53 protein-coding genes and 1 pseudogene (1 of these 54 running past the window's edge) are annotated in these 55,847 nt (G+C 72.9%); 24 read left to right on the forward strand and 30 right to left on the reverse strand.

What is annotated here, in order from left to right; translation table 11 throughout:
• Nucleotides 1-274, forward strand: a pseudogene (locus PUR71_RS20245) (ricin-type beta-trefoil lectin domain protein); the annotation flags it as partial.
• A gap of 97 nt (nt 275-371) precedes the next feature.
• On the opposite strand, the gene glnII reads toward PUR71_RS20245, so the two are convergent.
• From glnII to PUR71_RS20265, 4 genes are all read right to left on the reverse strand, one after another.
• Complete coding sequence (glnII, locus tag PUR71_RS20250) at nt 372-1,394, reverse strand: glutamine synthetase (protein WP_329928461.1); 1,023 nt, start codon at nt 1,392-1,394, stop codon at nt 372-374.
• Between the two features lie 178 nt (nt 1,395-1,572).
• Nucleotides 1,573-2,556 carry an SCO1860 family LAETG-anchored protein gene (locus PUR71_RS20255; RefSeq protein WP_329928462.1) on the reverse strand — a complete coding sequence of 328 codons (984 nt, stop codon included), beginning with the start codon at nt 2,554-2,556 and terminating at the stop codon, nt 1,573-1,575.
• Between the two features lie 125 nt (nt 2,557-2,681).
• A complete protein-coding gene (locus tag PUR71_RS20260; RefSeq protein ID WP_329928463.1) occupies nt 2,682-3,359 on the reverse strand; it encodes a uracil-DNA glycosylase in 678 nt (225 codons plus the stop codon).
• 58 nt (nt 3,360-3,417) lie between these two features.
• The gene (locus PUR71_RS20265) at nt 3,418-4,509 is read right to left on the reverse strand and encodes an amidohydrolase family protein (protein ID WP_329928464.1); all 1,092 of its coding nucleotides are present in this window, start codon (nt 4,507-4,509) and stop codon (nt 3,418-3,420) included.
• A 96-nt stretch (nt 4,510-4,605) separates the two neighbouring features.
• On the opposite strand from PUR71_RS20265, the gene PUR71_RS20270 reads away from it, so the two are divergent.
• Nucleotides 4,606-5,691, forward strand: a complete 1,086-nt coding sequence (locus PUR71_RS20270) for a pyridoxal-phosphate-dependent aminotransferase family protein (RefSeq protein WP_329928465.1) — start codon at nt 4,606-4,608, stop codon at nt 5,689-5,691.
• Between the two features lie 62 nt (nt 5,692-5,753).
• On the opposite strand, the gene PUR71_RS20275 is transcribed toward PUR71_RS20270, so the two are convergent.
• Nucleotides 5,754-7,394 carry an APC family permease gene (locus tag PUR71_RS20275; protein ID WP_329928466.1) on the reverse strand — a complete coding sequence of 547 codons (1,641 nt, stop codon included), beginning with the start codon at nt 7,392-7,394 and terminating at the stop codon, nt 5,754-5,756.
• Nucleotides 7,395-7,656: 262 nt separating this feature from the next.
• Here PUR71_RS20275 and tmpA point away from each other — a divergent pair, with 262 nt between their 5' ends.
• A complete protein-coding gene (gene tmpA, locus PUR71_RS20280) occupies nt 7,657-9,231 on the forward strand; it encodes a 2-trimethylaminoethylphosphonate dioxygenase (RefSeq protein WP_329928467.1) in 1,575 nt (524 codons plus the stop codon).
• A gap of 56 nt (nt 9,232-9,287) precedes the next feature.
• Here tmpA and PUR71_RS20285 read toward each other — a convergent pair whose 3' ends face one another.
• A complete protein-coding gene (locus PUR71_RS20285; protein ID WP_329928468.1) occupies nt 9,288-10,076 on the reverse strand; it encodes a GntR family transcriptional regulator in 789 nt (262 codons plus the stop codon).
• 328 nt (nt 10,077-10,404) lie between these two features.
• On the opposite strand from PUR71_RS20285, the gene PUR71_RS20290 reads away from it, so the two are divergent.
• Genes PUR71_RS20290 through PUR71_RS20315 form a run of 6 tightly spaced genes read left to right on the forward strand, consistent with a single transcriptional unit; the run spans nt 10,405 to nt 15,563 of the window.
• Nucleotides 10,405-11,574 (forward strand): ABC transporter substrate-binding protein, encoded by a 1,170-nt coding sequence (locus PUR71_RS20290; RefSeq protein ID WP_329928469.1) that lies wholly within the window; start codon nt 10,405-10,407, stop codon nt 11,572-11,574.
• Nucleotides 11,575-11,581: 7 nt separating this feature from the next.
• Nucleotides 11,582-12,565: an ABC transporter permease gene (locus PUR71_RS20295; protein ID WP_329928470.1), complete on the forward strand. Its 984-nt coding sequence runs from the start codon at nt 11,582-11,584 to the stop codon at nt 12,563-12,565.
• Entirely contained in the window at nt 12,565-13,374 is an 810-nt protein-coding gene (locus tag PUR71_RS20300) for an ABC transporter permease (protein ID WP_443077507.1), read from the forward strand. Before PUR71_RS20295 ends, PUR71_RS20300 begins: the two co-directional genes overlap by 1 nt.
• A 34-nt stretch (nt 13,375-13,408) precedes the next feature.
• Nucleotides 13,409-14,494, forward strand: coding sequence for an ABC transporter ATP-binding protein (locus PUR71_RS20305; RefSeq protein ID WP_329928471.1), 1,086 nt, complete (start codon nt 13,409-13,411; stop codon nt 14,492-14,494).
• A 51-nt stretch (nt 14,495-14,545) separates the two neighbouring features.
• Entirely contained in the window at nt 14,546-15,235 is a 690-nt protein-coding gene (locus PUR71_RS20310) for an HAD family hydrolase (protein WP_329928472.1), read from the forward strand.
• A 7-nt stretch (nt 15,236-15,242) separates the two neighbouring features.
• Nucleotides 15,243-15,563: a DMT family transporter gene (locus tag PUR71_RS20315; protein WP_329928473.1), complete on the forward strand. Its 321-nt coding sequence runs from the start codon at nt 15,243-15,245 to the stop codon at nt 15,561-15,563.
• Between the two features lie 53 nt (nt 15,564-15,616).
• Here the strand turns inward: PUR71_RS20315 and PUR71_RS20320 are convergent, their stop codons facing one another.
• The 3 genes from PUR71_RS20320 to PUR71_RS20330 all read right to left on the reverse strand — a co-directional run bounded on the left by PUR71_RS20320 (nt 15,617) and on the right by PUR71_RS20330 (nt 17,548).
• Nucleotides 15,617-16,132, reverse strand: coding sequence for a pyridoxamine 5'-phosphate oxidase family protein (locus tag PUR71_RS20320; protein ID WP_329928474.1), 516 nt, complete (start codon nt 16,130-16,132; stop codon nt 15,617-15,619).
• A 115-nt stretch (nt 16,133-16,247) separates the two neighbouring features.
• Nucleotides 16,248-16,880 (reverse strand): phosphatase PAP2 family protein, encoded by a 633-nt coding sequence (locus PUR71_RS20325; RefSeq protein ID WP_329928475.1) that lies wholly within the window; start codon nt 16,878-16,880, stop codon nt 16,248-16,250.
• A complete protein-coding gene (locus tag PUR71_RS20330) occupies nt 16,880-17,548 on the reverse strand; it encodes a DedA family protein (RefSeq protein WP_329928476.1) in 669 nt (222 codons plus the stop codon). The genes PUR71_RS20325 and PUR71_RS20330 overlap by 1 nt, the downstream gene beginning before the upstream one ends.
• Before the next feature lie 105 nt (nt 17,549-17,653).
• Here PUR71_RS20330 and PUR71_RS20335 point away from each other — a divergent pair, with 105 nt between their 5' ends.
• The 3 genes from PUR71_RS20335 (at nt 17,654) to PUR71_RS20345 (ending at nt 20,723) form a co-directional block, all read left to right on the forward strand.
• Nucleotides 17,654-18,031, forward strand: a complete 378-nt coding sequence (locus PUR71_RS20335; protein ID WP_329928477.1) for a BlaI/MecI/CopY family transcriptional regulator — start codon at nt 17,654-17,656, stop codon at nt 18,029-18,031.
• The gene (locus tag PUR71_RS20340) at nt 18,025-18,987 is read left to right on the forward strand and encodes a M56 family metallopeptidase (protein WP_329928478.1); all 963 of its coding nucleotides are present in this window, start codon (nt 18,025-18,027) and stop codon (nt 18,985-18,987) included. Before PUR71_RS20335 ends, PUR71_RS20340 begins: the two co-directional genes overlap by 7 nt.
• Nucleotides 18,988-19,193: 206 nt before the next feature.
• Entirely contained in the window at nt 19,194-20,723 is a 1,530-nt protein-coding gene (locus PUR71_RS20345) for a GAF domain-containing protein (RefSeq protein ID WP_329928479.1), read from the forward strand.
• Here PUR71_RS20345 and PUR71_RS20350 read toward each other — a convergent pair.
• Entirely contained in the window at nt 20,645-21,142 is a 498-nt protein-coding gene (locus PUR71_RS20350) for an SsgA family sporulation/cell division regulator (RefSeq protein ID WP_329928480.1), read from the reverse strand. The genes PUR71_RS20345 and PUR71_RS20350 overlap by 79 nt on opposite strands.
• Nucleotides 21,143-21,437: 295 nt before the next feature.
• Between PUR71_RS20350 and PUR71_RS20355 the strand changes: the two genes are divergently transcribed.
• The 3 genes from PUR71_RS20355 to PUR71_RS20365 all read left to right on the forward strand — a co-directional run bounded on the left by PUR71_RS20355 (nt 21,438) and on the right by PUR71_RS20365 (nt 24,656).
• Nucleotides 21,438-22,676 carry a hypothetical protein gene (locus PUR71_RS20355; RefSeq protein WP_329928481.1) on the forward strand — a complete coding sequence of 413 codons (1,239 nt, stop codon included), beginning with the start codon at nt 21,438-21,440 and terminating at the stop codon, nt 22,674-22,676.
• Between the two features lie 138 nt (nt 22,677-22,814).
• Nucleotides 22,815-24,074 carry a TerD family protein gene (locus PUR71_RS20360; protein ID WP_329928482.1) on the forward strand — a complete coding sequence of 420 codons (1,260 nt, stop codon included), beginning with the start codon at nt 22,815-22,817 and terminating at the stop codon, nt 24,072-24,074.
• A gap of 93 nt (nt 24,075-24,167) precedes the next feature.
• Nucleotides 24,168-24,656: a GNAT family N-acetyltransferase gene (locus PUR71_RS20365; protein ID WP_329928483.1), complete on the forward strand. Its 489-nt coding sequence runs from the start codon at nt 24,168-24,170 to the stop codon at nt 24,654-24,656.
• Nucleotides 24,657-24,662: 6 nt separating this feature from the next.
• Here PUR71_RS20365 and PUR71_RS20370 read toward each other — a convergent pair whose 3' ends face one another.
• From PUR71_RS20370 to PUR71_RS20390, 5 genes are all read right to left on the reverse strand, one after another.
• Entirely contained in the window at nt 24,663-25,355 is a 693-nt protein-coding gene (locus PUR71_RS20370; protein WP_329928484.1) for an RraA family protein, read from the reverse strand.
• A 179-nt stretch (nt 25,356-25,534) separates the two neighbouring features.
• Nucleotides 25,535-26,464 carry a proline dehydrogenase family protein gene (locus tag PUR71_RS20375; RefSeq protein WP_329928485.1) on the reverse strand — a complete coding sequence of 310 codons (930 nt, stop codon included), beginning with the start codon at nt 26,462-26,464 and terminating at the stop codon, nt 25,535-25,537.
• Between the two features lie 154 nt (nt 26,465-26,618).
• Nucleotides 26,619-28,247 carry an L-glutamate gamma-semialdehyde dehydrogenase gene (pruA, locus tag PUR71_RS20380; RefSeq protein WP_329928486.1) on the reverse strand — a complete coding sequence of 543 codons (1,629 nt, stop codon included), beginning with the start codon at nt 28,245-28,247 and terminating at the stop codon, nt 26,619-26,621.
• 211 nt (nt 28,248-28,458) lie between these two features.
• Complete coding sequence (locus PUR71_RS20385; RefSeq protein ID WP_329928487.1) at nt 28,459-29,706, reverse strand: FAD-dependent oxidoreductase; 1,248 nt, start codon at nt 29,704-29,706, stop codon at nt 28,459-28,461.
• Nucleotides 29,703-30,299 (reverse strand): PadR family transcriptional regulator, encoded by a 597-nt coding sequence (locus PUR71_RS20390; protein ID WP_329928488.1) that lies wholly within the window; start codon nt 30,297-30,299, stop codon nt 29,703-29,705. The genes PUR71_RS20385 and PUR71_RS20390 overlap by 4 nt, the downstream gene beginning before the upstream one ends.
• A 154-nt stretch (nt 30,300-30,453) precedes the next feature.
• Here PUR71_RS20390 and PUR71_RS20395 point away from each other — a divergent pair, with 154 nt between their 5' ends.
• Nucleotides 30,454-32,055, forward strand: a complete 1,602-nt coding sequence (locus tag PUR71_RS20395) for a PucR family transcriptional regulator (RefSeq protein WP_329928489.1) — start codon at nt 30,454-30,456, stop codon at nt 32,053-32,055.
• Between the two features lie 59 nt (nt 32,056-32,114).
• Here the strand turns inward: PUR71_RS20395 and PUR71_RS20400 are convergent, their stop codons facing one another.
• Nucleotides 32,115-33,287, reverse strand: coding sequence for a hypothetical protein (locus PUR71_RS20400; protein WP_329928490.1), 1,173 nt, complete (start codon nt 33,285-33,287; stop codon nt 32,115-32,117).
• A gap of 160 nt (nt 33,288-33,447) precedes the next feature.
• On the opposite strand from PUR71_RS20400, the gene PUR71_RS20405 reads away from it, so the two are divergent.
• Nucleotides 33,448-33,891: a VOC family protein gene (locus PUR71_RS20405; RefSeq protein ID WP_329928491.1), complete on the forward strand. Its 444-nt coding sequence runs from the start codon at nt 33,448-33,450 to the stop codon at nt 33,889-33,891.
• 22 nt (nt 33,892-33,913) lie between these two features.
• Here PUR71_RS20405 and PUR71_RS20410 read toward each other — a convergent pair whose 3' ends face one another.
• On the reverse strand, nt 33,914-35,497 hold the full coding sequence (locus tag PUR71_RS20410; protein ID WP_329928492.1) for a hypothetical protein: 1,584 nt from the start codon (nt 35,495-35,497) through the stop codon (nt 33,914-33,916).
• 409 nt (nt 35,498-35,906) lie between these two features.
• On the opposite strand from PUR71_RS20410, the gene PUR71_RS20415 reads away from it, so the two are divergent.
• Nucleotides 35,907-37,238, forward strand: coding sequence for an MFS transporter (locus PUR71_RS20415; protein ID WP_329928493.1), 1,332 nt, complete (start codon nt 35,907-35,909; stop codon nt 37,236-37,238).
• 235 nt (nt 37,239-37,473) lie between these two features.
• On the opposite strand, the gene PUR71_RS20420 is transcribed toward PUR71_RS20415, so the two are convergent.
• The 10 genes from PUR71_RS20420 to PUR71_RS20465 all read right to left on the reverse strand — a co-directional run bounded on the left by PUR71_RS20420 (nt 37,474) and on the right by PUR71_RS20465 (nt 46,014).
• The gene (locus tag PUR71_RS20420; protein ID WP_329928494.1) at nt 37,474-38,214 is read right to left on the reverse strand and encodes an AfsR/SARP family transcriptional regulator; all 741 of its coding nucleotides are present in this window, start codon (nt 38,212-38,214) and stop codon (nt 37,474-37,476) included.
• 81 nt (nt 38,215-38,295) lie between these two features.
• Complete coding sequence (locus PUR71_RS20425) at nt 38,296-38,949, reverse strand: hypothetical protein (RefSeq protein ID WP_329928495.1); 654 nt, start codon at nt 38,947-38,949, stop codon at nt 38,296-38,298.
• 292 nt (nt 38,950-39,241) lie between these two features.
• Nucleotides 39,242-39,616: a metal-sulfur cluster assembly factor gene (locus PUR71_RS20430; RefSeq protein WP_329928496.1), complete on the reverse strand. Its 375-nt coding sequence runs from the start codon at nt 39,614-39,616 to the stop codon at nt 39,242-39,244.
• Between the two features lie 22 nt (nt 39,617-39,638).
• Nucleotides 39,639-40,091: a Fe-S cluster assembly sulfur transfer protein SufU gene (sufU, locus tag PUR71_RS20435; protein WP_329928497.1), complete on the reverse strand. Its 453-nt coding sequence runs from the start codon at nt 40,089-40,091 to the stop codon at nt 39,639-39,641.
• A gap of 17 nt (nt 40,092-40,108) precedes the next feature.
• A complete protein-coding gene (locus PUR71_RS20440; RefSeq protein ID WP_329928498.1) occupies nt 40,109-41,368 on the reverse strand; it encodes a cysteine desulfurase in 1,260 nt (419 codons plus the stop codon).
• Entirely contained in the window at nt 41,365-42,129 is a 765-nt protein-coding gene (gene sufC, locus PUR71_RS20445; RefSeq protein WP_329928499.1) for a Fe-S cluster assembly ATPase SufC, read from the reverse strand. The genes PUR71_RS20440 and sufC overlap by 4 nt, the downstream gene beginning before the upstream one ends.
• Nucleotides 42,130-42,135: 6 nt before the next feature.
• Nucleotides 42,136-42,453 carry a bifunctional 3-phenylpropionate/cinnamic acid dioxygenase ferredoxin subunit gene (locus PUR71_RS20450; RefSeq protein ID WP_329928500.1) on the reverse strand — a complete coding sequence of 106 codons (318 nt, stop codon included), beginning with the start codon at nt 42,451-42,453 and terminating at the stop codon, nt 42,136-42,138.
• A gap of 4 nt (nt 42,454-42,457) precedes the next feature.
• On the reverse strand, nt 42,458-43,687 hold the full coding sequence (gene sufD, locus PUR71_RS20455) for a Fe-S cluster assembly protein SufD (RefSeq protein WP_329928501.1): 1,230 nt from the start codon (nt 43,685-43,687) through the stop codon (nt 42,458-42,460).
• A gap of 59 nt (nt 43,688-43,746) precedes the next feature.
• Entirely contained in the window at nt 43,747-45,162 is a 1,416-nt protein-coding gene (gene sufB / locus PUR71_RS20460; RefSeq protein WP_329928502.1) for a Fe-S cluster assembly protein SufB, read from the reverse strand.
• Between the two features lie 9 nt (nt 45,163-45,171).
• Nucleotides 45,172-46,014 (reverse strand): helix-turn-helix transcriptional regulator, encoded by an 843-nt coding sequence (locus PUR71_RS20465; RefSeq protein ID WP_329928503.1) that lies wholly within the window; start codon nt 46,012-46,014, stop codon nt 45,172-45,174.
• A 175-nt stretch (nt 46,015-46,189) separates the two neighbouring features.
• On the opposite strand from PUR71_RS20465, the gene PUR71_RS20470 reads away from it, so the two are divergent.
• On the forward strand, nt 46,190-47,119 hold the full coding sequence (locus tag PUR71_RS20470; protein ID WP_329928504.1) for an ABC transporter ATP-binding protein: 930 nt from the start codon (nt 46,190-46,192) through the stop codon (nt 47,117-47,119).
• Between the two features lie 47 nt (nt 47,120-47,166).
• Nucleotides 47,167-47,886, forward strand: coding sequence for an ABC transporter permease (locus tag PUR71_RS20475; protein ID WP_329928625.1), 720 nt, complete (start codon nt 47,167-47,169; stop codon nt 47,884-47,886).
• A 73-nt stretch (nt 47,887-47,959) separates the two neighbouring features.
• Here the strand turns inward: PUR71_RS20475 and PUR71_RS20480 are convergent, their stop codons facing one another.
• On the reverse strand, nt 47,960-48,676 hold the full coding sequence (locus tag PUR71_RS20480; protein WP_329928505.1) for an LPXTG cell wall anchor domain-containing protein: 717 nt from the start codon (nt 48,674-48,676) through the stop codon (nt 47,960-47,962).
• Nucleotides 48,677-49,071: 395 nt separating this feature from the next.
• Between PUR71_RS20480 and PUR71_RS20485 the strand changes: the two genes are divergently transcribed.
• Nucleotides 49,072-50,052, forward strand: a complete 981-nt coding sequence (locus tag PUR71_RS20485) for a COX15/CtaA family protein (RefSeq protein WP_443077508.1) — start codon at nt 49,072-49,074, stop codon at nt 50,050-50,052.
• A gap of 82 nt (nt 50,053-50,134) precedes the next feature.
• On the opposite strand, the gene PUR71_RS20490 is transcribed toward PUR71_RS20485, so the two are convergent.
• Entirely contained in the window at nt 50,135-50,476 is a 342-nt protein-coding gene (locus PUR71_RS20490) for a hypothetical protein (RefSeq protein WP_329928507.1), read from the reverse strand.
• A gap of 64 nt (nt 50,477-50,540) precedes the next feature.
• Between PUR71_RS20490 and PUR71_RS20495 the strand changes: the two genes are divergently transcribed.
• Complete coding sequence (locus PUR71_RS20495) at nt 50,541-51,182, forward strand: DUF2461 domain-containing protein (RefSeq protein ID WP_329928508.1); 642 nt, start codon at nt 50,541-50,543, stop codon at nt 51,180-51,182.
• A 57-nt stretch (nt 51,183-51,239) separates the two neighbouring features.
• On the opposite strand, the gene PUR71_RS20500 is transcribed toward PUR71_RS20495, so the two are convergent.
• Nucleotides 51,240-52,187, reverse strand: coding sequence for a heme o synthase (locus tag PUR71_RS20500; RefSeq protein WP_329928509.1), 948 nt, complete (start codon nt 52,185-52,187; stop codon nt 51,240-51,242).
• 448 nt (nt 52,188-52,635) lie between these two features.
• Between PUR71_RS20500 and tkt the strand changes: the two genes are divergently transcribed.
• Both tkt and tal read left to right on the forward strand, forming a co-directional pair.
• Complete coding sequence (gene tkt / locus PUR71_RS20505) at nt 52,636-54,735, forward strand: transketolase (RefSeq protein WP_329928510.1); 2,100 nt, start codon at nt 52,636-52,638, stop codon at nt 54,733-54,735.
• Nucleotides 54,736-54,820: 85 nt separating this feature from the next.
• Nucleotides 54,821-55,847: the 5' portion of a transaldolase gene (gene tal, locus PUR71_RS20510; RefSeq protein WP_329928511.1), read on the forward strand. The gene runs 116 nt beyond the window's last position; the window shows 1,027 of its 1,143 coding nt (coding positions 1-1,027); it begins with the start codon at nt 54,821-54,823; its stop codon lies beyond the right edge, outside the window.

Consider the following 55,847-nt stretch of genomic DNA (forward strand, 5'->3'; position numbering starts at 1 on the left):
CAACCAGCAGTGGACCTACACCCCGGCCGGCCAGCTGACCGTCTACGGCGGCACCAAGTGCCTGGACGCCTACAACAACCAGACCGCCCCGGGCACCAAGATCGACATCTACGACTGCAACGGCGGCGCCAACCAGCTGTGGCGGCTCAACGCGGACGGCACGGTCGTCGGCGTCCAGTCCGGCCTGTGCATCGACGTGACGCAGGCCGCGACGGCCAACGGCTCCGCGCTCTCGCTGTGGACGTGCTCCGGCGCGGCCAACCAGAAGTGGACCCTGGTCTGACCGCCGACCGGTAGGTGCACCGAAACGGCCGCAGGCCCTTCCCCGTGGTGGGGAAGGGCCTGCGGCCGTACGCGCGCCGTGTGGCGGATCAGACCTGGCCGGCCTTCTCCAGGGCCTCGCAGCAGGTGTTGATCAGCAGGCGGGTGACGACGTAGGGGTCGACGTTCGCGTTCGGGCGGCGGTCCTCGATGTAGCCCTTCTGCTCCACCTCGACCTGCCACGGGATGCGGACGGAGGCACCGCGGTTGGAGACGCCGTAGCTGTAGACGTTCCACGGGGCGGTCTCGTGCTTGCCGGTCAGGCGGGACTGGATGTCGTCACCGTACTGGCTGACGTGCTCCAGGACCTTCTCCTGGGAGGCGCCGAGCGACTCGCAGGCGGTGATGATGGCGTCGTAGCCCTCGCGCATCGCCTTGGTGGAGAAGTTGGTGTGGGCGCCCGCGCCGTTCCAGTCACCACGGGCCGGCTTGGCGTCCAGGGTGGCGTCGATGCCGAACTCCTCGGCGGTGCGGTACAGCAGGTAGCGGGCGATCCACAGGTCGTCCGAGACGGTCAGGGAGTCGACCGGGCCGATCTGGAACTCCCACTGGCCGGGCATGACCTCGGCGTTGATGCCGCAGATCGCCAGACCGGCGTCGAGGCAGCGGTCCAGGTGCAGCTCGACGATCTCGCGGCCGAAGACCTCCTCGGCACCGACACCGCAGTAGTAGCCGCCCTGCGGGGCCGGGAAGCCGCCCTCGGGGAAGCCGAGCGGGCGGGAGCCCTTGAAGAAGGTGTACTCCTGCTCGATGCCGAAGATCGACTCCTGCGCGGCGTACTTCTCGTGCACCTCACGGAGCAGCGCGCGGGTGTTGGACTCGTGCGGGGTGCCGTCCGTCTCCAGGACCTCGCAGAGGACCAGGATGTTGTCGCCACCGCGGATCGGGTCCTTGACGACCTTCACCGGCTCCAGCACGCGGTCCGAGGCGTGGCCCTCGGCCTGGTTGGTCGACGAGCCGTCGAAGCCCCAGGTCGGGATCTTGTCCGCGTTCGGCAGGACACGAGTCTTGGAACGGAGCTTCGCGGTCGGCTTCGTGCCGTCGATCCAGATGTACTCGGCCTTGATTGCCACGGCGGTGTCCCTCGCATTGCTGGGTGGTGGGTGCCCGCGTAGCGTCGCAAGCCGCCGTTTCCCGGTTGTTCCTCTCATGTAACGCGCATGTGAACCAACCGTCCGCGTTGACACGGTCACGGTGCGGGAGTGCCGGGAATGGCACTCCCGCCCCCTGCCGTGCCTCGGGGCCGGTCCGTCAGCGGTGACGGGCGTGCGCGGCGCGGCGGCGCCGGGTGGCCCAGAGGGCGGCGCCCCCGCCCGCCACGAGGGCGGCGGCCCCGGCGGCGAGCGGCCCGGTGGCGCTGCTGCCGCCGGTCTCGGCCAGGCCCGCGGCCGGGCGCGCGGAGGCGGCGTGCGCGGAGGCGGCACCCGTGGTGGTGTCGGCCACCGGCTGGACGGTGGGCGCGCCGGTGGGCCCGTCCGTGGTGGGCGCCGGGGTCGGGGCGGCCGTGGTCGGGCCGCTCGGCGGAACCGGCTTCTCGCAGCTCACCGAGGCGACGGTGACCTTCCCGGTGACCTTGGCGACGTTCAGGTTCAACGGGTTCACCTCCACCTGCACCTCCAGCGCGGAGGCGGCGGCCGTGGTCGAGGTGGTGGTGCGCTTGGAGAACTCCACCGAGACGCTGCCCACCAGCGGCACGTCCACCCTGGTCGGCGAGTAGAGGCCGACGGTGACCGGCTTGCCGAGGACGGTGAGCCTCGCCGGCGCGACGACGTTCGCGGTCGGCTGCCCGTCGACCGGACACGTCACCTCGGCGCTCATCGCCTCCAGGCCGAGCAGCGCGGTGGCCGGCAGGCCGGGGGCGTGCACGTCGGCGTTGACCAACTGGACGGAGGCGGCGGTGCCCTTGGCGTCGGAGCGCGTCACGGACTTGCCGACGTCGGCCTTGACCAGCGTGACCGGGCCCTGCTGGTCGACGCCGTCGACCTTCGCGGTCAGCACCGAACCGTCGCGCTGCGCGGGCGTCTCCACCTTGTTCAGCGCTATGTCCACCGGGACGTCCACCGCCTTGTTCAGCAGGCTGACGTCCAGCGCGAGCTCGGCGGTGACGGCGCGCGCCTTGCCCGGGGATCCGGGCGCCGGCGCCGGTGCCGGCTCGGCGGCCCCGGCCGGCGGGACGGTGAGCAGTGCGCACGCCACCGTGGCAGCGGCGACAGAAACGATTCGTCGGGAAGACATGGCGGTACCCCCACAGCGATGGAACGATGAGCCGCCAGTCTTCTCAAACGATCCGTCACATGAGCCACACGGAAGGTCATTTCACCCGTTGGAGTGAGATCAGCGCTCCGCGCGGCCCGGAACTGCTACGGCAGCCGCCAGTCCACCGGCTGCGCCCCCTGCCGCGCCAGCAGGTCGTTGGCCCGGCTGAACGGCCGCGAGCCGAAGAAGCCGCCGTTGGCCGAGTACGGGCTCGGGTGCGCCGACTCGATCGCCGGGACCTCCCCGAGCAGCGGGCGCAGGTTCCGCGCGTCCCGGCCCCACAGGATCGCGACCAGCGGGCCGCCGCGCGCCACCAGCGCCTTTATCGCCTGCTCGGTGACCTCCTCCCAGCCCTTGCCGCGGTGCGCGGCGGGCTTGCGCGGCGCCGTGGTCAGCGCACGGTTGAGCAACAGGACGCCCTGCCGCGTCCACGGGGTGAGGTCGCCGCTGGACGGCTGCGGGAGGCCGAGGTCCGTCCCGTACTCCTGGAAGATGTTGATCAGGCTCGCCGGGATCGGCCGCACCTCGGGCCCGACCGAGAAGCTCAGCCCGACGGCGTGCCCGGGGGTCGGGTACGGGTCCTGCCCGACGATCAGCACCCGCACGTCGGCGAAGGGCTGCTGGAACGCGCGCAGCACGTTCGGTCCGGAGGGCAGGTAGGTCCGGCCTGCGGCCAGCTCGGCGCGCAGGAAGTCGCCCATCGCGGCGACCTGCCCGGCGACGGGCGCCAGGGCGGTCGCCCAGCCGGGCTCGACGATCTCGTGAAGTGGACGCGGTGCCATGGTCGCCACCCTATCGGCCCATGCCGACAGCGCGTTCAGCGGATGATCATGGTGGTGCTCAGCCGACCGGACGGCCGCGCAGCACCACCGTGCGGGGTGCGGCCAGCACCCGGACGTCGGCCCGCGGGTCCTCGTCGTAGACCACGAGGTCCGCCGGGGCGCCCTCCTCCAGGCCGGGGCGCCCGAGCCACGCGCGAGCGCCCCAACTGGCCGCCGAAAGCGCCTCGTTCGGGCTCAGCCCGGCCTTGACGAGTTCGGCGACCTCCGCCGCCACCAGACCGTGCGCGAGCGAGCCGCCCGCGTCCGTCCCGACGAAGACCGGGATCCCGGCGTCGTGCGCGGCGCCGACGGTGTCGTAGCGGCGCTCGTGCAGGCGGCGCATGTGCGCGGCCCAGGCCGGGAACCTGCCCTCGCCGCCGGCCGCCAGCTCGGGGAAGGTCGCGATGTTGACCAGCGTCGGGACGATCGCCACCCCGCGCTCGGCGAAGACCGGGATCAGCTCCTCGGTCAGCCCGGTGGCGTGCTCGACGCAGTCGATGCCGGCCGCGAGGAGGTCCGGCAGCGACTCGGCGGCGAAGCAGTGCGCCGTCACCCGCGCGCCCTCCTCGTGCGCCGCCGCGATGGCCTCGGCCAGCGCGTCGCCGGGCCAGCAGGCGGTGAGGTCGCCGCGCTCGCGGTCGATCCAGTCGCCGACCAGCTTGACCCAGCCGTCCCCGCGCCTGGCCTCGGCCCGGACGTAGGCGGCGAGGTCGCCGGGCTCGATCTCGTGCGCGTAGTTGCGGATGTAGCGGCGGGTGCGGGCGATGTGCCGCCCGGCCCGGATGATCCGCGGCAGGTCCTCGCGCTCGTCGATCCAGCGGGTGTCGGCGGCCGAGCCGGCGTCGCGGATCAGCAGGGTGCCGGCGTCGCGGTCGGTGAGCGCCTGCTTCTCGCTGGTCTCGGCGTCCACCGCGCCGTGCGCGTCCAGGCCGACGTGGCAGTGCGCGTCGACCAGGCCGGGCAGCGCCCAGCCGGTGACGGTCCGGACGTCCCCGGCGCCGGTCGGACGGGTGAAGCTCACCCGGCCGTCCACCACCCAGAGTTCGTCCCGGACGTCCTCCGGGCCGACCAGCACCCGACCCCGCACGTGCAGCACCGCGCCATCGCTCATGTCCCGCACTCTACCGACGGGCGGGTTGCGGGGAGGCAGCGAGAATGCGGCAGACTCGTTCCCGTCCCGACCACCCGTACGCGAAAGGCACCCGCCGTGACTGCGCTCCTGGACCTGCCCCCGCTCAGCGCCGCCGGCTTCGCGGCGATCGAGGACCAGGTGGCCGCGCTGCTGCACACCTCCGCGGACGTGATCGTCACCCAGGGCGAGGCGCTGCTGCCGCTGGAGGCCGCGATCCGGGGCGCCGCGCACCCGGGCTCGACGGCGCTCAACATCGTCACCGGCCCCTACGGCCGGACCTTCGGCGACTGGCTGCGCTCGTGCGGCGCCGAGGTCGTCGACCTCGCCGTCCCCTTCCACAGCGCGGTGAGCGCACGGCAGGTGGCCGACGCCCTGGCCGCGAACCCGGCGATCGACTTCGTCTCGCTGGTCCACGCCGAGGCCGCCACCGGCAACACCAACCCGGTCGCCGAGGTCGCCGCCGTGGTGCGCGAGCACGGCGCGCTGCTGATGCTCGACGCGGTGGCCTCGGTGGCCGCCGAGCCGCTGCTCACCGACGCGTGGGGCGTCGACCTGTGCGTCATCGGCGGGCAGAAGGCGATGGGCGGCCCGGCCGGCGTCTCCGCGGTGTCCGTCTCCGCCCGCGCCTGGGAGCGGATCGCCGCGAACCCGGCCGCCCCGCGCCGCTCCTACCTGTCCCTGCTGGACTGGAAGGAACGCTGGACGGACGCCGGGCGGGCCGTACTGCCGCACGCCCCGGCCCAGTTGGAGATGCTGGCGCTCGGCGCCTGCCTGGACCGCATCGCCGCCGACGGCCTGCCGGCGGTCATCGCCCGCCACCGCGCGGCCTCGGCCGCGACCCGGGCCGGCGTCCGCGCGCTGGGCACGCTCACCCCGTACGTCACGCGGGACGCCCACGCCGCACCGGTCGCGACCACGCTGCGCACCGCACCCGGCGTGCACGCCGGCGAGCTCGCCGCGACCCTCGACCCGTCGCTGCCCGTCCAGCCGGGCGGCGGCGCGCTGGCGGCGGAGATGCTGCGGGTCAACCACTACGGCCGGGCGGCCTCGCTGGACACCGTCCGCGCCTGCCTGGGCGCCCTGGCCACCGCGACCGGCGCCGACGCCGGGCCGGCCCTCCACGCCGCCGACGCCGCCTGGGCCGCGACCGTCGAGGTCTGACCGGACACGGCCGCGGTCCCCGGGAACCCGTCCCGGGGGCCGCGGCCGTACGCGTTCGCGGGTCAGTGCCCGCCCGCGTCCACCACCTCGACGCCCCGGATGTTCCGCTCGATCTCCTCGGCCGGCAGCGCCACCGCCAGCGCCCAGTAGTAGACGACCAGCGAGAACACCACCACCACGCCGATGTCCCACCACAGCGGCAGGTTCCCCTGCGAGCCCTCGCCGAAGGTGCCCTGCCAGGAGGTGATCCCCATGCCGACCAGGTAGACCGGCAGCCACTGCCCCGCCTTGAAGTCCATCCGCGGCGCGTTGGGCACGCCCTTGGACACGGCGTACGCAGAGTACCCGCCGAGCAGGACGTAGCCGATCAGGATCGCCAGGCCCAGGCGCCACAGGGTGTCCCAGCCGGACCAGTAGATGATGAGACTCGCCACCACGAAGGCCACCGGCGAGATGATCCTGCCGGCGGGCAGGTGGTACGAGCGCTCCATCCCCGGCAGCCGCTTGCGCAGCACGCCGAAGGCCAGCGGCGCACCCGCGTACATCAGCACCACGGCCGAGGTGATGAACCCGACCAGCCGCTGCCAGCTCGGGAACGGCAGGAAGCAGAGCACACCGGCGACCCAGGCGATGATCAGGCCCAGCCAGGGCACCGAGTTCCGGTCGGTGTACTGCAGGGCCTGCGGCGCGTAGCCGTTGCGGCTCAGACCGTAGGTGACCCGGGAGCTGGAGGTGATGTAGACCAGGCCGGTGCCGGCGGGCGAGATGATCGCGTCGATGAAGAGGATGGTGGCCAGCCAGCCGAGGCCGATCAGCGTGGCGAGACCCGCGAACGGCCCGCTGATGCCGGGATAGGTGAGCGTGCCCCAGCCGCCGGCGAAGGTCTCCGGCGGCAGGGCGCCGATGAACACCACCTGGAGCATGACGTAGATGATCGTGCCGATCACGACCGAGCCCAGGACGGCCCGGGGGATGTCCCGGCGCGGGTTGCGGCTTTCGCCCGCCCACTGGATGGCCTGTTCGAAGCCGAGCAGCGCGAAGATCACCCCGCTGGTGCTGATCGCGACGAGCACGCCCTTGGCACCGTCCGGCGCGAAGCCGTGCATGCTGAAGTTGGAGCTGTGGAAGTCCGTGAACCCGAGGGCGAAGATCGTCAGGATGGGGACGGCGACCTTCCACACGGTGGCCACGCTGTTGGTGTGGGCGAGGAGCCTGACGCCGAGGAAGTTGATCGCGACGAAGACAGCCATCAGCACGGCCGCGACCACGAAGCCGGCGCCGGTGAGCGTCAGGTTCTTGTTCAGCAGGCCGTCCGCCCAGGACCAGTGCTGGGCGTAGTTGATCATCGCCTGCACCTCGATCGGCGCGATGGTCGCCGCCTGCAGCCAGGTGAACCACCCGAACGACATCCCCGCGAACCCGCCGAAGGCGTAGTGGGGGTAGCGCGCCGTACCGCCCGCCACCGGGAACAGCCCGCCCAGCTCGGCGTGGACCAGCGCCAGCAGGATGATCGCCACCGCGCCGATGCCCCAGGACAGCAGCGCGGCGGGCCCGGCCGCCACCGCCGCCTTCTGCGCCCCGAACAGCCAGCCGGACCCGATGATGGCCCCGACCGAGGCCCAGAGCAGCCCGATGACGCCGACCTCGCGCTTGAGCCCGGTGTGCCCTCCGGTGGGCGGACTCGTATCCGTAGTGTGAGCCATGCGCGGCCACCTCTCGAATCAGGGGGAAATCCACCCCGACAGTGCCGCAGCCACGGCGCCTCCCCTCGCCCCGAAACACCCTCCCCGGCCGCCCGTCAGCCGGACGGCCGAATCCGGCCGGGATCTCCCGGGACAGTTCCCGGGACGTTCACCCGCAGGGCACCGGGACCTCACCGGCGAGCGGCAGGCTCCGAGGGCGAGGGGGCGAAGTTGGCTATACAACTCCACCCCGGCCGGGATGCCGTCGAGGAGGAGACCCGTCATGCCCGAACTGCCGCCTTACTGGCTGCGCGACAACTGCCCGTGCGCCGAGTGCCGCGACCCGCGCAGCGGGCAGAAGCTGTTCCAGATCGCCGAGCTGTCCGAGGACCTCACGGTCGCGGCGCAGTGCGAGCTGAACGGGAACCTGGAGGTGCTCTGGTCGGACGGGCACCGCTCCCGCTACCCGCTCGCGTGGCTGGCCGAGACCGCCGACGGGGACGGACGCACCGAGGCCGACAAGCGGCTCTGGGTCGCGGCGGACTTCGCGCGCGGCATCCCCGAGGCCGACTGGGAGGCGTACCTCGCCGACCCCGCCGAGCAGGCGTCGGTCCTCGCGGCCGTGCAGCGCAGCGGGTTCGCGGTGTTGCGCGGCGTGCCGACCGCGGAGGGGAAGGTGTGTGAAGTCGCCGGGAGCTTCGGGTACGTGCGCACCACCACCTACGGCGAGCTGTTCGACGTCCGCGTCGAGCCGGACCCGAACAACCTCGCCTTCACCAACGCCGCCATCACCCCGCACACCGACAACCCGTACCGGGACCCGGTGCCGACCCTCCAGCTCCTGCACTGCCTGGAGAACTCCGCCACCGGCGGCGACTCCGGGCTCGTCGACGGCTTCCAGGCCGCCGCGATCCTCCGCGAGGAGTCACCGGCGGACTTCGCCGTCCTCACCCGCACCCCCGTCCCGTTCGTCTTCCGCGACCGCCGCACCGAGCTGCGCGCCGACCGTCCGCTGATCGACGTGGACCCGCTCGGCCGGATCCGCGAGGTGCGCTTCAACAACCGCTCTACCGGCACCCTGCGCACGAACGGCCTGCACGCCTTCTACGCCGCCTACCGCCGCTTCGCCGCGATCACCCTGCGCCCCGAGCTCCGGCTCACCTTCCGGCTCGGCCCCGGCGACTGCCTGGTCTTCGACAACACCCGCCTCCTGCACGCCCGGACGGCCTTCCAGCAGGACGGCCACCGGCACCTCCAGGGCTGCTACGCGGACCTGGACGGACTGCACAGCACCCTCGCCGTGCTGCACCGCCGCACCGCCGCCCTGGACGCGATCGCGGAGCTGTTCGCGGGCAGGGGCGCCGGCGAGTACCTGGGCGAGGCGGTCACGACGGCCGAGCACATGCTCCAGGCGGCCGCTGCCGCCGAGGCGGCCCAAGCGCCGGAACACCTGGTCGCAGCCGCCCTGTTGCACGACATCGGCCACTTCCACGGAGCCCTGCACGGCCGGGACCTGATGCGGGGGCAGGACAACCGGCACAGCGACAGCGGCGCCGACTGGCTGGCGCAGTGGTTCGGCCCGGAGGTCACCGAGCCCGTCCGGCTGCACGTCGCCGCGAAGCGCTACCTCTGCGCGGTCGAGCCGGACTACCGCGAGCGGCTGTCCGAGGCGTCCGAGTACACGCTCGAGGTCCAGGGCGGCCCGATGGGCGACGCCGAGGCCGCCGCGTTCGCCGCCCTCCCGGGCGCCGTCGACGCGGTGGCCGTCCGCCGCTGGGACGACGAGGCGAAGACCGCCGGCGCGACCACGCCGGACTTCGAGCACTACCGCCCGCTGCTCGCCTCGCTCATGAAGTAGCGGAACGGCGCGAGGGGTGGAGGACCGGAGGGCCCTCCTCCTCTCGCCGTTCCGGCTCAGTCCAGTTCGCGCGCGTGCCGCGAAAGAGCGGACGTCGCAAGCGAGTTGTGCACGCTGAACGCCACCGTCCCGGGCAGGTAGCGGTCCTGGGACCACTCCACCGGCGTGCCGGTCGGGTCGGTCGTGCGCCGCCGCTCGCGCAGCAGCGGGCCGCCGCGGCGGCAGCCGAGCAGGCGGGCGTCCTCCGCGTTGGCCGCGACGATGTCGATGGTGTGGTCGGCGTCGCAGAACAGGATGCCGTGCTCGCGCAGCACCTCGGTGTGCGAGACGACGTCCGGCGGCAGCTCGGCCACGATCTCCCCGACGCGCGGCGGGTAGACGGTGCGCTCGACCATCACCGGCGAGCCGGACAGCGTCCGCAGGCGGACCGTCACGTACACGTCGGCGCCCGGCTCCAGGCGCAGCTGCTCGCGCTCGGCGGCGTCGGCCGGGCGGCGCACCAGGGAGTCGAGGATGCCGCCGGGCTCCTCCCCCATCGAGTACGCCCAGTGCGTGAAGCTGAGGAGCTCGGAGAAGCTCTGCACCCGCGCGCCGCCGAGCACCACGCGCCGGGTGCCGCGCCGGGAGGTGACCAGTCCGTCGGAGCGGAGCACGGCCAGCGCCTGGCGGACCGTCCCGCGGGAGACCCCGTACTGCTCGGCCAGCGCGCCCTCGGCCGGCAGTCGGCCCGCCTCGCCGAACGCGCCGGAGGTGATCGCCTCGCGCAGGTCGGCGGCCACCTTGCGGTAGAGGGCTCCAGAGCGCTCCACCGGCCGCCCCGGCTCCAGCCCGGGATCCGTTGCCACGTCAGTCAATGTCCCTCCTGGGGCGGTGTCCTGCGCAGCCGTACCGGCGCGGACAGCCCGACCTTATCCCGCTGCGCCGTTCGAGCATCGCACCGAACGGATCACGCTCCGAAGGCCGGATTCCACCGTTCCCGCACCCGACCCCGGTTCTGGGCCGTCCGTTCACCTTCCTGTCACCGAACTCCGGCGTACTTACCTCCGTCAGCGAAGTTGGCTAGTCAACTCGGACGGCTCCGAACTCACCTCGGACCGCGTCGGCCCCCGCCGCTCGCTCGATCCCCCGATCAAGACACCCGCTTGCAGTTCCCCCTTCTCAGGAGACTGACCCGTGTCCGTGCACCGCGCCCGCACCGCCGCCCTCGCGGCCGTCCTGACCGCCGCCGCGCTGTCCCTCACCGCCTGCGGCTCCGCCGGCTCCTCCTCCGCGAAGTCCGGTGGCGACGCGGCGGGCGGCAAGAGCGCCAAGACCGCCACCTCCGTCGCCGACTTCGGCGGCATGGACGCGCTGGTCGCCGCCGCCAAGAAGGAGGGCAAGCTCCACGTCATCACGCTGCCGCGCGACTGGGCGAACTACGGCAAGCTGATGGACGACTTCAAGGCGAAGTACGGCATCGAGATCGAGGACGAGAACCCGGACGGCTCCAGCCAGGACGAGATCAACGCCGTCACCTCCCGCAAGGGCCAGGACCGCGCCCCCGACGTCGTCGACCTCGGCTCGGCCTTCGCGATCAGCGCCGGCAAGCAGGGCCTGCTGGCCCCCTACAAGGTCGCCGACTTCGACAAGATCCCGGCCACCATGAAGGACGCCAACGGCCTGAGCTACAACGACTACGGCGGCTACATGTCGATCGGCTGCGACGCCCAGAAGGTGGCCGTCTGCCCGAAGACCTTCGCCGACCTGCTCAAGCCCGACTACAAGGGCATGGTCGCCCTGAACGGCAACCCGACCAAGGCCGGTGCCGCCTTCGGCGCCGTCTACGCCGCGGCCCTCGCCAACGGCGGCTCGCTGGACAACATCCAGCCCGGCATCGACTTCTTCGGCAAGGTCAAGCAGGCCGGCAACTTCAACCCGGTCGAGGTCACCCCGGCGACCATCGAGAAGGGCGAGACCCCGATCAGCATCGACTGGTCGTACCTGAACGCCGGCTACTCGGTGAAGTTCAAGGACAAGGGCATCGACTGGCAGGTCGCCATCCCGTCGGACGGCTCCTACGCGCAGTACTACAACCAGGCCATCAACAAGGACGCGCCGCACCCGGCCGCCGCCCGCCTGTGGGAGGAGTACCTCTACAGCGCCGCCGGCCAGAACGGCTTCATGGGCGGCTTCGCCACCCCGGCCCTGTTCGACGCCATGAAGGCCGCCGGCACCCTGGACGCCGACGCCGCCTCGAAGCTGCCGCCGGTCGAGAAGCCCTTCACCACCTTCCCCACCCCGGACCAGACCGACGCGGCCAAGAAGGTCGTGACCGAGAACTGGGCCAAGGCGATCGCGGGCTGACCTGACGATGACCACGGCTCCCACCCCGGTGCCGGCCTCCGCCTCCGCCGCCCAGAGCGGCGGGGGCGGTGCCCCCGGCTCCGTCACCCCCGATTCCCCGGCCGCCACCGCGGTCACCGAGGCTCCCCGCCGCGGCAAGCGCGTCGCACCCCGCGGCCGGGCCTGGCTGGCCGCCCTCCCCCTGCTGCTGTTCTTCGCGCTCGGCTTCGGGCTGCCCGCCGTCGCCATCGCCATCGGTGCGTTCACGACCTCCTCCGACGCCCCCGACGGCGGCGGCACGTTCACCACCGACAACCTCACCGGCTCGCTGCAGGGCGCCTACTTCACCGCCCTGTGGGGCAGCGTGAAGCTCTCCCTGCTGACCGCGCTGATCGCCACCGTCGTCGGCCTGCCGCTGGCGCAGGCGGTCGCCACCTCCCGGTTCCGGATGTTCCGCGAGGCCGTCATGTCCGCCTCCGGCGTGCTCGCCAACTTCGGCGGCGTCCCGCTCGCGTTCATGTTCGTCGCCACCCTCGGCAACTCCGGCGAGGTCACCAAGCGCCTCGGTCTCACCAAGCACGGCTGGAACCTCTACACGTTCTCCGGCCTCTCGGTGGTCTACCTGTACTTCCTGGTGCCGCTGATGGTCATCACCATCACCCCGGCCCTGGAGGGCTTGCGCACCCAGTGGCGCGAGGCGGCGGCCAACAACGGCGCCACCGGCGTCCAGTACTGGCGCCACGTGGCCCTGCCGGTGCTCGCGCCCTCGTTGCTCGGCGGGTTCGTGCTGCTCTTCGGCGCCTCCTTCGCCGCGTACGCCACCGCCGAGGCCATGGTGGGCAGTTCGGTGCCGCTGATCTCGATGCAGATCGGCGACGCGCTGTCCGGCAACGTCCTGGTCGGCCAGGGCAACCTCGCCCTCGCCCTCGGCCTCGACATGATCGTGGTCGCCTGCCTGGTGATGGCCGTGTACCTGCCCCTTCAGCGCCGGAGTGCCAAGTGGCTCGCCTGATCAACCGCATCCGTTTCGGCCGCGGCCTCGTCCTGCTGATCTGCGGGATCTACTTCGCCGTCCCGATGGCCGCGTCGCTGTGGTTCAGCGTCGACGACAACAAGGGCGGCACCACCTTCCGCGCCTACACGGAGCTGGTGAACGCCCCCGGCTTCACCGACAGCCTCGTGCTGAGCCTGGAACTCGCCGGCGTCTCCGTGGCGGTGCTGCTGCTCCTGCTGGTGCCGGCGATGCTCGCCGCCCGGCTCGGCGCGCCGAAGCTGCGGCCGGTGATCGAGATCATGTGCTCGATGCCGCTGGTCGTCCCCGTGGTCGCGCTGACCACCGGCATCATCGGCGTGCTGCGCTGGGGCCCGGACTACCTGCAGGACACACCGTTCTTCCAGACCCTCGTGGCCATCCAGGACCCGGACTTCCCGATCGTCCTGGTCATCGCGTACGTGCTGATGGCGCTCCCGTTCGCCTACCGGGCGCTGGACGCCGGGATGCGCGGCGTCGACGTCGCCACCCTCGTCGAGGCCGCCCGCAACTGCGGCGCCGGATGGCTGCGCGCGGTGTTCACCGTCGTCCTGCCGAACCTGCGCAGCGGGCTGCTGAACGCGGCCGTGCTCACCGTCGCCCTGGTGCTCGGCGAGTTCACCACCGCCTCGATCCTCGGCTTCGCCCCCTTCTCGGTGTGGATCAACTCCAACGGCAAGAGCGACGGCCAAATGTCCGTCGCCGTGTCGATGCTCAGCCTGCTGATCGTCTGGCTCGTCCTGCTGCTGATGTCCGCCGTCGGCCGCGGCCGCAAGGCCGCGCGGTCCTGATCCGCCCCTCCCGCCTCCCAGGAGTACCTCCCCCATGACCACGGCTACCGCCACCGCCACCGGCAAGGCCCCGGCCACCGGCGGCGCGACCGTCGAATTCCGCTCCCTGCGGCGCTCGTTCGGCGCCACCACCGCCCTCGACGGCCTGGACCTGACCGTCCAGCCGGGCGAACTGCTCGCCCTGCTCGGCCCGTCCGGCTGCGGCAAGACCACCGCGCTGCGCATCCTGGCCGGCTTCGAGCAGCACGACTCCGGCGAGGTCCTCGTCGACGGCAGGGACATCACCTCGATCCCGGCGCACAAGCGCGACGCGGGCATGGTGTTCCAGTCCTACAGCCTCTTCCCGCACCTGACCGCGCTCGACAACGTCGCCTTCGGCCTGCGGATGCGCGGCGCCGGCAAGGCCGAGCGCCGGGGCCGCGCCCAGGAGCTGCTGGAGCTCGTCGGCCTGCCGCACCGCGCCGGGCACTACCCGCACCAGATGTCCGGGGGCCAGCAGCAGCGCATCGCGCTCGCCCGCGCGCTCGCCCTGCAGCCGCGCGTCCTGCTGCTCGACGAGCCGCTGTCCGCGCTGGACGCCAAGGTCCGCCTCCAGCTGCGCGAGGAGATCCGCCGCCTCCAGCAGGAGCTCGGGATCACCACCCTGTTCGTCACCCACGACCAGGAGGAGGCGCTGTCGATGGCCGACCGCGTCGCCGTCCTGCGCGCGGGCCGCCTGGAGCAGTGCGCCGGCCCGAACGAGCTGTACTCGCGCCCGGCCACCGCGTTCGTCGCCGAGTTCGTCGGCACCATGAGCCGGATCCCGTGCACCCGCACCGACGGGGGCGTCGAGGTGCTCGGCCGCCGGCACGCCGTGGACGGCGCCCTGCCGGCCGACGGCGATCTCCAGGTGCTGGTCCGCCCGGAGAACGTCACGCTGACCCCGTCCGCGACCGGTCCGGCCCTCGTCGTCACCGCGTCCTTCCTGGGTGCCGTCACCCGGCTCACCGTCCGCCTGGACGACGGCACCGAGGTCAAGGCCGACCTGCCGACCGAGGCCGCCGCCGCCCTTCCGGCCGGTTCGCGGGCCGGGCTCACCCTCCCCGAGCGACCCGTGCTGGTGGACCGCCGCGCGGCCTGAGAGCCTGTGACGTCCCCTTCTCGCTCCTGATGGTCCACCGAAGGTACCGCCATGCCTGAATCCGCACTGCCCGGATCCGTCCTGCCCGCCGCCGTCCTGTTCGACATGGACGGCACCCTGGTCGACACCGAGCACCTCTGGTGGGAGGCCGCCGCCGAGCTCGCCGAGGAGCTGCGCCGCCCGCTCACCGACCAGGACGCCCCCGAGGTGCTCGGCCGCGCCGTCGAGCACACCGCCGCCCACCTGCACCGGGTCAGCGGCACCGAGCTGAGCGAGGCCGAGGTCGCCGAGCGGCTCGGCGAGTCCTTCGCCGGCAAGGTCGCCGCCGAGACGGTCCCGCGCCCCGGCGCGCTCGCCCTGCTCGCCTCGCTGCGCGAGGCCCGGGTGCCCACCGCGCTGGTCTCCGCCTCGCCGCGCCGGGTGGTCGACCTCGTCCTGTCCACGATCGGCCGGGACTGGTTCACCGTCACCCTCGCCGCCGAGGACACCGAGCGCACCAAGCCCGCGCCCGACCCGTACCTGGCCGCCGCCGAGCGGCTCGGCCTGGACCCGGCCGCCTGCGTCGCCGTCGAGGACACCCCGACCGGCGTCACCTCCGCCAGCACGGCCGGCTGCGCCGTGCTCGCCGTCCCGTCCACGGCCACGCCGATGCCGGACGGCGCCCGGATCACGCTGCTCGACAGCCTGGAGAACGCGGATCTAGCCCTGCTCGGGAAGCTCGGCGCCCGCCAGGCGGTTTGAGCCCGGCATGCCCTACCTCCTCCTCACCCTCGCGATCCTCAGCGAGGTCTGCGCGACCAGCTGCCTCAAGCTCACCGAGGGCTTCTCGAAGTTGTGGCCCAGCGTCGGCGTGGCCGTCGGCTACGTGCTCTCCTTCGCCCTGCTGGGCCGCGCGCTCAAGCACATCCCGGTCTCGGTCGCGTACGCGGTCTGGTCGGGCGCCGGGACGGCGGCGGTCGCCGGGATCGGCGTCGTCGCCTTCGGCGAGTCGCTCGGCCGGCTCCAGATCGCGGGGATCGCGCTGATCATCGTCGGGGTGGTCGTGCTCAACCTCAAGGGCGGCCACTGAGCCCTCCCGCCGCAGCGGCGCGGCACGGTCCTCCGTGCCGCGCCGCCGTCCTCTCAGCTCCGCACCACCCGGGCCCGCAGGTAGTTGCGGCGCCCGAAGTTGGGTTCGTCCACCGCCGTGAGCTCCTCCACCTCGAAGCGGTACAGGGCCACCGCGCCGGCGCCGGTGAGGTACTGGCGGCGGAGCTCGTCGTCCTGCGCGAAGGACGGGTAACGGGCCTGGTAGGCCGCCAGGGCGGCCTGCGCCTGGTGCCCCCAGGCCTCACCGGCGCTGCCCGTGAGCTGGAGGCCGCGCAGCTGCTCGCCGAAGACCGGTGGCGGCAGGAAGACGGTCGCTGCGGCGCGGGCCTCCTCGGCCAGGTGGTGGCTGTGCCGGGTGGAGCGCTCGCTGACGAAGTACAGGACGAGGTCGTCGTCGTGGGCGAAGAACGCCAGGTTGGCGTGCGGCCCGTGCTCGTGCCCCGCCGTCGCGAGGGTGAGCACCATGGCCTCGGCGAGCAGGCCTTCGACGCCCTTGTGCAGGAGGTCGCCCGGCCAGTCCCCCTGGGTGATGTCGAGTCGGTACGGCACGGACGCTCCCTCCGCTGGCACGACAGAGCCGGGCGGGTTCCCCGTCGCGACGGGGCTCCGCGCCCGGCTCACATGCTCTACCCGCCGACCCGCCCGAACAAGGCGGGCGACGGAATCAGTACCGCGACAGCGCGCCCGGACCGAGCAGCGGGCGCAGCGCCCCGCCCCGCATCCGGTCCACCAGGGGCCCGCAGCGCCCGGCGACCGGCGCCAGCAGCGCCGCGACGACGATGCCGACCAGCATGCCGACCGCGACGTCGTGCGGGTAGTGCACGCCGACCCAGACCCGCGAGGCGCCCATCAGGACGGCGAAGAGCCCGGCGATCGCGCCGAGGCGGCGGTCGACGAAGAACAGCGCGGTGGCGGCGGCGAAGGCGATCACGGTGTGGTTGCTGGGGAAGGACCAGTCACCCGCGCCGGGGCAGGTCTCCAGCGGGACGCTCCCCCGGATCTGCGCGCACGGCCGGACCTCCTCGACCATGCCCTTCAGCACGGAGTTCGCTCCGTACGCGACGACCACGATCACCGGCGTCGCCAGCACCCGGGCCATCAGCGTCGAGTCGGCGCCGCGCGCCCGCCACCACGCGTAGAGCATGAAGACCGCGAACAGACCGAGTCCGATGGCCGACCAGACCTTGATCACGTCGTCCAGCCACACCGGCGCGGTCCTGGACCACCCGTTGACCTGGGTGTAGAAGCCGCCGGAGATGCCGCTTCCGTCGAACACGGCGAGAGCCCGGGAGGACATCACGCGTCACCTCCGTGACGGCGCGCCTTACGGGCGCGGAACACTTCGAGAACAATGGGGAGCACGGAGACAACTACTACCAGACCGATGATCGGTAGCAGATATCGGTCGATGCTGGGAATCGACGACCCCAGCCCGTAGCCCGCCAGCACCACGCCGACCGTCCACAGAACACCGCCGGCGACCTGCCAGAAGGTGAACGAGCGGACCGGCACTTCGAGCACGCCGCACATCGGATTGAGCACCGTCCGGACGACGGGGATGAACCGCGCCAGCACGATCGCCTTGCCGTGGCCGTACTTGGCCAGCAGTTCCTCGGCCCGCTCGACGCCCTCCAGCAGGCTCCTGCGCTTGCTGCGGCGCAGCAGCGCCCGCCCGCCCCGCCGGCCGATGACGTAGCCGACCTGCGCGCCCGCCAGCGCCCCGACCAGGGCCGCCGGGATCACCTGCCACAGTTCCAGCTGCGGGCCCTTGGTGGCGCCGGGCACGCAGAGCAGCCCGGCGGTGAACAGCAGCGAGTCGCCGGGCAGGAAGAAGCCCACCAGCAGGCCGGTCTCGGCGAAGAGCACCACGGCGATGCCGAGCGCGCCGAAGGCGGCGAGCAGCGAGGAGGCGTCCAGCGGGTTCACCGCGAGGTGAACGGCCGGATCGAGGGGGAACTGGAGCAAGGCCGGCGGACCTCCCGTACGTTGGAGGGCGGTGGAACGCCCGGACCGTCTACAGTGACGTAGACGGTCTACATGACTGTAGACGATACTGGAGGAAGCGCCGCCATGTCCGACGTACCGCCGGCCCGCCGGCCCGCCGGGGAGCTGGAGGCCGAGGTGCTGGCCGCCCTCTGGTCCGCACGGCAGGCGATGACGCCGCAGGACGTCCAGGCGGCGCTCGGCGGGGACCTCGCCCGCACCACGATCGCGACGATCCTCGCCCGCCTGCACGACAAGGGCACCGTCGAACGGACCCGGGCCGGCCGCGCCTTCGCCTACACCCCGACCGTCCAGGACACCGCCGGCCTCGCCGCCCGCCGCATGCACACCGAGCTCGGCCGCGAGGCCGACCGCTCCACCGTGCTCGCGCGCTTCGTCTCCGACCTCTCCGCCGAGGACGAGCAACTCCTCCGCGCACTGCTCGGCGACGGCACCGCATGCTGATCGCCGTCTGGGCGCCCCTCCTGCTGCCCCTCCTCGCCGCCCCGCTGGCCCGCCGCCTCGCCGACGCGCTGTCCCCCCGGGCCGCCGCCTGGACGCTCGCCGGCTCGGCCGCCGTCCTGGCCGGCGGTACCCTGTGCTCGCTCGGCCTGCTCGCCGCCGCCGGACTGCTCCAGCTGCCGCCGATCGCCGCCCTCGGCCACCTGTCGCTGCCCTGGCTCACCGCCGCCGCCCCCAGCGCGCCCGTGGCGGCGGCCGTCGCCGCACTCGCCCTGGCCGCGCTGACCGCCCTCGCCGTCCGGACCGCACGCCGCCACCACCACGACCTGCGCACCGCCCGGGCCACCCTGCCCGCCGACGACACGGACCCGCACCAGCTGACCGTGCTCGAGGACGAACGCGCCGACGCCTTCGCCCTCCCAGGCAGGCTGCACCGGGGCGAGGCCGGCCGGGTCGTGGTCACCACGGGCATGCTGCGGGCCCTGAGCGGCCCCGAACGGGCAGCCCTGCTCGCCCACGAGCGAGCCCACCTCACCGGCCGCCACCACCTCTTCCTCGCCCTGGCCGAACACGCCGCCGACATCCACCCGGCGCTCCGGCAACTGCGCACGCCCCTCGGGTACCACCTGGAGCGCTGGGCCGACGAGGTGGCGGCGGTCCGCGTCGGCGACCGCACTGTCACGGCCCGCGCCGTGGGCCGAGCCGCCCTGGCCGCCAACCGCACCCCACGCCCGGCCCGCCCCAAACTGGCCGCCGCAGCCCATTCCGGCCCCGTCCCGAGGCGAGTGGCCGCCCTCCTGCAGCCCCGCCCGGCCCCGACGGGCACGAGGCTGCGCCCCGTGGCCGTGGCGCTGGCAGCCTGCCTGGCACTGAGCACGGCGGCCAGCCTGGAGGCGACCGCCGACCTGCACCACACGGTGGAAGCCGCCCAACAGAGCGCGGGAGAGCCCGAAGACTGACCGTGCGGGCACAATCCCCCGACCCCCCACCCCCCACCCTCACCAACGCACGCCCTCACCCACCCCCTCCCCCTCCAACCCCGCGCAGCAGCCCACACCCACACTCGACTTCCCCGACCCCGTCCCCAGATCCCCACGTCCCCCTTACGCTTTCGTCAGCGCATCGACCCCGACGCGCCCTCGATCGGCGGCGAGGAGCAACCCGAGTGCGTCAGACCGGACGGCAGACCCGACGACCCGAACGTCGAACCCCGCCGACCGCGGCCGAACTGGCCAAGGTCCACGACCGCACCCTCGCCGACGCCGCCGCCCGGGAAGCCGCCCGCGAGAACGCCCAGCAGGCCGGCGGGACCGGCGCCACCGGCGGCGGCGAGGGCCACCTGGAACCCCGCCCCGAGATCGGCGACTCCTGGGAGCGTCTGCGCCGCCTCGGCCTCGACCCCGACTCCGGCGCCGCCGCCATCCACCTCGGCCCGGCCGAGGTCGAGCTGCGCCGGCGGGCGAGCGGCCTGGAGGCCGTGATGCCCGTGCTGCGCGAGACCCTCATCCAGCCCGTGGACCAGGCGCCGCTGATCCTCGCGATCGCCGACGCCGAGGGCCACGTGCTGTGGCAGGAGGGCGAGCGGAGCCTGCGCCGCAGCGCCGACCGGATCGGCTTCCTGATCGGCGCCCGCTGGATCGAGGAGAGCGTCGGCACCAACGGGATCGCGGCGGCGCTGCGCACCCAGCGCCCGATGCACGTCCACTCCGCCGAGCACTACCTGCGCAGCCACCACTCCTGGACGTGCGTGGCCGCGCCCGTCCACGACCCCGGCACCGGGCAGCTGATCGGCGCCGTCAACCTCAGCGGCCCCGCCCACAGCGTGCGCCCCTACCTGCTCCAGCTCACCACCACGGCCGCGCGCCTCGCCGAGACCGAACTGCGGGCCCACCGGCTGGAGTCGCTCCACCAGCTGCGCACGTTGGCCGCCCCGATGCTCGCCCGGGTGGCCGGTCCGGCGCTGGTGGTGGACGCCGCCGGGTGGACCGCCGCCTCCGCGGGGCTGCCGCCGCTCGGCCGCCTGCGCCTGCCCGCGGAGAGCTGGGGCGGCACGGCCGTCCAGTGGGTGCCCGGGCTCGGCGAGTGCGTCCTGGAACCGCTGGCCGACGGCTGGCTGGTGCGCCCGGTCCGGCCGTCGGACGGGGACGGCTCCCTCGCCCCCGAGCAGGTGGAGGGGGCGCGGCTGCGCCTGGACCTGCGGCGCGCGGACCGCCCGGAGCTCTCGGTGCAGGGCGCGGCCGACGGCTGGTCGCAGGCGCTCAGCCCGCGCCACGCCGAACTGCTGCTCCTGCTCGCGACCGCACGCGACGGCAGCACCGCCGCGCAGCTCGCCGACGCCCTGTTCGGGGACCCGGCGAGGACGGTCACCGTCCGCGCCGAACTCTCCCGGCTGCGCCGCTACCTGGGCGGCCTGCTGGCCCACCGGCCGTACCGGTTCGCGGACTCGGTGCTGGTCACCGTGCTGGGCCCGGACGATCCGTTCGACCTGCTGCCGTCGTCGTCGGCCCCGGCCGTGCGGCGGCTGCGGACGGCGCTGGCTGCCGGGACGGTACGCCTGCCGGGACCGGCGGTCCCGGAACCCCGCACGGCCGACCCGCGCACCCTCGTGAGCGCCCCTCAGCCGCCGAGCAGCGCGGCCAGCTGGGCGTCGGTCGGGCCGCAGGCGCGCTCGGCCTCCTCGGAGACCAGCGCGTAGGTGCCGTCGAGCCAGGCCTGCACGCGGGGCTTGGAGACCTCCAGCAGGGCGCTGCCGTGCGGGGATTCGAGCGCGAGGTGCAACGTCGAGCCGTGGCACGGGCAGTACGCCGGCCACAGCTTGACGTCACCCTGGCCGCTGAGCGTGCGCAGGCCGTCGCGCAGGAGTTCGCGCGAGAACACCCAGTCGGCCTCGTCCGGCCGGCCCAGGTGGAAGGTCAGCAGCACCTCGTACGGGCGGGCGGCCTCGAAGCGGAACCTGGTGCGGACCTCGCCGACCACTTCCTCGCCCAGCGAGATCCGCAGCGTCAGCACCTCCTCCACCGCCGCCGGAGCGGCGGTGGAGCCTTCCCCATCGTCGCCCGTGGGGGTGGCGGCGAGGGGTGCACTGGAGGCTGCGGACAGCGGGTCGGGCGGCATGACGGTCTCTCCGGGACGGCGTGGGATGCTCTCAGACTGCGCCACCGCGGGCCGGGCGGGCAAGGGTTGCAAGGAGGTTGCAACCACCCCCGACCCCGGCTGACGGTCCTCGCTCCGCCGTGTCGGACGATCCGTCAACTTCCTTGCGTCGAACGGATGTCCACGAAGTGGATGGAATCCGTCCGAGCCGTGGCCGCCCACTGGTACGCTCACCCCCTCCCGGAACGGACCCCGCGTCACGGGCCGTGGGAGAATGCGGCGACTGCGAGGGCGACTTCGGGGAGGGAGGGGTCCGGTGGCTGTGCGCGAGGACGGGGTGCGGGACGTGCGGCACGAGACCGCGCCGCACGGCCGGCACGGTCGGCCACGCCCGTTCGGCGGCCGGTTGCGGCTGCCCACCCTGCGGTTCTCCGGCGCCGCGATGGCGATGTCCACGGTCGTCGGCATCAGCATCGCCACCACCCTGCTCCTGCACGAGCAGCAGGGCATCGGCCGGCGCGCCGGCGTCGCCCGGGTCGGCAGCACGCCGCCGCCGACCCCGAGCGGGAGCGGCACCGAGCAGGCCGAGGCCTCCGCCGAGCACCCGGCGGCGCCCGGGCCAGGCGGACGGCCGTCCGCCTCCCGGCCCGCGCGGCCGCACCCGGGCTCGTCGACGCCCGCTCCCGCCACGCCCCGGCCGGGCGCGCCCGAGCCGTCGGGCACCGCGTCCGCGGGCGGGCACACCGGGCTCGCGTCCACCGACGACCCGTCCGCCCAGGACCGCGGGGCAGCCGCCGCGCACGAGCCGGCCGCGCCGTCCGGGCCGGCGTCCCCCCGGTCCCCGCTGTCACCGCAGTCCCCGCAGTCCTCACCGTCTCCGCAGCCGACGGGCACCCAGCCGCCGGCGCAGCAGTCCGGGCAGCCGTCGCCGTCCCCGAGCGCGGGCCTCCCGTCCGGCGCCCCGTCGTTCACGCCGAGGCTCCCGACCGTCCCGTCGGTGGTCCCCGCCGTGCCGGGATCCGACGTCACGCCCAGCCCTCCTGCCACCGACGGCGTCCCCGGCACCTCCGCCACCGCCGAGACCGCCGGGGCCGAGCAGCCGCTGAGCGGCGTCGCCCAGGTGACCGCCCTCGGCCGCGACGGCAGGCGGCACGTGCTCGCCCTCAGCGTCGCGGAGCCCGTCACCGCCCTCCAGGCCGAGTTCCGGCTCGCCCCGGGGGAGTTGGCCCCGGGCAGCGGTACCGCGTGGACGAACCTGCCCGGCGCCGTGGTCACCGCCCAGCAGGAACGGGGCACCCTGGTCTACCGGTTCACCACCCCGGCCGGCACCGACGTCGCCCCCGGCCACTACACGTTCGGGGTCCGCGGCACCCGCCCGGCCGGGCCGGCCCCGTGCAAGGGCGACGCGACGGAGAACTGGAACGCCGCCGCCTTCGGCATCACCGACCCCCGGGCCGTCGCCGCCCTCGGCACCTTCGCCGAGGCGGCGCCGCAGGCGGACCGGCAGGCCGCCCCGCCGGAAGCCCGGCCGAAGAGTCCGCCCGTCCACCACTGACGCCGGATCGGGTCCGCCGAGCCCCACTCGGCGGACCGGGCTCCTCTCCGCAGCCACGTTCGTTACTGTGGGCAGCACCCGGCCCGGCGGCCCGACCGGACCCCGCACGGCCGCCGCCCCGTACCCGAGGAGGAGTCCGTGTCCACCGTCCTGACCCCCGGCGGCAACGCACCGCTGTCCGCCGCGCGGGTGACCGTCGAGGTCACCGCACCCAAGGCGCTGGACGTCTCCGGCCTGCTGCTGACCGACGTCGGGAAGGTGCGCTCGGACGCCGACTTCGTGTTCTTCAACGCGCCGCACGGCCCCGGCGTCAGCCACCGTCCGGCCGGCGCGGGCGGTCCGGACGCGATCACCGTGGACACCCGGGCCGTGCCGGCCGGGATCACCAAGGTCGTGGTGACGGCCAGTCCGGCCGACCAGGAGAGCACCTTCGCCGGGATGGAGCCGACCGCGACCGTGCGCGACGCCGACACCGGGGAGGTCCTGGTCTCCTTCACTCCGCCGCCGCTCGTCCGGGAGACCGCGCTCATCGTGGTGGAGGTCTACCTGCGCAACGGCGCCTGGAAGGTGCGGGCGGTCGGCCAGGGGTACGCCAACGGACTCGCGGGCATCGCCACCGACTTCGGCGTCACCGTCGACGACACCCCGGCCCCGCAGACGGCCCCGGCGACCCCTCCCGTCTCCGCCGCGCCCCCGATGCCGACCACGGCGCCACCCGCGCCGACCGCCCCGCCCGTCGACCCGCGCATCGCCCGGACCACCGCACCCCCGATGCCGGCCACCCCGCCGCCCGCCGCGCCGCCGGCACCGGCCGCGCGCCCGAAGGTCACCCTCGACAAGGGCCGCGTCAACCTGGTCAAGGGCGGCTCGGTGTCCCTGGTCAAGAACGGCCGCCCGTTCCTCTCCTCGGTCCGGATGGCCCTCGGCTGGGAGCCCGCCGGCCGCGGCCGCAGCATCGACCTCGACGCCTCCTGCATCGCCTTCGACGCCAGGCGCCGCAAGCTGGAGACGGCCTGGTTCATGAAGCTCACCGTCTTCAACGGCGCGATCGCCCACTCCGGCGACAACCTCACCGGCGAGGGCACGGGCGACGACGAGGCGATCACCGTCCACCTGGAGGGCCTGCCCGCCGAGGTCACCGGCCTGGTCTTCGTCGTCAACTCCTTCTCCGGGCAGCGCTTCACCGAGGTGCAGAACGCCTACTGCCGCCTGCTGGACGCCGGCAGCGGGCAGGAACTGGTCCGCTTCGACCTGACCCGTTCGGAGCCGCGCACCGGTGTGGTGATGTGCAAGCTGGTCCGCCAGGGCACCGGCGAGTGGGAGATGACGGCGCTCGGCGAGTACGTGGACGCCAAGACCGCCCGCGCGATGATCGAACCGTCCGCCGCGCTCCTCTGACGTCCGCCCCGGACCGGCCCCTGACCGGCCCGACGGACCGGCCCGACGGAAATCCAGTGGCCGGTCCGCCGCCCCGGGGCCCATCCTGTCCGCATGCGGATCCGAACAGCCACCACCGAGGACTGGCCCGCCATCTGGCCGTTCTTCCACGCGATCGTCGCCGTCGGCGAGACGTTCCCGTACCCGCTGGACCTCTCCGCCGAGCTCGGCCGCGAGTGGTGGCTGCTGCCCGCACCGGGCCGCACGGTGGTCGCGGTGGACGACGCGGGCACGGTCGTCGGCACCGCCAACATGTGCCGCAACCGCCCGGGCAACGGCTCGCACGTGGCCAGCGCCAGCTACATGGTCGACCCGGCCCACCACGGGCGGGGCATCGGGCGGGCCCTGGTCGAGCACACCCTCGACTGGGCCCGCCGGCAGGGCTACCGCGCCATGCAGTTCAACGCGGTGGCGGCCAGCAACCACCACGCCGTGAAGCTCTACGAATCGCTGGGCTTCAGCATCGTCGGCACCGTCCCCGAGGCGTTCCGCCACCCCACCGAGGGGTACGTCGGCCTGCACGTGATGCACCGCCCGCTCTGAGGCCGGCTACTCCTCGATGGCCCCGCCCACCCGGCGCAGGTGCTGCCGGAAGCTGTACGCCGGGTCGGCGGCGCGGCGCGCCAGGTACTCGTCGAAGGCGGTCTGCCGACGGAGCGTGTCGCCGGAGCGGATCCGCGCTGCCTGGGCGCGCTCGGTGCGGGCGATGCCCGCGGCCGTCGCGAGCACCTCGTCGATCCGGTCTCCGGGGACGAACAGCACCCCGTCCGCGTCGGCGAGGACGACGTCCCCGGCGTCCACCAGGTGCGGCCCGAACCGCGCCGTCAGCAGCGCCTGCGGCCCCCGCTCGTCCAGCCGCATGGGCCCGAGCGGCAGGGCGCCGTAGCTGAACACCGGCAGCCCGATCTCCACCAGCTCGGGCGTGTCCCGGTGCAGCCCCCACACGACGATCCCGGCGACCCCGGCCGCCACCGCCTCCAGCACGGCGAGGTCCCCGATGCAGGCCTCGTCCGTCCGCCCGCCGTTGTCGATCACGAGGACGTCCCCGTCCCGGGCGCCCCCGTACGCCTCCAGGAAGACGTCCACGCTCCCGTAGTGCCGCACCGGCAGCACCCGCCCGGCGACCCGAGCCCCGGCCACGACCCCCATGACCCCCACCGGCGCCGCCCGCACCCCCACCCCGAGCCGCACACAGGCATCCGCCACCAACGGCGTCGACAGCTCAGCGAACTCCTTCAGCATCCCCAACTCCTGACACCAAGACCCCAGTTGACCATCACCGATCCTAGGCCGTGACTCCCCGAGCCGTTCGACTTCGAGCCGGACACCAAACCGTTCCCCTGAAGCCGGAAGAACGCCGGACGGCTCGCACCCCCTCCCACAAAGGGGGTGCGAGCCGTCCGACGCCTTGGGCCGCAGCGTCAGCTGCGGGTGGCCATGGCGCGCAGGAAGAAGGTCAGGTTGGCCGGGCGCTCGGCGAGGCGGCGCATGAAGTAGCCGTACCATTCCTGGCCGTACGGCAGGTACACGCGCATGGTGTTGCCCTCGCCGGCGAGGCGCAGCTGCTCCTCCGGGCGGATGCCGTAGAGCATCTGGTACTCGAACGAGTCGCGGGTGCGGCCGTTCCACTGGGCCAGCTGCCCGGCGATCTTGATCATGTTCGGGTCGTGCGAGGCGATCATCGGGTAACCCTCGCCCGCCATCAGGACCTTGAGGGCGCGGACGTACGCGAGGTCGACCTCGTGCTTGCCCTGGAAGGCGACCGACTCGGGCTCCTTGTAGGCGCCCTTGCACAGGCGCACGCGCGAGCCGGCGCCGGAGAACTCGCGGCAGTCGGCCTCGGTGCGGCGCAGGTAGGCCTGGAGCACGACGCCCAGCCACGGGAAGTCGGCCCGCAGCTCGCGCGCGATGGCGAGGGTGGAGTCGGTGGTGGTGTGGTCCTCCATGTCGAGGGTCACCGTGGTGCCCGCGTCGGCGGCGGCCTCGCAGATGCGGCGGGCGTTCTCCAGCGCGATCTTCTCGCCGTCCACCGGCAGGAACTGGCCGACGGCCGACAGCTTGACGGACACCTCGGCGCCGGCCGCGAGGCCGGTCTCCTTGAGCGCCTTGAGCAGGTGCTCGTAGGCCTCGGCGGTGCCGGCGGCCTGGGCGGCGTCCTGGGTGTCCTCGCCGAGGTGGTCCAGGGTGACCTTGCGGCCGGTGGCGACCAGGTCGTCGCAGGCGGTGACGGCGTCGTCGAGGACCTCGCCGGCGACGAAGCGCTCGACTATCGCGTGGGTCGGCGGGAACTTCTCGACCACGGTGCGGACCTGCGGCGACCGGGAGGCCGCGAGGAGGGCGGAACGGAGCATCGTGACTCCTGGAGCTGGTGCTTCTAAGGGTGGCAGAAAGGCCGGGGCGGCGGTACGGGGGTGGCCCGCCGCCCCGGCGGGGCGACGCCCGGCTGCGGGACCGGGCGTCGCGGGTGACCGATGGCTACCGGAGCCGAAGGGTCGAGGGGGCTGGTCAGCCCATGTGCGGGTAGCGGTAGTCCGTCGGCGGGACGAAGGTCTCCTTGACCGAGCGGGTCGAGGTCCACCGCGCGAGGTTCTGCTTGGCACCGGCCTTGTCGTTGGTGCCGGAGGCCCGGCCGCCGCCGAAGGGCTGCTGGCCGACGACGGCGCCGGTCGGCTTGTCGTTGATGTAGAAGTTGCCGGCCGCGAAGCGCAGCTTCTCCATGGCGTGCTCGACGGCCGCGCGGTCCTGGGAGATGATCGAGCCGGTCAGGCCGTAGGCCGAGACGGACTCCATCTGCGCCAGCATCTCGTCGTACTTCTCGTCCTCGTAGACGTGGACGGCGAGGATCGGGCCGAAGTACTCGTCGCGGAAGTACTCCGAGGCCGGGTCCTGGCACACGAGCACGGTCGGGCGCACGAAGTAGCCCACCGAGTCGTCGTAGGTGCCGCCGGCGAGGACCTCGACCTGCGGGTCCGCCTGGGCGCGGTCGATGGCGGCCTTGTTCTTGGCGAAGGCGCGCTCGTCGATGACGGCGGACATGAAGTTGCCCAGGTCGCTGACGTCGCCCATGGTGAGGCCGTCGACCTCGGCGGCGAACTCGTCCTTCAGGCCGGCCCACAGCGAGGCGGGGACGTAGGCGCGGGAGAGCGCCGAGCACTTCTGGCCCTGGAACTCGAAGGCGCCGCGGGTCATCGCGGTCTTCAGCACGGCCGGGTCGGCGGACGGGTGGGCGACGAGGAAGTCCTTGCCGCCGGTCTCGCCGACGATCCGCGGGTAGGTGCGGTACTGCGAGATGTTGTTGCCGACCTCGCGCCACAGGTGCTGGAAGGTGGCGGTGGAGCCGGTGAAGTGGATGCCGGCGAGCGCCGGGTGCTTGAGCGCGACGGCGGAGACGTCGAGGCCGTCCCCGGTCACCATGTTGATGACGCCCTTGGGCAGGCCGGCCGCCTCCAGCAGCTGCATGAGCAGGTGCGCGGAGAACTGCTGGGTCGGGGACGGCTTCCAGAGCACCACGTTGCCCATCAGCGCGGGCGCGGTCGGCAGGTTGCCGGCGATCGCGGTGAAGTTGAACGGGGTGATGGCGTAGACGAAGCCCTCCAGCGGGCGGTGGTCGCTGCGGTTCCACACGCCGTCCGAGGAGATGGGCTGCTCGGCCATGATCTGACGGGCGAAGTGCACGTTGAAGCGCAGGAAGTCGACCAGCTCGCAGGGGGTGTCGATCTCTGCCTGCTGCGCGGTCTTGGACTGGCCGAGCATGGTGGCGGCGGCCAGGGTCTCGCGCCAGGGGCCGGCCAGCAGGTCGGCGGCCCTGAGGAAGATCGCGGCGCGGGAGTCGAAGGAGAGCGCCTGCCAGGCCGGGGCCGCGGCCAGGGCAGCGTCGATGGCGTCCTGCGCGTCGGCCTGGGTGGCGTTGCGCAGGGTACCGAGCCGAGCCGCGTGGTTGTGCGGCTGGACGACGTGGATCTCGGCGCCGCCGCCCATGCGGCGCTCACCGTTGATCGTCATGGTCAGCTGGACCGGCTCCTGGCCGCCCAGCTCCTTCAGCTTGGCCTCCAGACGGGCCCGTTCCGGGCTGCCGGGGGCGTAGCTGTGGACCGGCTCGTTCACCGGCGCGGGGACCTGGGTCACAGCGTCCATAGAGCGCACGCTCTCCTTCGTTGTTGCAGGGGGATGCCGACGCGGGTCGCACGTCGACCACAGCACGAACGCTATTCCTGCACCCACGGGCACTTGATTGGCCGGGCGGCTAAATTCCCCCGTACGGCGTTGTCCGCCTCGACGAACAACGTCACGGAGCGGTCACGGGGCGCCTCCCACGGCCCGTCAACCGCCACTCAGGCCACGCGTGTCACCGGGTCACCGGGTCACCGCCTCGCGCCCCGACGGCCACCCGCTGCTCCCAGTCGATCCGGTAGCCGTGGACGGGGCGGAGCGTCTTCTCGGGGCTCAGGAACGTCCGCATGGCGATCGGCGCGAGCAGCCGGAACATCACCCGCGCGACCGGCCCGGAGGACTTCTGGCTGTTGGTGCGGGCCGCGTCGGCGGCGATCTTCTCGACCCGCGGCCGGCGCAGCGCCTCGTAGGCGGCGAACGCGGCGGTGTGGTCGGGCAGGTCCCGCAGACAGCGGGCGAGTTCGACGGCGCTCTCGACGGCGAGCGAGACGCCCTGGCCGGAGCTGTTGGACGGCGCGTGGACGGAGTCGCCGACCAGGACCATCCGGCCGCGGTGCCAGTGCGGGACGGACGGCATGATCTCCAGCCGCGGGAAGACCTCCATGGTGTCGGCGTCGGCCGCCGCGAGGACGTCCCGGGCCGGCACGTCGCCGGAGTGCAGGTCGCGCAGCCGGCGCAGCCACTCCCGGTTGCTCACCGCGCGGACCTGTTCGTAGGTCAGCTGCTCGGGTTGCGGGACGTTGCTGAACCAGGCGGTCCCGGCGCCCTCGGGCAGCCCCCAGTAGCCGAAGAAGGCGCGGGCGCCGTTGGCGAAGTGCACGGTCTCGCCGCGTCCGGCCCGGCCGGGCAGGCGGTACGGGCTGTAGCCGCCGATGCCGAGCAGCCCGGTGTACCGGGCACCGGGCGCGGCCGGGTCGATCAGGGTGCGGACGGTGGAGCGGGTGCCGTCGGCGCCGATCAGCAGGTCGGCGGTGGCGGTGGTGCCGTCGGCGAAGCGGGCGGTGATGCCGTCGCCACCCTCCTCGGCGCCGACGAGCCGTTTGCCGTACCGGACGTCGATGCCGGTCTCGCCGAGCCGCCGCTGCAGCACCTCGTACAGTTCGGCGCGGCGCATCAGCCGCCCGCGGGGCAGGTCGGGCAGGCCGGCGAACTCGGCGAGCGTGCCGCCCCTGCCGTCCTCGATGACCATCGGGCCGACCGGCTGGCCGAGCCGGCCGACCTCCGCCTCCAGCCCGACGACCGCGAGGGCGCCGAGCCCGTTGGGGGCGATCATGAACGTCCCGCCGATGCCCTCGGCGGAGCTCTCGTAGGCCTCGAACACGAGCGGCTCGATGCCGGCCCGGCGCAGGGCCAGCGCCATGACCGGGCCGGCGATCCCGCCGCCGATGACGAGGGCCTTCTTCGACGTACGCGGTGCACTCATTGCAGACTCCCGAAGTACTCCTGCCAGGTCCGGACGAAGTCCGGTGCCTGGAGCTGGGTGATGAGGCGCCCGACGAACGCGATCTCGGTCTCCAGTCCGCCGACCCGGTACTCCTCCTCGATCAGGAAGACCCAGCCGACGCCCTCCTCGGTGGCCTTGCGCAGCGTCGCCCGGATCTCCGCGACTTCGGCGGTCAGGGCGGTCAGCCGCTGCTCCAGGAGCTCCACGGCCTCGGCCGGCGGGAGCACCATGAGCAGCGACAGCGAGACCCCGAACGCGGGGTACTCGTGCTGCGGTTCGGCCACGAGTTCGCGCATCCAGTCGTAGAGCTCCGTCCTGCCCTCGGGGGTGAGGGCGTAGACGGTGCGCTCCGGTCGCTGGGTGTCGCGGACGGTTTCCTGCTCGGCGACGAACCCGGCCTTCCGCAGCTGCTCCACGACCATGTACAGCGAGCTGCGGTTGTACTTGATGTTGCGGTCCTTGGCGTGCTCCTTGAGCCGGCGCCCCATCTCGTAGGGGTGCAGCGGTTCGGCCAGGAGCTCCGCCAGGACGGCGAGAGCCAGTGGGTTCGACACCTTGCGTCGCTTCGCCACGAGACGTTCCTCATCTCTTGGTCAGTACTGACTATCCACTTCTGAATAGTCAGAGTCAACTATTTACGAATGACCGGCGGCAGGTCTGTCCGCCCGGCTAAAATCAACCACACGGCCTTGTCCGCTCGGATGAAGGCAGCAGAAGGGAGGCCCGATGACGAGCCCCGGCCTCCCGCTCCGGCAGCTCCTGATGTCCCTCGGCGAGCCCCTGGTCGAGCTCCAGGCCGCCCCGCAGGGCCTGGACGTGCCCGTCCGGGACGTCGCGATCCTCGACCCGGAGGACCCGCCGGCCGCTGCCCCCGGCGAGCTCGTCCTCGCGATCGGCGCCCGCGGCCGCGCCGCGCTCCCCGCCCTACGCGCCGCCGGCCGGGCCGGCGCGGCGGCCGTCGCCGTCAAGCTCGACGCCCCCGGCCAGGCGGACGCCCTGCGCGAGGCCGCCACCGACGCCGGCGTCGCGCTGCTCTCGGTGCGCCGCGAGACCCGCTGGGAGCACCTGGACTCGCTGGCCCGCGCGATCATCGCCGGCCCGGACGCCCCCGACACCGCCGGCACCCCCGAGCACAACGCGGGCGACCTCTTCTCCCTCGCCCAGACCGTCGCCGTGCTCACCAGCGGCATCGTCTCGATCGAGGACACGTCCAGCCGGGTGCTCGCCTACTCCCGCTCCTCCGACTCCGACGAGGTCGACGACCTGCGCCGGCTCTCCATCCTCGGCTGGCAGGGCCCCGAGCCGTACCTCTCCAAGCTCCGCGAGTGGGGCATCTTCCAGCACCTGCGCACCTCGGACACCCCCATCGCGGTCGAGCCGCACCCCGAACTCGGCCTGCGCCGGCGCCTCGCGGTCGGCATCCGGGCCGGCGCGCAGCCGCTCGGCACCATCTGGGTGCAGGAGGGCGCGCAGCCGCTGGCCCCGCTCGCCGAGCAGGCGCTGGTCGGCGCCGCCCGCGTCGCCGCCGCCCAACTGGTACGCCGCCGCCGGGAGTTGTCCGCCGACGTGCGACTCACGCAGACCCTGCTCACCGGCCTGCTGGAGGGCTCCACCGGCCCGCAGTCGCTCGCCACCCACCTGGGCCTGGACCTGCGCCGCCCGGCCACCGTCCTCGCGTACGGCGCCCGCACCACCGAGGCACTGCACCGCGCCGACATCACCGGCCTGATCTCGGTGCACACCGCCGCCCGGCACCGCGGCGCGCTGCTCGCCCCGATCGAGTCCCGGGTGTACGTACTGCTGCCCGAACTCCCGCCGGGCCTGCCGATGGCGACCGTCCGGGACTGGGCCTCCGAGGTGGTCGAGGCGGCGCGGGAGCACCTCGGCGTGCCGCTGCGGGCCGCGATCGGCTCGACCGTGGACGGCCTCGCGCAGGTGCCGGACTCCCGCGCCCAGGCGGACCGGATCCTCGACGCGATGGGCCGCGGCGGGGTGGACCTCGACGTGGCCGCGCTGATCGACGTCCAGGCCGAGGTGCTGGTGAGCGAGATGCTCGCGCTGCTCCAGGAGCGCGGCGGCCTGCGCGACCCCCGGCTGACCGCGCTCACCGCCTACGACCGGCGGCACGGCACCCGGCTCGCCGAGTCCGTGCTGGCCTGGCTGGACGCGCTCGGCGAGGTCCGGGTGGCCGCCGACGCCCTGCACATCCACCCCAACACCCTGCGCTACCGGGTGCGCCGCGCCGAGCAGTTGACCGGCATCGACCTCACCCAGCCGCAGCAGCGCCTGCTGGCGATGCTGCAACTGCGACTGCCCGCGGACGAGTAGGAACTCCCCGGCCTCGTGCGCGTACCGGCCGAACGCCTTCACCGGCCGCAGGTCGCGCTCTACCCGGCCCGCGTCCGCCACTGTTCCCAGGCCGACAGCCACAGCTGCTCGGCCAGCCCCTGCGCCTCCCAGCCCCCGGGCCCGCCGCCCGAGCGGTCCCGCCACAGCTGCTCCCACGCCCGCTGCGCCGGCAGGCTCGCCACCTCGCTCGCGAACACCGTGTACCGGACAACCTCCTCGACGGCCGCCGCGCCCTCCGGCGTCCCGATCACCCAGTGCGTCTGCCCGGCCAGCCGCTCCAGGTGGTTGACCATCGAGGTCACGGCCGTCAGCGCCTCCTCCCGGGTCTCCGAGGCGAGCCGCATCTGCTGGCGCACCGCCGCCTCCCAGCGCACCGCGCACGCCTCGCCGCGCAGCCCGCGCGGCAGCCGCGGCGGCCGACCGGCCCGCACCTGCGCCTCGATCGCCGCGGACTCGGCGATGGTCTGCGCGATCAGCGCCCGGTGCGCCTCCAGTCCGTGCACCGGCGGCAGTTCGCGCTCCTCGACCGGCACCCGCTCGGAGTGCCGGGACGAGAGCTCGTGCAGCAACTCGCTGCGCCCGCGCAGGTACCGCTCGACGTCGCCGATCCGGCCGAGCTCCAGCCCGCCGGGCGCCACCCCGCGCCCGCACACCGTGACGGTGAGCCCGTCGATCCGCAACCGCCCGGCCCACACCGGTCCGGGCCCGCGGTCCTCGGGCGTGCCGGGCCAGAGCACCGGCCGGTCCTCGTGCACCTCGACCGCGCGCGGCTCGCCGTCCACCGTGATCCACTCGCGCAGCTCCCGGACCCGCCCGGGCCCGTCGCCCTCGTCGATCCCGAGGTGGTCGTAGACCCGGTCCCGCTCGTCCTCGACGACGTCCTCCAGCTCGGGCAGGACGAGGCAGCGCTCGGCGCCCGGCCGGTAGGTGCGGACGGTGACGTACGGCCCCGCCGTCGAGCTCCAGTCGCCCGACTGCACCTCGACCCAGTCCAGCCGCCCGCCGTTGGTCTCGAACGCGCCGAGCGCGTCGCCCGTCCGGTCGAGCCCGGCCGCGACGCCGTACACGGGGAAGTCGGCGGCGGCCAGGGTCCGGCGGGTGAACTCCTCCACCTGGGCGAGCCGGTCCGCCCGCTCGCGCGCGTCCGGGGCGTGCCGGCCGGCCGACGGTGTCCCGCGCCGCTCCTGGGGCCTGCCGCCGCTCTCCCGCATCACCTCTGCCGCACCCCCGAGTCCTCGCGCCCGCACCGCCCCCGCCACCTTACGTGCCCGGGACCTGCCGGGTCATCAGCTCCCGCTTCCCGCAGGGACCGTCGGAAGCCCGGCCGTGTCAGGACGCGCGGTTGTCAGCCGTCCTCCCTACCCTGGCCGCATGACAGCACAGAGCACGTTCCCCGCCCGGATCAGCATCGTCACCCTCGGCGTCACGGACCTCGGCCGCAGCGCCGCCTTCTACGAGGCCCTCGGCTGGCGGCGCTCCTCCGCCTCCAGCCCGGAGATCGTCTGGTTCCGCACCGCCGACTCGGTGCTCGGCCTGTTCCCGGGCGACGAACTGGCCGCCGACGCGGGCGTGCCCGGCGGCGGCGAGCCGTCCTTCCGCGGCGTCACCCTCGCGGTGAACCTGGAGTCCCCGGCGCTGGTGGACGCCGCCCTGGAGACGGCCGTCGCCGCCGGCGCCACCGTGGTGAAGCCACCGGCGACGACCGGCTGGGGCGGCTACTCCGGCTACTTCGAGGACCCGGACGGCCACCTGTGGGAGCTGGCCCACAACCCGTTCTTCCCGTTCACCGAGGACGGCTCGCTCGACCTGCCCTGAAGCCGTCCCGCTGCGGAGCGCGTCAGCTCTTCGAGCGCGCCTTGAAGGCCGCCTTGCGCGCCTCCTTGGCCACCGCGCGGTCGGTGTGGAGCTCGCCGATCGCCTCCAGGACGTCCGCCGTGTACGCGTGGTCGACCCGCCACAGCTCGCCGAAGTAGCTCCCCGGATCGCCGGTGACGGGCAGGTCGGCGATCAGTTCGCGCAGCGGTCCGGCGTCGCCGCCGCTGTCGAGCAGTTGGGCCGCGAAGGTGTCGACCACCGTCCACAGCGCCATCGCCCGGTCCGGCACCGGCACGTCCGCCGCGCCGAGCGCGGTCAGCCAGGCCCGCGCGGCCCCGCCCAGCTCCGGATCGTCCAGCACCTCCCGGACGGCCGGCTCGGCGGGTGCCCCGAGCACGTTCAGCGCCGAGACGGCGAGCATCCGGCGCATCGGCCCGTACGCGTCCCCGCCGCGGGCCGCCGCCAGCAGCTCGCGCGCGGCCGCCACCGGCTCCCGGTCGTCGAGCCAGACCCGCAGCTCTTCCTCCGGCAGGACGTTGGCCGACTCGCACACGCCACGCAGCAGCTCGGCCGCGTCGCCCTGCGCGAGGTCGCCGACCAGCGGCGCGTCGTAGCCGTCCTCCAGCAGCCACTGCCGGATGCCGTACTGGCCGAGCGGCGTCAGCCGGACCAGGCCGAACCGCGCCGACTCCTCCTCGTCCAGCGGCGCCTCGCCGACGGCGGGAGCGCCCTCCTCGCCGCCGGCCTCCTCCTCGTCGAACAGCTCGGGGTCGATCGGGCGGTAGTCCAGCAGGCCCAGCTCGGCGAGGTCGCCCAGCATCGGGTCCAGCGTCACCATCACGTCGGTGATGTCGCCGAGGAGCTCCTCGCTCGGCTCCTCGCCCTCCGGCACCACCAGCAGCGCGGCCAGCACGCCCAGCGGCACGGTCTCGTTGCCCGGCTCGGCGAAGGCGGTGGTCTCGTACAGCACCTGGAGCGCCTCGTCGAGCAGCTCGGCGGCGGCGTCGCGGGCCTCCTCGACCTCGGAGAGCGCGTCCTCGTCCTCCTCGTCGCCCTCCTCGCCCGGCTCGGCCTGCTCCCCGTCCTCCTCGGGCAGCGAGTCGGCCTCCACGGCCAGCTCGCGGACGATCCCGGCGGCCGTCAGCCACAGCTCCAGGACGGTGTCCGGGTCGCCCTCCTCCGCCGGCTCCAGGTCCGGGCCCGGCACGGCGACGTGCTCGCCGTCGGTGGTCGTCCCGATCTCCACCAGGTCCAGGTCGCAGGCCAGCGACCAGGCCCGCATGGCCTCGATCTCCGCCTCCTCCGGCACCTCGCCCTGCGCCGGGGCCAGGCCGAGCAGCCGAGCGGCCGGGGCGCGGTCCTCGCCGACCAGGTCCCCGAACTCGTCCACGCCGCGGTGCGGGGCCGCCCAGCGGGCCAGCGCCAGCGCGTACCCGAACATGGGGACGGCCTTCGCCTGCTCGGCCAGCTCCCGCTCGGCGGGCAGCCTCACCGGCGGGACCAGGACGGCGGCGTCGTCCAGGTCCTCGTCGTCCAGTCCGTGAGCGGCGAACGCCCCGTAGAGGTCCTGGAGCTCCAGGTCGGCGGGCAGAACCGCCTCGGCCACGCCCTCTCCCGCCGAGGCCCCTGCGTTCTTCCGACGTCGTCCGGCCATCGCCTCGCGTTCTCCCTCAGCCAGCGGTCCGCCCATCAGCGCGGCGTACCGATCCACTACCTCAGCGTATAGGCCGGGCACCCCCGATGCCCGGCCCCGAGGGGCGTGCACAGGGGCGCGCGCCGCGACCGTGCGCCCACCCCTTATCCTTCGCTATTGGCGCCGCGCACAACCCCGCGCGGGCCACCCGGGCAACGAAGCCCTCGCCCTCCCCGCCCGTCACCGGGCGGGGACGGGACCTGCCACACCCATCCGCTCCATCAGGGAGCCCGCACCGCGGCCACCACCACAGCGCCTCAGGACGGGCGCGCCGGCACACCCAGCCGCCCCGGGTGGGGCCAAGCCACAGGAGACCCCTGAAATGGCGGACCTCTCCCCCGCCGGCCCCGGCCTGCGCACCGCGCAGCTCGACGGACGCCGACTGTCGGAGGCCCTGCTCCCCCTGGAGCTCGCTCCGCGCGCCCAGCTCCGGCTCTCCGCGATCAGCCGCTGGAACGCGCTGCGCGGAGTCCGCGTCGGCCTCGTCTCGGCCGGCCTGCTGTTCATGCTCATCGGTGCCAACCTGGCGACGCCGATCTACCCGATGATCCAGCAGCGCCTCGGCCTGACGACGCTCGACACCACGATCCTCTTCACGGTCTACATCTTCGCGCTGGTCCCGGTCCTCGCCGTGGTCGGCCACTGGTCCGACCTGCTCGGCCGTCGCGCCCTGATCCTGCCGGCCGTCGCGCTCGCCGCCGCGGGCGACGTGGTCTTCGCCACCGCCGGGAGCTTCTGGCAGCTCGCCCTCGGCCGGGCCGTCCAGGGCATCGCCGTCGGCCTGTCCACCGGCGCCGCCGGGGCCGCCCTCGGCGACCTGCTGCCGGACCACCCGACGCTCGCCGCCAAACTCACCCTGGCCTGCTCGGCGGGCGGCGTGGCGCTCGGCCCGGTGGTCGGCGCCCTGCTGGCCGACGGCTCGGACCCGCTGCTGACGCCGTTCCTGCTGCACGCCGTCGCGCTCGCCGCGCTCTGCGTACCCCTGGCCCTCGTGCACCCCCGGATGCCCGGCCGCAACCGCCCGCCGGCCTCGCCGCCGCGCATCACCACCCCGGCCCACCTGCGCCCGCGCAAGCCCGCCCTGCCGAGCGCCGGCCGGCGCGAGTTCCTGTTCGCCGCGACCGCCGGGTTCATCTCGTACGCGGTGTTCGGCGTCTACCTCAGCCTGGCCCCGTCCTTCGCGGCCAAGCTGCTGCACACCCCCTCCCACCTGGTCGGCGCCGTCGTCGCGGCCCTGCTGCTGGGCTCCTCCGCGGCCGCCCAGCTGCTCGTCCCGCCGACCTCCGACCGCCTGGTCATCGCCCTCGGCATGACGGGCCTGGCCACCGGCCTCGGCCTGGTCGTCGCGGCCGGGTACACCGGCACCCCGGCGCTGCTCTTCATCGGCAGCGTCCTCGGCGGCGCCTGCCAGGGCGTCGCGTTCCGCTCGCTGTTCACCACCGCCGTGGCCGCGATGGACCCGGAACGCCGCGGCTCCGAGCTGTCCTCCCTGTGGATCATCGTCTACCTCGGCAGCTCGCTCCCGATCGTCATCGTCGGCGCCCTCGTCCAGGCCTACGGCCTCCTCCCCGCCGTCAGCGGCTTCGCCACCGTGGCCGCCGTCCTCTGCGCAACCCTCGCCGCAGCCGTGGCCCGCAAGCCCAGGACGCACTGACCGACGACGAACGCCGCCGCCCAGGACGGATTCCGTCCCGGGCGGCGGCGTTCCGTTTCGCCGCGAGCCCACAGCGGAGACGGCGATTCCGGACGGCGATTCCGGCAGGACCCATTGTCCGGACACCACGCCATACGACGTGCCCCCACCCCGGCCACCCCGCGGGTAGGCGGACAGCTACCACGCGTGCCTTCCCCGAAGGAAAGGTTTGCGCGGCAACGGGTCGACGGCCCGGCTACCCCGACTCCGCCACCAGCCGCCACAGGCGGGACGGGGCGGGGAGGCCGAGTTCGGTGCGCAGGCGGCGTTCGTAGCGCTCGACGTCCTGCAGGGCGTCGCCGGTGTTGCCCTCGGCGAGGTGGGCGCGGATCAGGCACGCCTGGCTGCTCTCCCGCAGCGGGTCGGCCCGGACGGCGGCGCCGGCCGCGGCCACCGCCTCCGGGAACCGTCCGGCCCCGACGAACGCGCAGGCCAGGGCCTCCAGGGCATGCAGCCGCAGGCTCCGCCAGTTGTCCGCCTCCAGCAGCGCCCAGTCCTCGTACCAGCCCGGCAGCAGGTCCGCCGAGAGGTCCTCGACGGCCGCCAGTCCGAGGCCGCCGTGGCCGGGCGCCGCGCCGGGGGCCAGGATCCGGCGGGCCAGCGACCGGGCGTCGCGCAGGTCCACGCCGACGCCGTCGGCCAGCCTCAGCTCGGCCGGGCCGATCTCCAGTGCGGCCCGGCCCGCCGCCGGGAGACGGGTCAGCGCCGAGCGCAGGCTCGCCAGCGCGCAGCGCTCCGGGGCGTCCGGCCACAGCGACCCGGCGACCAGCCCGCGCGGCACGTTCCCGTTGCAGCACAGCGCCACGAATGCGAGTAACCGCTCCGCCCCCGCGGAGACGGCGACCGAAGCGCCACCGGCCGAGAGGGCGAAGCCGCCGAGCAGGCCGAGCCGTACGCCCGCGCCGCGAACCGGTGAGCGCAGATCGCCGCAGGCCATCGAACCACCATCTCTTCGCGTACGGACGGGTTCCTCCTCCATGCTGCGCCGCACGCCGCGGGCTGTCGACCTCAGCCGAACTCAGTCGATGGTGAAGCAGTAGCCGACCGGGATCGACGCCGTGACCCGGCCGGACGTCAGGTCGATCGCCCGCGCGGTGGCGTTCTTCGTCCCGCAGTTGAACGGATGGCCGGTGAACAGGCCGAAGCTGCCGCCCGCGAACCCGGCGTTGCGCACCGCCGTCACGGTCTGCGACCACTGCACGGTGCCGGTGGAGTTCAGGACGATCTGCACCCGCACCCGGCCGTTGACGTTGAAGTGGTCGCCGCCGAACTCGAGTTGGCCGTTGGTGTCATCGGCCCAGATCCGCACCGCCAGCCGCCGGTCATCGGCCTGGCTGTTGTCGAAGCGCGTCTGCGAGCGGGTCTGCGGCGTCACGCAGACGGTGTCGCCGACCCAGGCCTCACGCCAGACGAAGCCCTGGACGCAGAAGCCGTTCGCCAGGGTCCGGAAGGGCGCCTGGCTGTTGTCGAACGCCGCCTGGGAGCGGACGTCCGGGGTCACGCAGACGTGGTCCCCCGGCCTGGCGTCCCGCCAGACGAAGCCCTGGCGGCAGGTGTCCGGGCCGAAGTCCTGGGCGTGCGCCGAGGACGCCCCCAGCGCGGCGCCGCCGAAGGCCAGGACCGCGGCCATCGCCGTGGTCACCCCGGTTCGCAGCATCCGTCGAGTACTCATGTCCGCACCTCCTCGAAGAACCTTCGCCCAGCCTGCGCCGCCCCCCGTCACCGCGGTGTGACGGCCACGGGGAGCAGCCGCGCATCGCCCTCTTCACTGCGCATGTTCCCCACCGTTCCCACCCGCCTGCCGGCGGGTGGGAACGGTGGGGAACGGCGGTCGAGCTGCCCAACGCACCAGATCGCGCGCGGGTGTTCACCCGGCGAGGGGCGAACCGGGGCACGGAAACGCCGCTGCCCGGGACCCCGAAAAGGGGTCCCGGGCAGCGGAACGGCGATCGGCCGGCGGCGGCTCAGACGTTGAAGCCCAGCGCGCGCAGCTGCTCGCGGCCGTCGTCGGTGATCTTGTCCGGGCCCCACGGCGGCATCCAGACCCAGTTGATCCGCAGGTCCTGCACCAGGCCGTCGGTGGCGGTCTTGGCCTGGTCCTCGATGACGTCGGTCAGCGGGCAGGCCGCCGAGGTGAGCGTCATGTCGATGGTGGCCACGTCCGACTCGTCGATGTGGATGCCGTAGATCAGGCCCAGGTTGACGACGTCGATGCCCAGTTCGGGGTCGACGACGTCCATCAGGGCCTCGGTCAGGTCCTCGACGGAGACGGTGCCGGCGGTGGTGCCGACGATGCCGCCCGGCTGCTCCTCCGTGGCGGAGGGGGTCTCGTCACTCATGGTTGGTCCTCCTCTGCTCGGGTCAGTCGTTCACGGCGGGGTGCTGGGCGAGCGCCTTGGCGGTGGCGTCCTTCCAGGCCATCCAGCTCAGCAGGGCGCACTTGACGCGCGCCGGGTACTTGGAGACGCCGGCGAACGCGACCGCGTCCTCCAGCACCTCCTCGTCGCCCTCGGCCTGGCCCTTGCTCTGCATCAGCTCCAGGAAGGCCTCCTGGACGGCCTGCGCCTCGCCCACGGTCTTGCCGACCACCAGGTCGTTCAGCACCGAGGCGCTGGCCTGGCTGATCGAACAGCCCTGGGACTCGTAGGACACGTCGGCGACCGTCGAGCCGTCGAGCTTCACCCGAAGGGTGATCTCGTCGCCGCAGGTCGGGTTGACGTGGTGCACCTCGGCGTCACCGTCCCGCAGCCCCTTGCCGTGGGGGTTGCGGTAGTGGTCCAGGATGATGTCCTGGTACATCGAGTCGAGCTTCATGTCCTGCGCCTGTCCCGTCAGCCGAAGAAGTTCCGGACGTGGTGCAGGCCGTCGATCAGCGCGTCGACCTCGCCCGGCGTCGAGTACAGATAGAACGACGCCCGCGTGGTCGCCGGAATTCCGTACCGCAGGCACACCGGCCGCGCGCAGTGGTGACCGACGCGCACGGCGATGCCCTGCTCGTCCAGCACCTGGCCCACGTCGTGCGGGTGGATGTCGCCGAGGGTGAAGGAGATCGCGGCACCGCGGTCCACGGCCGTGCGCGGGCCGATGATCCGCAGGTCCGGGACCTCGAGCAGGCGCTCGACCGCGTAGGCGGTGATCGCGTGCTCGTGCGCGGCGATCTGCTCCATGCCGACGCCCTGGAGGTAGTCGATGGCCGCGCCGAGCCCGACCGCCTGGGCGATCGGCGGGGTGCCGGCCTCGAACTTGTGCGGCGCCGGGGCGTAGGTGGACGAGCCCATGGTGACGGTCTCGATCATCTCGCCGCCGCCGAGGAACGGCGGGAGGTCCTCCAGCAGCTCCTGGCGGCCCCAGAGCACGCCGATGCCGGTCGGGGCCAGCATCTTGTGGCCGGTGAAGGCGACGAAGTCGGCCTCCAGCGCCTGCACGTCCAGCACCATGTGCGGCGCGGCCTGCGAGGCGTCGATGACGACCAGGGCGCCGACCGCCTGGGCCTTGCGCACGATCGTCTCGACCGGGTTGACGGTGCCGAGCAGGTTGGAGACCAGGGTGAAGGAGACCACCTTGGTCTTCTCGGTGATCAGCTCGTCGATGTTCGACAGGTCGAGCCGGCCCTCGTCGGTCAGCCCGAACCACTTGAGCTTCGCACCGGTGCGCTGCGAGAGCAGCTGCCACGGGACGATGTTGGAGTGGTGCTCCATCTCCGTGATGACGATCTCGGAGTCGGCGTCCACCCGGTACGGCTCGTCGGCCCAGCCGAGCATGTTGGCGACGAGGTTGAGCGACTCCGAGGCGTTCTTGGTGAAGATCACCTCGTTGCGGCTCGGCGCGTTGACGAACGCCGCGACCTTGTCGCGCGCGCCTTCGTACAGCGCCGTGGCCTCCTCGGCGAGCACGTGCACGCCGCGGTGGACGTTGGCGTTGTGCCGCTCGTAGTAGGCGTTGAGGGCCTCCAGGACCTGGCGCGGCTTCTGCGAGGTGGCCGCGTTGTCCAGGTAGACCAGCGGCTTGTCCTCGTGCAGCATGCGCTGCAGGACCGGGAAGTCCTTGCGGATCGCGTCGGTGTCGAGCAGTCCGGTCAGCGAATGGGTCACTCGGAAGCGCCTCCCTTCACGTACGTCTCGTAGCCCTCGTTCTCCAGCTTGTCGGCGAGCTCGGCGCCGCCGGACTCGACGATGCGGCCGCCCGCGAAGACGTGGACGTAGTCGGGCTTGATGTAGCGCAGGATGCGGGTGTAGTGGGTCACCAGGAGGGTGCCGACCTCGCCGGTCTCGCGGACCCGGTTGATGCCCTCGGAGACGATCCGCAGCGCGTCGACGTCCAGACCGGAGTCGGTCTCGTCGAGGATCGCGATCTTCGGCTTGAGGAGCTCCAGCTGGAGGATCTCGTGGCGCTTCTTCTCACCGCCGGAGAAGCCCTCGTTGACGTTGCGCTCGGCGAAGGCCGGGTCCATCTGGAGGGCGGCCATCGCCTCCTTGACCTCCTTGACCCACAGGCGCAGCTTCGGAGCCTCGCCGCGGACCGCGGTGGCGGCGGTGCGCAGGAAGTTGCTCACCGAGACGCCCGGGACCTCGACCGGGTACTGCATGGCGAGGAACACGCCGGCCTTGGCACGCTCGTCGACGGACATCTCCAGGACGTCCTCGCCGTCCAGCAGCACGGAGCCGCCGGTGACGGTGTACTTGGGGTGGCCGGCCAGCGAGTAGGCCAGGGTGGACTTGCCGGAGCCGTTCGGACCCATGATGGCGTGGGTCTCGCCCTGCTTCACGGTGAGGTCGACGCCCTTCAGGATCTCGCGCGGGCCGTTCTCGGCCTCGACGGAGACGTGCAGGTCGCGGATTTCAAGGGTTGCCATGTGTACTCAGGACTCCTGGTTGACGGAGACGAGCACATCGTCCCCTTCGATCTTTACGGGGTAGACAGCGACCGGCTTGGTGGCGGGCAGGCCGGAGGGCTTGCCGGTGCGCAGGTCGAAGCTGGAACCGTGCAGCCAGCACTCGATCATGCAGTCCTCGACCTCGCCCTCGGAGAGCGAGACGTTCGCGTGCGAGCAGGTGTCGTTGATCGCGAACACCCCCTCGTCGGTGCGGACGACGGAGACCGGCACGCCGTTGAGGTCGACGCGCTTGGGGACGTCCTCCTGGAGGTCGCTCAGCGCGCAGGCACGGAGATACGTCATCGGGTCAGACCGCCGCTTCCAGCTCGGCGTCGATCTTCTCCATGAGCTGGTCCTGGACCTCGGCCACGCCGATCTGCTGGAGCAGCTCGGCGAAGAAGCCGCGCACGACCAGGCGGCGGGCCTCGTCCGCGGGGATGCCGCGGGCCTGCAGGTAGAACAGCTGCTCGTCGTCGAAGCGGCCGGTGGCGGAGGCGTGGCCGGCGCCGACGATCTCGCCGGTCTCGATCTCGAGGTTCGGGATCGAGTCGACCCGGGCGCCGTCGGTGAGCACCAGGTTGCGGTTGAGCTCGTAGGTGTCCGTGCCGAGGGCGGCCGCGCGGATCAGCACGTCGCCGACCCAGACCGCGTGGGCGTCCTGGCCCTGCAGCGCGCCCTTGTAGGCCACGTTGGACCGGCAGTGCGGCGTGTCGTGGTCGATGACGAGGCGGTGCTCCAGGTGCTGGCCGGCGTCGGCGAAGTAGAGGCCGAACAGCTCGGCCTCGCCGCCGGGGCCGGCGTAGTTGACCCGCGGGTGGAGGCGGACCACGTCGCCGCCGAAGGTCACGACGACGGACTTGAACGAGGCGTCGCGACCGACCAGCGCGTTGTGCTGCGCGACGTGGACGGCGTCGCGGTCCCAGTCCTGGACGGAGACGAAGGTGAGCTTCGCGCCGTCGCCGACCAGGAGTTCGACGTTGGCGGCGCGGGTGCCGGTGCCCACGTGGTTGAGCACCACGACGGCCTCGGCGAACGGCTTGACGTCGATCACCACGTGGGCGAAGCGGACCCCGCCCTCGGCGCGCACGTCGATCCGGACCGGCTCGGAGAGCACCGCGTCCTTGGGCACCGTGACGACCAGGGCCTGCTCGAAGGCGCTGAACGCCTGGGCGGCGACCCGGTCGACCGGCTTGCCGGCCTTGCCCAGGCGGGCGTCGTCGCGGCCGACGGTCTCGGCGGTGACGCCCGCGGGCAGCGCGAACTCGACCTTGTCCTCGCCCTTCTCGGCGGCCGCGGCGGTGCCGTCGTGCAGCCCGCCGAGGCGGTGCAGCGGCGTGAACCGCCAGTCCTCCTCGCGGCCGTGCGGCACCGGGAAGTCGTTCACGTCGAAGGACGGCTTGACCGCGACGCGCGCGTCGATCGGCTGCTGGACCGTGGCCCGGCCGGTGCCGGGGCCGGCGAGCTGCGCGCCCGCACCGGCGGTGCCGACCTCGATCGAACCGGCGGTGGTGGAGCCGGTGGTGTTCTGCTCAGCCATGGCTGTTCGTTGTGCTCTCTTCCTCGGAATTCAGTGGATGGCGGGTGCTCGGCCGGGGGTCAGCCGACCGCGCCCTCCATCTGCAGCTCGATCAGCCGGTTGAGCTCCAGCGCGTACTCCATCGGCAGCTCGCGCGCGATCGGCTCGACGAAGCCGCGCACGATCATCGCCATAGCCTCGGTCTCGGTCAGGCCGCGGCTCATCAGGTAGAACAGCTGGTCCTCGCTGACCTTGGAGACGGTCGCCTCGTGGCCCATGGACACGTCGTCCTCGCGGACGTCCACGTAGGGGTAGGTGTCCGAGCGGGAGATGGTGTCGACCAGCAGCGCGTCGCACAGGACGTTGGACTTGGCGCCGTGCGAGCCCTCGCCGATCTCGATCAGACCGCGGTAGGAGGTCCGGCCGCCGCCGCGCGCCACCGACTTGGAGACGATGTGCGAGGAGGTGTTCGGCGCCATGTGCACCATCTTGGCGCCGGCGTCCTGGTGCTGGCCCTCGCCCGCGAAGGCGATGGACAGGGTCTCGCCCTTGGCGTGCTCGCCCATCAGGTAGACGGCCGGGTACTTCATGGTGACCTTGGAGCCGATGTTGCCGTCGACCCACTCCATGGTCGCGCCCTCGTACGCCACGGCGCGCTTGGTGACCAGGTTGTAGACGTTGTTCGACCAGTTCTGGATGGTCGTGTAGCGGCAGCGGCCGCCCTTCTTGACGATGATCTCCACGACCGCCGAGTGCAGCGAGTCGGAGGAGTAGATCGGCGCGGTGCAGCCCTCGACGTAGTGGACGTACGCGTCCTCGTCGACGATGATCAGCGTCCGCTCGAACTGGCCCATGTTCTCGGTGTTGATCCGGAAGTAGGCCTGCAGGGGGATGTCGACGTGCACGCCCTTCGGCACGTAGATGAAGGACCCGCCGGACCAGACTGCCGTGTTCAGCGCGGCGAACTTGTTGTCGCCGGCCGGGATGACGGTGCCGAAGTACTCCTTGAACAGCTCCGGGTGCTCGCGCAGCGCGGTGTCGGTGTCCAGGAAGATGACACCCTGCTGCTCCAGGTCCTCGCGGATCTGGTGGTAGACGACCTCGGACTCGTACTGGGCGGCGACACCGGCGACCAGGCGCTGCTTCTCCGCCTCCGGGATGCCCAGCTTGTCGTAGGTGGCCTTGATGTCCGCGGGCAGGTCCTCCCAGGACTCGGCCTGCTTCTCGGTCGAGCGGACGAAGTACTTGATGTTGTCGAAGTCGATGCCGGAGAGGTCCGAGCCCCAGGTCGGCATGGGCTTCTTGCCGAACAGCTTCAGGCCCTTGAGCCGGAGGTTCAGCATCCACTCGGACTCGTTCTTCTTCGCGGAGATGTCGCGCACGACCTCCTCGCTGAGCCCGCGCTTGGCCACGGCACCGGCGGTGTCCGGGTCGGCCCAGCCGTACTCGTACTTGCCGAGGCCCTCGAGCTCCGGGTGCGAAACGATGTCAGTCATGCGAGCTTCCTAACGCGCGGACGCTGGATCTTCGGTGGACGTACCGGCAGTCGGCACCGCATCGGGACCCGGCCGCGCGCTGCGCACGGCGGACGACGATGCGGCACCGGGTGCCGGCACATAGGTGGTGCAGACCCCGTCGCCGTGGGCGATGGTGGCCAGCCGTTGCACATGGGTGCCCAGGAGCTGGGAGAAGACCTCGGTCTCCGCCTCGCAGAGCTGGGGGAACTGCTCGGCGATGTGCGCGACCGGGCAGTGGTGCTGGCAGAGCTGGGCGCCCGCCGGGGCCTTCGCCGCGGCCGACGGGACCCGCCGCACCGTGGCAGCGTACCCGTCCGCGCTCAGCGCCTGGGCGAGCGCCTCGGTGCGCTCGGAGGCCTCGGCCTGCTGCAGGGTCTCCAGGTAGCGCCGGCCCTGCTTGCCGAAGCGGGCGCGCGCGAAGGCGGCGACCGCCTCCTCGCCCGCCTTGCCGCCGCCCACCGAGTCGGAGATCCAGCGCAGCGCGTCGGCAGCGAGCTGGTCGTACTCCTGGTAGAAGGCGTCCCGTCCGCCGTCGGTGAGGGCGAAGACCTTGGCCGGACGGCCCCGGCCGCGGCTGCCGTAGACCCGCTGCTCGCGGGACTCGACCAGGCCCGCGGCGGCCAGTCCGTCGAGGTGGCGGCGCACGGCGGCGGCGGTGAGGCCGAGCCGGCTCGCGAGGTCGGCGGCGGAGGAGGGGCCGTGGTCGAGGATCGAGCGGGCGACCCGGTCGCGGGTGGCGCGGTGGCCCTCCAGCAGCACCTCGGCCGCCGTCACGGGCACGTCGCAGTCGGGGGCCGGCTCGGCCTCCCGCTGCGTGGCGTGCTCGCGCATGTTTTTCACAACACCAGTGTTGCGTAATTACTTCCGACAGGACAACCCGTGATCCAGGCCTCACCCGTGTCATCTGTCACGCAGGTAAGGCTTACCTGACCTGCGGAAACGATCGCCGAGGCGACGGCACCCCGCCCGCAGGGTCGGGTGTTCGGTGCCTCTTAGACTCGCCGGTATGCACTCCGAACCCGCGGTCCAGATCGCCGGGCTGGTCAAGCACTACGGTGACAAGCCCGCGGTGGACGGCCTCGACCTGACCATCGCGCGCGGCGCGATCACCGCCGTCCTCGGCCCCAACGGCGCCGGCAAGACCACCACCATCGAGACCTGCGAGGGTTACCGCCGCCCGGACGCCGGCACCGTCCGCGTCCTCGGCCTCGATCCGGTCGCCCAGCACGCCGCCCTGCGCCCGCGGATCGGCGTCATGCTGCAGTCCGGCGGGGTGTACGCGGGCGCCCGCGCCGTCGAGATGCTGCGGCACACCGCCAAGCTGCACGCGCACCCGCTGGACGTCGACGCCCTGGTCGAGCGGCTCGGCCTCGGCTCCTGCGGCCGCACCACCTACCGGCGCCTGTCCGGCGGCCAGCAGCAGCGGCTGGCCCTCGCCATGGCCGTGGTCGGCCGCCCCGAGCTGGTCTTCCTCGACGAGCCCACCGCCGGCCTCGACCCGCAGGCCCGCCGCGCCACCTGGGAGCTGGTCCGCGACCTGCGCCGGGACGGCGTCACCGTGGTCGTCACCACCCACCACATGGACGAGGCCGAGCAGCTCGCCGACCACGTCGCCGTCGTGGACCGCGGCAAGGTCATCGCCACCGGCACCCCCGAGGAGCTGTGCCGCGGCGGCGCCGAGAACGCCCTGCGCTTCGACGGCCCGCCCGGACTCGACCTCGGCCCGCTGCTCAAGGAGTTGCCCGAGGGCACCGCCGCCACCGAGACCGCCCCCGGCAGCTACCGCGTCGAGGCCGCGACCGTGGACCCGCAGCTGCTGGCCGCCGTCACGTCCTGGTGCGCGGCCTCCGGCATCCTCCCCGAGCGGCTCGCCGTGCAGCGCCGCAGCCTCGAAGACGTCTTCCTCGACCTGACCGGACGGGACCTGCGCTCGTGACGACGACCGATTACGCCCCGAAGCCCGGAGCCGCGCCCGTCGGCCGGATGCTGCTCGCGCAGACCGCGTTCGAGACCAGGATGCTGCTGCGCAACGGTGAGCAGTTGCTGCTCACCGTCGTCATCCCGACCGTCCTGCTGGTGCTGTTCTCCGCCGTCGACGTCGTCGCGGTGGAGGGCCCCGGCAAGCGGGTCGACTTCCTCGCGCCGGGCCTGCTGGCGCTCGCCGTGATGTCCACCGCGTTCACGGGCCAGGCCATCGCCACCGGGTTCGAGCGCCGCTACGGCGTGCTGAAGCGGCTCGGCGCGAGCCCGCTGCCGCGCTGGGCGCTGCTGACCGCCAAGACCGGCTGCGTGCTGGTCACCGAGGCGCTGCAGGTCGCGCTGCTGTCGGTGATCGCGCTGGCCCTCGGCTGGTCGCCGCACGGTGACCCGTTCTCGGTGGCCGCGCTGCTGGTCCTCGGCACGGCCGCCTTCTCGGGGCTCGGCCTGCTGATGGCCGGCACGCTCAGGGCCGAGGCGACGCTGGCCGCCGCGAACCTCGTGTTCATCCTGCTGCTGCTGGGCGGTGGGGTGATCGTGCCGCTGAGCAGGTTCCCGTCCGCCGTGCGGTCGGTGCTGGAGTTCCTGCCGATCGCGGCGCTCTCGGACGGCCTGCGGTCGGTCCTGCAGACCGGCGCCGGGGTGCCGTGGTCGGACCTCGGGATCCTGGCCGGCTGGGCCGTCGTGGGCCTCGCCGCCGCCGCGCGCTTCTTCCGCTGGGAGTAGTCCCGGCGCTCCACGCACGGCGCCCCCAGACCTCGTGAGGCCTGGGGGCGCCGTCGTGCACGGGGCTCCGGCGTCAGCTCTCGCTGCCACCGTGGCGCTTGCGGGCGAACAGCACGATGGCGCCGCCGAGCAGCAGCACGCCCGCGCCGGCCGCCGCGATGACGGGGGTGGCCGAGCTGCCACCGGTCTGGGCGAGGGCCGGGGCGCTGGTGCTCGGCGCCGGGGTCGGGGCCGGTGGCCTGCTGACGGACGGCGTCACCGTCGGGGCCGCCGTGCCCGGGGGCGTGGTGCTCGGGGTCGGCGTCACGCTCGGCACCGGCGTCGGCGTGGTGGTCGGCGTCGGGGTGGGGGTCGGGGTCGGCGTGGGGGTGGGCGTCTTGGTGGGCGTGGGGGTGGGCGTGGGGGTCGGTGTCGGGGTGTGGCAGGGCTGGATCGTCTCGGACTCGTTGATGTTCCAGCCGGGCTCCGCCGGGGTCTCCGTGGTGGTCACCACGAAGGTCGCCTTGATCGGCGCGGAGTGGTCCTTCACCGGGAAGGTGCCGTGGAACTCCTTGCCGAACCGCTTGTCCAGCACCTTCTCGCCGTCGATGGTGAGCGTGACGTTGTTCGTCACGGTGTCCTTCTCGCTGTACTTGACCAGATCGATGACGATCTTGTCGCAGTCCACCTTCCACGCCGGTACGTGGGCCGAGGCCGGGCCGGCCAGGCTCAGGGGCAGGAGGATTCCGGCCGCCGCCGTGGCGGCGAGCGCCGCCGCTCCGATCCCGAAGTGCCGCTGCTGTCGTGCCATTACCCTGTTCCCCTCCGAACGGTCCTGTGCAGCAGGCGTGTTGAGTGCTTCGCGGTGGCCCGCTACGGATGTCCGGGGGACTCTACCGGCACTCCCGCACCTCGCCACACCCCGCCGTACGACCGGATTTCGTCTGTCGGTCTCACCATGGATGTGCATGACCAGCCCACCACAGGCGCCACCTCGCACAACGCGGAATCGGCGAACCTGAACGGACTTCGTCACCCGTCTGAAAAAACGCGGCCCCAGGGAATCAGGTTCAATCACCGGGGCCACGACTTCGATCAGCCGATGAACAGCCAGGACCACCGACGGCCTTGACCGGAAGATCCGCTTTCACCCTCCCGGGCCCCGACTCGCGCCCCACGCCAAGATCACCTGTAAGGGCACCTACGATTGACCGCGTGCTGAACCCCTTCTCCCTGCTCGCCGACCGCTGGCAGCCGTCCGCCGCGATGGTCCGGCGCGCCGCGTTCGCCGCGCTGGTGATGAGCGTGGTGATCGTCGTCACCGGCGGCGCCGTCCGCCTCACCGCCTCCGGCCTCGGCTGCACCACCTGGCCCCGCTGCACCGACGAGAGCCTGACACCCACCGCCGAGATGGGCTTCCACGGCATCGTCGAGTTCACCAACCGGATGCTCACCTACGTGCTGAGCGCAGCGGTCGGCTGGGCGATCCTCGCCGCCCGCTGCCACCGCCCCTGGCGCCGCAGCATGACCAAGCTCGGCTGGGCGCAGTTCTGGCTGGTGATGAGCAACGCCGTGCTCGGCGGCATCACCGTGCTGACCGGCCTCAACCCGTACACCGTCGCGCTGCACATGATCGCCGCGATGGCCCTGGTCTGGGTCGCGCTGCTGATGTGGGAACGCTCCGAGGAGGGCGACGGCCCGGCGGAGCTCGCGGTGGCCCGCCCGATCCACCAGCTCTCGTACGTGCTCGTCACGGTCATCGGCCTGCTCGTCGCGGCGGGCACCCTGGTCACCGGCGCCGGCCACCACCCGGGCACGCCGAAGGACAACAAGATCGTCCCGCGCATCCCGATCGACTACGACCGCCTCGCGCAGTTCCACGCCGACCTCGCGTTCGTCTCGGTCGGCCTGGCGATCGCGGTGATCTTCGTCTTCGCCGCCGTGAAGGCCCCGCAGCCCGCCAAGGCCCGGGCCAAGGAACTGCTGGCGGTCCTGCTCCTCCAGGGCGTCCTCGGCTTCATCCAGTACTTCACGGACGCCCCCGAGCTGATGGTCGGCCTGCACATGCTGCTCGCCGCCCTGACCTGGATCGCCGCCCTGCGCATCCCCCTCGCGCTGCGCACGCGCGCGGACGACGCGCCGGCCGTGCCGCTGCCCGCCCAGGCCCCGCAGACCGCCGCGGCCTGACCCGCGCCGAGCGCCCGCACGCCGAACGGCCCGGTTCCCCCGATGAGGGGAACCGGGCCGTCGTCGTACGCGGGCCGGGCGGTCAGCCGCCGAGCTGGATGCCGGCCATCCGCCTCCACTCGTACGGGCCCGTCTTCACCTTGAGGGCCAGCTCGCCCTCGAAGTCGTCGTGCAGGGTCAGCCCGGCCAGCTCGGCGGCCCGGCGGCCGACCGCGTAGCTCGGGGCCACCTGGTCGCCCCAGGCGCCGTCCGCGCCGACCACGACGATCCGGGTGGCCACGGCGCCGACGTACTCGACGACCGCGTCGGCGCTGCCGCCGTGCTGCGCGGCGAAGCTGGTGAGGTTCTTGGCGATGCGCTTGGCACGGCGCTCGGTGCGGGCGTCCGGCGTGGCGGTGGCGGTCTCTGCGCTCATGTCCGGCATGCTACCCACCGGTAGCGGCGCTGGCGACGGGAGCGCCCTGTGCACCGGGCCACATACTGGAGACGTGACCTTCTCCGGATGGCCGGTCGAGGCGCTCGAATTCTACGAGCACCTGGAAGCCGACAACTCGAAGACCTTCTGGCAGGCCCACAAGGACCGCTACGACGAGGCCGTGCGCGCCCCCATGGAGGAGCTGCTGGCCGAGCTGGAACCGGAGTTCGGCCCGGGGAAGATCTTCCGCCCCAACCGCGACGTCCGCTTCAGCGCCGACAAGTCCCCGTACAAGACGCACATCGGGGCCCATCTGGAGGCCGGCGGCTACGTCCAGCTCTCCGCCGACGGCCTGGCCTGCGGCAACGGCATGTACCAGCTCGCCGCCGACCAGCTGGAGCGCTACCGCGCGGCCGTCGCCGAGGACGTCTCCGGGGCCGAACTGGAGCGCGTGATCGCCCGGGTGGAGAAGGACGGCCCGAAGGTCTTCGGCCGTGACAGCCTGAAGTCCGCCCCGCGCGGCTACCCCAAGGACCATCCCAGGATCGAGCTGCTGCGCCACAAGGGCCTCGTGGCCTGGCAGGAGTGGCCGCCTGCGAAGTGGCTTGGCACGCGCGCCGCGCTGACCCGCATCGCCGCCTTCCTGCGGGCCTCCCAGCCGCTCAGGGACTGGCTGGACGGCCACGTCGGCCCGTCCGAGCTGCCGGCGCGATAGGAAACGGGAAGAGCCCCGGTCCACCAGGACCGGGGCTCTTCCTCCGCGCGGGAGCGGCTACTTCACGAACGGGTCGATCGCGCAGACCACGAACAGCAGCGACAGGTAGGTGATCGACCAGTGGAACAGCCGCATCTCCTTCAGCTTCGCGCCGACGACCCCGGCCTTGGCCCGCGCGTACAGCGCGTGCGCCTCGCGCAGCCAGGCCGCGCCGAGCACCACGGCGGCGACCGGGTACAGCCAGCTCATGTGCCCCAGCGGCCACAGCGCCAGCGAGACGGCCACCATGACCCAGGAGTAGACGACGACCTGCTTGCCGACCGCCACGTTGCCCTTGATCACCGGCAGCATCGGGACGCCGGCGCGCAGGTAGTCGTCGCGCACCTTCATCGACAGCACCCAGGTGTGCGGCGGCGTCCAGAAGAACACCACCAGGAAGAGGATGACCGCCGCCCAGGAAACGGAGTTGGTGACCGAGGCCCAGCCGACCAACACCGGCATGCAGCCCGCGATGCCGCCCCACACGATGTTCTGCGAGGTGCGCCGCTTGAGGCCCAGCGTGTAGACGAAGACGTAGAACAGCAGGGCGCCGAGCGCGAGCCCGGAGGACAGCCAGTTGACGCCGAAGCCGAGCAGCAGCGTCGAGACGACCGCGAGCACGATGCCGAACACCAGCGCCTCGCGCGGCGACACCATGCCGGTGACGATCGGCCGGCGCTCGGTGCGCGACATCACCGCGTCGATGTCGCGGTCGATGTACATGTTGAGGGCGTTGGCGCCGCCCGCCGAGAGGTAGCCGCCGACCACGACCTTCAGCACCAGCAGCATGTTCGGCACGCCCTGCTGGGCCAGGAACATCACCGGCACCGTGCTCATCAGCAGCAGTTCGATGATCCGCGGCTTGGTCAGTGCGACGAACGCGCCGACACGGGCCCCGATGGGCCGGTGCGCAGGAGTCGCCCCGGTGACCCCGGCGGGACGGGTTTCGACGGCGGTCACTAACACCCCAACTGAAGATGAATCTTCGCAGGCGTCGAAGGAAACGAAGGTCCCGAATCGTCCGCTCTGCGCGTACCACGCCACCTTAGACGCTCCATATCTCCCCACCGGCTCCGGGGTCCCCCGGCGGGGCGGAACGCACACCCCTGGGTGAACCCACGAACCGGGACCGGTCGGCCTCGCCTCCCCCGTCCTGCTCATGGGAGGGGCAGGCCACGTCAAAACAGGAGAGCCTGGGACAAAACGCCCCAGAGCGGCATCGTGGGAATCGCCATACCCGAATTCCGGTTGTCCCAGCACGGAGGGTGAGCCCCGGGCCGAGCGGTAGGCTCGCACACAGAAGCGGGATCTACCCTCCGTGACCGGCACCAGCAGCGTCGGGACCACAGCGCCGTGGCCGACCGGGTCCCCTTCACGGGGTCACTCTTCACAACGGAAGGAGCCCTGAGACAGGGTGAGCACGACGCCGACGAACGCATTCGAGTGGTCCGATCTGGATGAGCGCACGGTTGACACGGCCCGGGTCCTGGCCATGGACGCCGTCCAGAAGGTCGGCAACGGACACCCCGGGACAGCCATGGCGCTGGCCCCGGCGGCGTACCTGATCTTCCAGCGTTTCCTGCGGCACGACCCCACCGACCCCTCCTGGGTGGGCCGCGACCGATTCGTCCTCTCCCCCGGGCACACCAGCCTGACCCTCTACACCCAGCTCTACCTCTCGGGCTACGGCCTGGAGCTGGACGACCTCAAGGCCTTCCGCGTCGCGGGCAGCCGCACCCCCGGCCACCCCGAGCACGGCCACACCGCCGGCGTCGAGACCACGACCGGTCCGCTCGGCCAGGGCATCGCCAACGCGGTCGGCATGGCGATGGCCGCCCGCTACGAGCGCGGCCTCTTCGACCCGGACGCCCCGGCCGGCGAGTCCCCGTTCGACCACACGATCTGGGCCATCGTCTCCGACGGCGACCTGGAGGAGGGCATCTCCGCCGAGGCCTCCTCGCTGGCCGGCCACCAGCAGCTGGGCAACCTCGTCGCCCTGTACGACGACAACCACATCTCGATCGAGGGCGACACCGAGACGGCCTTCTCGGAGGACGTGCTCAAGCGCTACGAGGCGTACGGCTGGCACGTCCAGCGGGTCGCCCCGAAGGCGAACGGCGACATCGACGTCGCCGCCCTCGCCGAGGCGCTCGCCGCCGCCAAGGCCGAGACCGCCCGCCCGTCGATGATCGCTATGCGCACGATCATCGCCTGGCCGGCCCCGGACGCCCAGAACACCGCCAAGGCCCACGGCTCCGCCCTCGGCGCCGCCGAGATCGCCGCCACCAAGAAGGTCCTGGGCTTCGACCCGGAGAAGACCTTCGAGGTCTCCGACAAGGTCATCGAGCACGCCCGCCTGGTGATCAAGCGCGGCAAGGCCGCCCGCGACGAGTGGCAGGGCTCCTTCGACGCCTGGCGCGCCGCCAACCCGCACCGGGCCGGCGAGTTCGACCGCATCCAGGCCGGCGAGCTGCCCGAGGGGTGGAAGAAGACCGTCCCGACCTTCCCCGCCGGCAAGGACGTCGCCACCCGCAAGGCCTCCGGGGAGACCCTCAAGGCGATCGGCGCGGTGATCCCGGAGCTGTGGGGCGGCTCGGCCGACCTCGCGGAGTCCAACCTCACCACCATCGACGAGGAGAGCTCCTTCCTCCCCGAGGGCAACCCGCTGAAGTCGGCGAGCCCGTACGGCCGGACGATCCACTTCGGCATCCGCGAGCACGCCATGGGCTCGACCATGAACGGCATCGCCCTGCACGGCAAGACCCGCGTGTACGGCGGCACCTTCCTGGTCTTCGCGGACTACATGCGCCCGGCCGTCCGCCTGGCCGCGCTCATGAAGCTGCCGGTCACCTACGTCTGGACGCACGACTCCATCGGCCTCGGCGAGGACGGCCCGACCCACCAGCCGGTCGAGCACCTGGCCTCGCTGCGCGCCATCCCGGGCCTGTCCATGGTCCGCCCGGCCGACGCCAACGAGACCGCCGTCGCCTGGCGCACCGTCATCGAGCGGCAGACCAGCAACCCCGGCCCGGTCGGCCTGGCGCTCACCCGCCAGAACGTCCCGACCTTCGACCGCGAGGTCTTCGGCTCCGCCGAGGGCACCGCGAAGGGCGGCTACGTCCTGGCCGAGGCCGGCAACGGCGACCCGCAGGTGATCCTGCTCGGCACCGGCTCCGAGGTCCAGCTGGCCGTCAAGGCCCGCGAGGTCCTGGAGGCCGAGGGCATCGCCACCCGCGTCGTCTCGCTGCCGTCCTTCGAGTGGTTCCAGGAGCAGGACCAGGCCTACCGCGACAGCGTGCTGCCGCCGTCGGTCAAGGCCCGCGTCTCGGTCGAGGCCGGCATCGCCCAGGGCTGGCGCGAGCTGGTCGGCGACCACGGCCGGATCGTCTCGCTGGAGCACTTCGGCGCCTCCGCGGACTACCAGGTGCTGTTCGAGGAGTTCGGCCTGACCGCCGAGCGCGTGGTGGCCGAGGCCCACAACGCCCTGCGCTCCCTCGAAGCCGTCAACCGCTAGCCCCTCGGGCCGCGTACCCGCCCGCACGCGGGTACGCGGCCCCTCTGACGACCCCACGAAGACAGAAGAAGAAGGACTGAGCACCATGACCGACGCACTCAAGCGCCTCAGCGACGAAGGCGTGGCGATCTGGCTGGACGACCTCAGCCGCAAGCGGCTGAACTCCGGCAACCTGGCCGAGCTGGTGCAGAACAAGCACGTGGTGGGCGTCACCACCAACCCGACCATCTTCCAGAAGGCCATCGCCGGCAGTGGCGACAGCTCCTACGACGGCCAGCTGCGCGACCTCGCCGTCCGCAAGGTCACCACCGACGAGGCGATCCGCATGATCACCACCTCGGACGTGCGCGACGCCGCCGACGTGCTGCGCCCGGTCTACGACGCCTCCAACGGCCGCGACGGCCGCGTCTCCATCGAGGTCGACCCGCGCCTGGCGCACGAGACCGCCGCCACCGTCGCCGAGGCCAAGCAGCTGTGGTGGCTGGTCGACCGCCCGAACGTCTTCATCAAGATCCCCGCCACCAAGGCCGGCCTGCCCGCCATCGCGGAGGTCATCGGCAAGGGCATCAGCGTCAACGTCACGCTGATCTTCTCGCTGGACCGCTACAAGGCCGTCATGGACGCCTACCTGACCGGCCTGGAGGCCGCCAAGGCCAAGGGCCTGGACCTCTCCCAGATCGAGTCCGTCGCCTCCTTCTTCGTGTCCCGCGTGGACACCGAGATCGACAAGCGTCTGGACAAGATCGGCGGCGACGCCCGGAACCTGCGCTCCAAGGCCGCCCTGGCCAACGCCCGCCTCGCCTACCAGGCGTACGAGGACGTCTTCGGCAGCGTCGACGGCAAGACCGCCGGCAGCGCCCGCTGGAAGGCCCTGGAGGCCGCCGGCGCCAAGCCGCAGCGCCCGCTCTGGGCCTCCACCGGCGTCAAGGACCCGGCCCTGCCGGACACCCTGTACGTCACCGAGCTGGTGGCCCCCGGCACCGTCAACACGATGCCCGAGGCCACCCTGGACGCCACCGCCGACCACGGCGTGGTGACCGGCAACACCATCGTCCCCAACTACGCCGACGCCAAGGCCCTCCTGGACGCCATCGCGGCCGCCGGCGTGGACT

This window comes from Streptomyces sp. SP17BM10 (genome assembly GCF_036322405.1).
Classification (GTDB): Bacteria; Actinomycetota; Actinomycetes; order Streptomycetales; family Streptomycetaceae; genus Kitasatospora.

What these genes read in the sequence shown, in the direction of transcription:
- PUR71_RS20340 (WP_329928478.1), top strand. Translation starts at nt 18,025, where the DNA reads ATGCTGATCGCCGTCTGGGCGCCCCTCCTGCTGCCCCTCCTCGCCGCC.
- tmpA (WP_329928467.1), top strand. Translation starts at nt 7,657, where the DNA reads ATGCCCGAACTGCCGCCTTACTGGCTGCGCGACAACTGCCCGTGCGCC.
- PUR71_RS20395 (WP_329928489.1), top strand. Translation starts at nt 30,454, where the DNA reads ATGACGAGCCCCGGCCTCCCGCTCCGGCAGCTCCTGATGTCCCTCGGC.
- PUR71_RS20325 (WP_329928475.1), bottom strand. Translation starts at nt 16,880, where the DNA reads ATGTCCTCCCGGGCTCTCGCCGTGTTCGACGGAAGCGGCATCTCCGGC.
- PUR71_RS20375 (WP_329928485.1), bottom strand. Translation starts at nt 26,464, where the DNA reads ATGCTCCGTTCCGCCCTCCTCGCGGCCTCCCGGTCGCCGCAGGTCCGC.
- sufU (WP_329928497.1), bottom strand. Translation starts at nt 40,091, where the DNA reads ATGAAGCTCGACTCGATGTACCAGGACATCATCCTGGACCACTACCGC.
- PUR71_RS20475 (WP_329928625.1), top strand. Translation starts at nt 47,167, where the DNA reads ATGCTGCTCGCGCAGACCGCGTTCGAGACCAGGATGCTGCTGCGCAAC.
- PUR71_RS20465 (WP_329928503.1), bottom strand. Translation starts at nt 46,014, where the DNA reads ATGCGCGAGCACGCCACGCAGCGGGAGGCCGAGCCGGCCCCCGACTGC.
- PUR71_RS20265 (WP_329928464.1), bottom strand. Translation starts at nt 4,509, where the DNA reads ATGAGCGATGGCGCGGTGCTGCACGTGCGGGGTCGGGTGCTGGTCGGC.
- PUR71_RS20425 (WP_329928495.1), bottom strand. Translation starts at nt 38,949, where the DNA reads ATGAGTACTCGACGGATGCTGCGAACCGGGGTGACCACGGCGATGGCC.
- PUR71_RS20315 (WP_329928473.1), top strand. Translation starts at nt 15,243, where the DNA reads ATGCCCTACCTCCTCCTCACCCTCGCGATCCTCAGCGAGGTCTGCGCG.
- PUR71_RS20420 (WP_329928494.1), bottom strand. Translation starts at nt 38,214, where the DNA reads ATGGCCTGCGGCGATCTGCGCTCACCGGTTCGCGGCGCGGGCGTACGG.
- PUR71_RS20480 (WP_329928505.1), bottom strand. Translation starts at nt 48,676, where the DNA reads ATGGCACGACAGCAGCGGCACTTCGGGATCGGAGCGGCGGCGCTCGCC.
- PUR71_RS20365 (WP_329928483.1), top strand. Translation starts at nt 24,168, where the DNA reads ATGCGGATCCGAACAGCCACCACCGAGGACTGGCCCGCCATCTGGCCG.
- PUR71_RS20335 (WP_329928477.1), top strand. Translation starts at nt 17,654, where the DNA reads ATGTCCGACGTACCGCCGGCCCGCCGGCCCGCCGGGGAGCTGGAGGCC.
- PUR71_RS20295 (WP_329928470.1), top strand. Translation starts at nt 11,582, where the DNA reads ATGACCACGGCTCCCACCCCGGTGCCGGCCTCCGCCTCCGCCGCCCAG.
- PUR71_RS20450 (WP_329928500.1), bottom strand. Translation starts at nt 42,453, where the DNA reads ATGACGTATCTCCGTGCCTGCGCGCTGAGCGACCTCCAGGAGGACGTC.
- PUR71_RS20405 (WP_329928491.1), top strand. Translation starts at nt 33,448, where the DNA reads ATGACAGCACAGAGCACGTTCCCCGCCCGGATCAGCATCGTCACCCTC.
- sufB (WP_329928502.1), bottom strand. Translation starts at nt 45,162, where the DNA reads ATGACTGACATCGTTTCGCACCCGGAGCTCGAGGGCCTCGGCAAGTAC.
- PUR71_RS20470 (WP_329928504.1), top strand. Translation starts at nt 46,190, where the DNA reads ATGCACTCCGAACCCGCGGTCCAGATCGCCGGGCTGGTCAAGCACTAC.
- PUR71_RS20310 (WP_329928472.1), top strand. Translation starts at nt 14,546, where the DNA reads ATGCCTGAATCCGCACTGCCCGGATCCGTCCTGCCCGCCGCCGTCCTG.
- PUR71_RS20370 (WP_329928484.1), bottom strand. Translation starts at nt 25,355, where the DNA reads ATGCTGAAGGAGTTCGCTGAGCTGTCGACGCCGTTGGTGGCGGATGCC.
- PUR71_RS20400 (WP_329928490.1), bottom strand. Translation starts at nt 33,287, where the DNA reads ATGCGGGAGAGCGGCGGCAGGCCCCAGGAGCGGCGCGGGACACCGTCG.
- PUR71_RS20385 (WP_329928487.1), bottom strand. Translation starts at nt 29,706, where the DNA reads ATGAGTGCACCGCGTACGTCGAAGAAGGCCCTCGTCATCGGCGGCGGG.
- PUR71_RS20260 (WP_329928463.1), bottom strand. Translation starts at nt 3,359, where the DNA reads ATGGCACCGCGTCCACTTCACGAGATCGTCGAGCCCGGCTGGGCGACC.
- sufD (WP_329928501.1), bottom strand. Translation starts at nt 43,687, where the DNA reads ATGGCTGAGCAGAACACCACCGGCTCCACCACCGCCGGTTCGATCGAG.
- PUR71_RS20350 (WP_329928480.1), bottom strand. Translation starts at nt 21,142, where the DNA reads ATGCCGCCCGACCCGCTGTCCGCAGCCTCCAGTGCACCCCTCGCCGCC.
- PUR71_RS20415 (WP_329928493.1), top strand. Translation starts at nt 35,907, where the DNA reads ATGGCGGACCTCTCCCCCGCCGGCCCCGGCCTGCGCACCGCGCAGCTC.
- PUR71_RS20275 (WP_329928466.1), bottom strand. Translation starts at nt 7,394, where the DNA reads ATGGCTCACACTACGGATACGAGTCCGCCCACCGGAGGGCACACCGGG.
- PUR71_RS20305 (WP_329928471.1), top strand. Translation starts at nt 13,409, where the DNA reads ATGACCACGGCTACCGCCACCGCCACCGGCAAGGCCCCGGCCACCGGC.
- pruA (WP_329928486.1), bottom strand. Translation starts at nt 28,247, where the DNA reads ATGGACGCTGTGACCCAGGTCCCCGCGCCGGTGAACGAGCCGGTCCAC.
- sufC (WP_329928499.1), bottom strand. Translation starts at nt 42,129, where the DNA reads ATGGCAACCCTTGAAATCCGCGACCTGCACGTCTCCGTCGAGGCCGAG.
- PUR71_RS20430 (WP_329928496.1), bottom strand. Translation starts at nt 39,616, where the DNA reads ATGAGTGACGAGACCCCCTCCGCCACGGAGGAGCAGCCGGGCGGCATC.
- PUR71_RS20255 (WP_329928462.1), bottom strand. Translation starts at nt 2,556, where the DNA reads ATGTCTTCCCGACGAATCGTTTCTGTCGCCGCTGCCACGGTGGCGTGC.
- PUR71_RS20490 (WP_329928507.1), bottom strand. Translation starts at nt 50,476, where the DNA reads ATGCCGGACATGAGCGCAGAGACCGCCACCGCCACGCCGGACGCCCGC.